The following is a 46,518-nucleotide window of genomic DNA, read 5'->3' as shown; positions in this document are numbered from 1 at the left end:
TCTTGTTTACCTTGCCCTGCAAATTGTCAGTTTGTTTTAGTAGAAATTCAATCACGTTCGAAATCGGACAGCACTTCTGCCGTAGTAGCGTTGATGTTCTTGTCCAATACATAAATGCGGTAAGACAGGCTCAGTTCTTTACCGGGTTCCAAGGTGAATGCCTTCTGCTTGGTCGGTGAGAAATTCCACATGACGTCACCGGCAGGCTTGTTGACAGTTTTGTCCCATACGCGTAAAGGCTCAGGATAGTTCAGGTTGGAAGGGGAGGCAACGATTAGGATACAGGCCTTTTCGTTTCCGGCTTTCCCTTGATAGTAGCACCAACGGGCTCTCGAACCGTCAGCTTCGTCGCGGGAAAGGCCTTCCGAGGTGAGCATTTCGGCTGTCTGATCGTTCCAGTCTTCGCGCGTACGGATGCATATGCCGCCATAACGGTAAGCTTCCATGGTGATCGGGCTGGGGCTGGCGAGGCGGATAGTGGTATGATAGTCGATGTAATAACCTGGTAAGGATGTTGTCCCGATGTTGATCTCCAGGCGTTCGTTCATTGCTACTTTTTCTGCGGGAGAATCGGGGTAGACCACATGGTCCAGTGTCGCAACAAAACCGTTGTCGGATACGTGTTCGAAGTTGCGGAAGCGAACTGTTCCTTGTTTTTTGTGGAGATTCCAGAAATCGATCTCGTTTCCTTCGAACGTGGTTTTCGTCCAGGCATACCACAAACCGAAATGATGGTAATGGTCGGCGGGAGAACAATTGGTCATCACTTCGCCTCCCAATGTCTTCAAAGGATGGATGAAACCGCTGCGTTTATAGACCGAGTCAACGCCAGGGGCTGGGTAAACCGTGGTATAGTTGTAAGAGAACAACAGTTTATCTCCTATCTTATAGTCTAAGGTTTTCCCCGTGTCGACGACGGAACAGGATGTTTCGGAAGGCTGACAAGAGCCTAAGAACAGAGAAATCAAAAAAACACCAATAGAAAAAATAGCAGTTTTCATAATATGACAATTAAATAATAATCAGTTATCCGGCAAGACCTTGCCTGTATCGGCTACAAAAAAACGAAATTTTTTCGTTTCGCACAATCCGTTTGTGATATCTGATGCAAATAAAACCAGCCAGCAAGCAGCGTTCTAATTGATGAAATATTTCTTTAATCGTTTGCGTGATATGGGGATTTAGCATACCTTTGCACGATAATAACCATAGATTGGAGGAAATTTCTAAATACAATTAAATAACTTAAATTATTATCTTATGTGGTTACTTAATTCTTCTATCGGGAAGAAGCTGATAATGAGTATATCAGGTCTTTTTCTCATTCTGTTCTTGGTGTTCCACTTATGTATGAACATTGCGGCAGTATTTTCTGGTGAAGCGTATAACGTGATTTGCGGTTTGCTGGGTTCTAACTGGTATGCTTTGCTCGGTACATTGGTGTTGGCTGCAGGTGTAGTCGTGCACTTCGTGTATGCTATTATCTTGACTCTGCAGAATCGTAAGGCTCGCGGTAACGACCGTTATGCCATCAACGCTCGTCCGAAAGGTGTTGAATGGGCTTCTCAGAACATGTTTGTTTTGGGTGTGATCGTTATCCTGTTCATGGTTCTGCACTTTACTCAGTTCTGGTACAACATGATGTTTGCCGAACTGGCAGGTATTCATGGTGACATTCATCCGCAGGATGGTGCAGCGTTTATCAATTTCTACTTCCAGGGCAATGTTGTGAATACGGTGTTGTATCTGATCTGGTTCGTTGCTCTGTGGTTTCACCTGACTCACGGTTTCTGGTCTGCGATTCACACAATTGGCTGGAACAATACCGTTTGGTTAAGCCGTTGGGAATGTATCTCTAAATGGGTTGCCACTATTATTTGTGGCTTATTCGCTGTTATCACAGTTATCTTCTACCTGAACGGTGTAGGTGCTTAATTTCGGATATTATTTTTTCAATTTGAAAATAAAACATTATGACTCAAATAGATTCTAAAATTCCTCAAGGCCCGTTGGCTGAGAAGTGGACAAATTATAAAAATCACCAGAAATTGGTGAATCCCGCAAACAAACGTCGTTTGGACATAATTGTAGTAGGTACTGGTCTGGCGGGTGCTTCTGCTGCTGCCTCTCTGGCTGAAATGGGATTCAATGTATTGAATTTCTGTATTCAGGACTCTCCCCGTCGTGCACACTCTATCGCTGCACAGGGCGGTATCAATGCGGCAAAGAATTATCAGAATGATGGTGACTCGGTTTATCGTCTGTTCTACGATACAATCAAAGGTGGTGACTACCGTGCCCGCGAAGCAAACGTCTATCGTCTGGCTGAAGTGTCAAACTCTATCATCGACCAGTGCGTAGCACAGGGTGTACCATTCGCTCGCGAATATGGTGGTCTGTTGGATAACCGTTCATTCGGGGGTGCTCAGGTATCCCGTACGTTCTATGCCCGTGGTCAGACCGGACAGCAGCTGCTGTTGGGTGCTTACTCTGCATTGAGTCGTCAGATTGGTTTGGGAAAGGTGAAGATGTACACACGCCATGAAATGCTGGATGTTGTGAAGGTTGACGGACGTGCTCGCGGTATTATTGCCCGTAATTTGATTACCGGTAAGATCGAACGTTTTGCCGCTCACGCAGTCGTTGTTGCGACAGGTGGTTATGTAAATACATTCTTCTTGTCTACTAACGCGATGGCGTCTAACGGTTCTGCTGCATGGCAGTGCTACAAGAAAGGGGCTTACTTTGCTAATCCTTGTATGGTGCAGATCCACCCGACTTGTGTGCCGGTGAAAGGTGACTTCCAGTCTAAGCTGACTTTGATGTCAGAATCACTGCGTAACGACGGCCGTATCTGGGTTCCGAAGAAGCTGGAAGATGCGAAGGCATTGCAGGCCGGAACAAAAAAAGGTAAGGATATTCCTGAAGCAGATCGCGACTACTATCTGGAACGTCGTTATCCGGCATTCGGTAACTTGGTTCCTCGTGATGTGGCTTCACGTGCCGCTAAAGAACGTTGTGATGCCGGTTTCGGTGTAAATAGCACGGGCTTGGCTGTATTCCTGGATTTCTCCGATGCTATCAACCGTCTGGGTAAGGAAGTGGTTAAACAGAAATATGGTAACCTGTTCGATATGTACGAAGAGATCACGAACGATGATCCGTACGAAACTCCGATGATGATTTATCCTGCATTGCACTACTCAATGGGTGGTTTGTGGGTAGACTATGAATTGATGACTTCTATTCCGGGGCTGTTCGCAATCGGTGAAGCCAACTTCTCTGACCACGGCGCTAACCGTCTGGGTGCTTCTGCTTTGATGCAGGGATTGGCTGATGGTTACTTTGTATTGCCTTACACGATCCAGAACTATCTGTCTGACCAGATCCAGGTTCCGCGCTTCAGCACTGACCTGCCTGAATTTGTGGAAGCAGAAAAGGCTATTAACGCCCGTATCGCGAAGTTGATGAACGTGAAGGGTAAAGAAACAGTCGATTCTATCCACCGTAAGCTGGGACATATCATGTGGGAACACGTCGGTATGGCACGCGACGCGGAAGGTTTGAAAGAAGCTATCCAAATGTTGAAAGACCTGAAGAAGGAATTCTGGAGCAATGTATTCATTCCGGGTGAAGCGAACAGCTTGAACGTGGAATTGGACAAGGCATTGCGTTTGGCTGACTTTATCGAAATCGGTGCATTGATGGCACACGATGCGTTAGACCGCGCAGAATCTTGTGGTGGCCACTTCCGTACGGAACATCAGACCGAAGAAGGCGAAGCTATGCGTCATGACGATAAGTTCATGTACGTCTCTTGTTGGGAATACCAGGGTGAAGACAAAGACCCGGTTATGCTGAAGGAAGATTTGAACTATCAGTTCGTTGTTCCTCAAACACGTAACTACAAGAAGTAATAATCATCAATCACAAAAATTAGAATCATGGATAAAGATATAAAGGTAACACTTAAAGTTTGGCGTCAGAAAGGTCCGAAAGATAAAGGACAGTTTGAGACTTACCAAATCGACAAAATCAATCAGAGTGTTTCTTTCTTGGAAATGTTAGACATTTTGAATGAACGTTTGGTTAGCGAAGGTAAAGAACCTATCGTATTCGACCACGACTGCCGTGAAGGTATCTGCGGTATGTGTTCATTGTATGTAAACGGACATCCGCACGGACCGGCAACAGGTGCAACAACCTGTCAGCTCTATATGCGCCGTTTCAATGATGGTGAGACGATTACGATCGAGCCGTGGCGTTCTGCCGGTTTCCCGGTAATCCGCGACTTGATGGTAGACCGTTATGCTTATGATAAGATTATCCAGGCAGGTGGTTTCGTTTCTGTAAACACAGGTGGGGTTCCTGATGCTAATGCAATTCCTATTTCTAAGGCTGATGCGGATTTGGCTATGGATGCTGCTGCTTGTATCGGCTGCGGTGCTTGTGCTGCTGCTTGTAAGAACGGTTCAGCTATGCTGTTCGTCTCTGCAAAGGTTAGCCAGCTGGCTCTTTTGCCTCAGGGTAAGGTGGAAGCTGCTCGTCGTGCAAAAGCAATGGTTGCTAAGATGGATGAACTGGGCTTTGGTAACTGTACGAACACTCGCGCTTGCGAAATGGAATGTCCGAAGAACATCTCCGTTAGCAACATCGCTCGCTTGAACCGCGAGTTCATCTCTGCTAAGTTACAAGACTAATACATTATATATATGTATATGGAAAAGCCCGTCGTCAATGGCAACGGGCTTTCTTTATGTTCGTTCAAACCCACAAAAAAGCCGCACTCCCTATAATAAAAGTGGATGCGGCTTTTTTGTTGCTTTCCAGTGAAACAGTCTCTCGATTCCCTCTCTGCAAAGACTTTGTTAACCTTAGATCTAAAATACTATGAAAAAAAACTCACTGCAAATATAAAGTATATTTACTGAATACGCAAGAGTTTGTAATTACATTTTATTGCAAATTTGCTACTTTTTGTTTTAAAATTGACACTGTGTGCGGATTCACACTGTTATTATATCAACAATCGATCGATTCTGACACTTGAGAGTCGCTTTGAAATCCGTATCCTGTATGAAATTTGTCGGGGATGAAATCCAGAATGTCGAATAATGCTTCCACTGTTTCCGCACGTAGCATGGCGACGCGTGTCTGCTTGAAGTCTGCAATACCTTTAAACAGCGGAGTTGCAGCCAAATGGCGGCGAATGTGGAGAATTCCCCGGCGCTCATCCAAACGTTCCACGCTTTGTTCCACCTGCTTTTTCAGTATGTCCAAATACCATGAAAAAGATTCGGCAGGCAATGTCTCGCCTGTATCCAGATAATGCCTCACTTCTCTGAAAATCCAGGGGCGGCCTATGCTACCCCGGCCAATCATAACGGCATCCACGCCATATTGTTCGAAACGTTGTTTGCAGATTTCGGCGGAAGTCACATCGCCATTGCCGATGATGGGAATTTGTATGCGGGGATTGTTTTTTACTTCACCGATCAGTGTCCAGTCTGCCTCTCCTGTGTACATCTGTGCCCGGGTACGTCCGTGGATGGAAAGGGCTGCGATACCGCAATCCTGTAGTTGTTCGGCCAAGTCTACGATGATCCGGTTGTCGGCATCCCAGCCCAAGCGGGTTTTTACGGTGACAGGGATGTTCACCGCTTTGACGACTTCACGGGTGATGTCCAGCATCAGTGGAATATTGCGCAGCATGCCGGCGCCTGCTCCTTTGCCTGCCACTCGTTTGACAGGGCAACCGAAATTGATATCGAGAATGTCCGGATGAGCGGCTTCGCAAATTTGCGCGGCTTCGACCATTGTCGGAACATCACGGCCATATATTTGTATGGCGACCGGACGTTCTTCATCCGCCACATTCAGCTTTTGCTGTGTTTTATTTACACTGCGGATCAGGGCGTCTGCTGAAACAAATTCGGTATAAACCATATCGGCACCAAAACGTTTGCACATCAACCGGAAAGAAATATCTGTAACGTCTTCCATCGGAGCTAAGAAGATGGGGCGTTCGCCTAAATCTATTGTACCTATTTTCATATTTATATTATCAATGACGGGGACAAAGGTACTGATTTCCTGCTAAAAACAGGGATAAAAGGATATCTACTAAAAAATGTAGTAATTGATCAATAAAAAGTACAAATGTCATACTGTCAATGATATAGATAAAATGATAAGCTGAAATCATGATAGTTGCATGATAGTAGTATGATAGTTAAAAATAGAAACTATCATGTCTTAAGGTATTGAATAACAGATTCTAAAGGACAACAATGCCAGTATGATGGTTGTTTTGCAAATCTTTATAGAAAATGGTATTTGATCACGATTTTGATGCTCTGAGAAACGGATACCCATGCAATTCTTCTCGGATATTATTCCTACCTTTGCGAACGAACCAGTAAATGTATAAGAACTTGAACGAGAAAGATTTTGAAATAATGGCGCCTGTCGGTTCGTACGAATCACTGATGGCGGCTATCCAAGGGGGAGCCGATTCTATCTATTTCGGTATCGAAGGATTGAATATGCGTTCGCGCTCTTCCAATAACTTTACGACAGACGATTTGCGCAAGATCGTTGCGCTTTGTCGTGAGCACGGTATTAAGAGCTATTTGACCGTCAATACGGTTATTTATGGGGAAGACCTGCCTCTGATGCGCGAGATTATCGATGCGGCGAAGGAGGCGGAAGTTTCAGCGATCATTGCGGCCGATGTGGCAGCTATGAACTATGCCAACAGCATCGGACAGGAGGTGCATCTTTCCACACAGCTCAACATTTCCAATGCGGAAGCACTGAAATTCTATGCCCGTTTTGCCGATGTTGTCGTCTTGGCGCGTGAGCTGAATTTGAAACAGGTGCATGAAATCTATCGGCAGATCGTCGACCAGCAGATTACGGGACCGAAAGGAGAACTGATCCGTATCGAAATGTTTGCCCACGGAGCTCTCTGTATGGCCGTTTCCGGTAAATGTTACCTGAGCCTGCACGAAATGAACGCTTCCGCCAACCGGGGAGCTTGCATGCAGATTTGTCGGCGTGCTTATTCGGTAAAAGATAAAGACAGCAATATCGAACTGGATATCGAAAACCAGTATATTATGTCGCCTAAAGACCTTAAGACAATTCATTTCATGAATAAGATGATGGATGCAGGTGTACGGGTATTCAAGATCGAAGGACGTGCCCGCGGTCCTGAATATGTCCGCCTGGTGACCGAATGCTATAAGGAAGCTGTGCGTGCCTATTGCAATGGCACGTTCGATGAAAAGAAAGTTGCCGCTTGGGACGAACGCCTGCGCAGTGTGTTCAACCGAGGATTCTGGGACGGCTATTATTTGGGGCAACGGTTGGGTGAGTGGAGTAGCAAATATGGCTCCGGCGCGACTAAGAAGAAAGTGTATGTTGCCAAAGGAATCAAATATTTCGACAAGATCGGCGTGGCGGAGTTCGAAATGGAATCCGGTAACCTGAAAGTGGGTGATGAGATCCTGATTACCGGACCGACAACGGGTGCGGTTATGCAGACGATAGAAGAAATCCGTGTGGACTTGAAGCCGGTGGACGAGACCGTTAAAGGTGAACGGTTCTCTCTCAAGGTGAACGAGAAGATTCGGCCGTCTGACCGATTGTATAAAATGGAAAAGGTTCAACTTGAAAAGGTATTTGAATAATGAAAGAGTATATTTTTAAACTGACAGACAAGGTCCGTGACTACGAATGCGACCTGCAAGGAGTGGTCAACAACTCCAATTATCAGCATTATATGGAACATACTCGGCATGAATTCTTGGAGTCGCTTGGTGAGAACTTCGGAAAGATGCACGAAAAAGGGGTTGACGGATTTGTATCGCGGGTAGAAATCCAGTATAAGACCTCGCTCAAGAGCGGCGACAGCTATATCTCTTGCCTCAATGTCTATAAAAAAGGAGTCAAGCTCGTATTCGAGCAGGATATATATAGGGCTTCTGACAATGCATTGGCGACGAAAGGAATCGTCGAGTCGGTTATCGTTGAGAACGGAAAGTTGACACGCGGTGAATATTTCGACGAAATGCTAAAAAGAATAGAACATACATGACTGACAAACGGATTTACCAAATCGGCCTTACTATGATAAACGGCGTGGGAGATATCCTGGCGCGTCATCTCCTGCAGGCTTTGGGAGAAGCAGAGGCTGTGTTTACTGAAAAGCAACAGTTGTTAGGAAGGATCCCTGGTATCGGCAGCAATATTGCTGCCGAAATCAAACGCCCGGAAATCTTGCAACGGGCGGAAAAAGAGTTGGCTTTTATCGAGAAAAACAATATTTCCTGTTATTATCTGACTGATACAGATTATCCGGTGCGCTTGAGAGAATGTCCGGATGCCCCTATACTTTTCTATTTTAAGGGAAATACTAACCTTGATGCAACCCGTATCATCAGTATTGTGGGTACTCGCAACGCGACCGAATATGGTCGGGAGCTTACCGAATCCCTTATAAAAGACTTGGCAAAAGTGATCCCGGACTTGTTGGTCGTGAGTGGATTGGCTTACGGCATCGATATCTGTGCCCACCGGAACGCTTTGTACAACCGACTTCCGACTGTTGCTGTGCTGGCGCATGGCTTGGATCGTATCTATCCTTCCTGCCATCGGAATACGGCTGTCGAAATGCTGGAATCGGGCGGTCTGTTGACCGATTTTCCCAGCGGTACAGAACCAGACCGTCCAAATTTCCTCCGGAGGAACCGGATTGTCGCCGGAATCTCGGATTGTACGATCGTGGTTGAATCGGCAGAAAAAGGAGGCTCTTTGGTAACTGCCGATATTGCATTCTCTTATGGCCGGGATGTCTATAGCTTTCCAGGGCGTGTCGGTGACAGCCATTCCAAAGGATGCAACAATTTGATCCGACAAAATAAAGCCGGCCTGATCACTTCTGCGGACGATCTGCTCTCCGCTCTTTGTTGGGATATCCAAGCTGGGGCTACTCCCGTTCAAACGGAGTTGTTTTTCGCCGAGGCGGAAACATTCACCTCGGAACAAAATCCGGTTTTAGCCATTATGCGAACGCGGAATGAGATCCATATCAACGAGCTTGCCTCAGTGTTGGAGATACCGGTACATCAACTCTCTATGCTATTGTTCGAACTGGAAATAAACGGGAAGGTAAAAGCGTTGCCGGGAAATCTCTATAAGCTGTCCTGACCGGCTTTTTCGTATACGATTTGTATGTGGGAGAAGAAACGGAACCTCTATAAACAATTAAAGGCTGTCTCACGACAACCCCTAACCAACTTTGTTAACCTTAAATCTAATACTATTATGAAAAAACCACATTGCAAAGATACACTCGTCAAGAGCGTTTGTCAAGCATTTTGTCGCTAATACTTGTTAATCAGATGAGCATAAATAGCAAAAAGATTTTAATCGGCTATAAAGAGTCCTTTAAACTGCGTTATTTTGTTAAATCGAGTCCTTGAAACAGGTACGGATAGTCCGTTTCGATCACGTCGGGACGAGTGCTGATCTCTGATCGGTAACCGGCGGTTTTCTCTGTTTCCGTTTTCGCGCGATCATGTGTCGGAGCAACGGAAATCATGCACATGACTCCGTTACGGTGCAGAGCGTCATACAGTGGTTGCTGTTCAGGCTTCATCTTCGGGCCTACATAAGCCATTACCTGTTTCCAGGGGATGCCGGCTTTTTCATAATTATCGAATTCTTCCCGATTCTTACACCAGCAAGAAAACATCGCATCCAGTTTCCGGTCGAGATAATAGCGGGCTTGACTGGCGTTATGTACCGTGTACATGACGTTAACAGGCTTTTCTGTTTCTATAAAATCGGCCATAACTTCTAAAGGTACATCCTTGATATCCAAATTCAGGATTGTTTTGCCTTTGCTCCATTCCAGGCATTCTTTTAAAGTTGGAATTTTGAAGGCTGTCACGTTGCCGTTTCGGTCCACCAGATTGAATTGTTGCAGTTCTGCATAAGTGTAATCTGAAACCTTTCCTTTCCCGGTAGTTGTCCGGTCGATGGTTTCGTCGTGCATCAATACGATTATCCCGTCTTTTGTCAAACGCGGATCTATCTCGAAAAACGATTCCATATAGGACAAGGTCTTTTCGAATGATTCGATGCAGTTCTCCGGATAGCCGTCTAGCATTCCACCACGATGTCCACTGATTACAATCGGGCGATCGGGAGCATACCGGAAATAGGCTTGTAGGTCCCGGCTGTTCTTCACAGTAATGTAATGAGGATTTTGTTCTTTGTCTGAAGCCAAAAGATTCCCGGCAGGCATAAAACCCCCTAAAAGGAGTACCAAAATAAAAGATAGCATTTTCATGATATTGTATTTATATAGATTCTTTGTCAATTATGCGGCTTAAAAGTAAGACTTTTTTATCAGTGGCGTACTATAAAAGCACTATAAAAACATGAAAATATGACAGGCAACAAGATGTGCAAAGAAAGAGGCAGGTATATAAAAAATTAAGGATTGTCATCTCGACAACCCCTAACCAACTTTGTTAACCTTAAATCTAATACTATTATGAAAAAACCACAATGCAAAAATACACTAGCTAAGCTTGTTTGTCAAGCCTTTTACGGATAATATATGTTAAGCTCTAATAGCTATTTTGTCAAAAAATGTTGGTTATTTATAAACTATACAGATTCCATGTAAAAACTGCTAATTCAAATACTTTTTATCGTCGGAAAAAGTGAAATCCCATGCTTAAAAAGTGTCCCCTTGGAGTATATAAAATCATTAATTAATATAGGGGGATGTTTTGGTGTGGCTGCTTATAGATAAATTCCTTTTTGGCGCATGCAGCGAATAGATGATGGATTATTAATTGTTAATACAAATTAACGCATTATTTCTTGCATATTTACGATGTATTCGTAGATTTGCGATACGATCGTAAAAAATAATATAGAAACATGGAAAGATTAACAAGACAGGAAGAGGATGTAATGCGCTGGATCTGGCAGATCGAGCCGTGTTTTATCAAAGACATCCTGGCGAAGTATGAAGAGCCTAAGCCTCCTTATACGACACTCGCTTCTATTGTGAAGAATCTGGAACGTAAGAAATACGTGAAAGCGAAACGTTACGGAAATACTTACGAATACAGGCCGCTGATCCCACAGGAGGAATATAAACGGACGTTTATGGGAAGTGTGGTGAACAACTATTTCGAGAACTCTTACAAGGAAATGGTCTCCTTTTTTGCTAAAGAACAGAAGATATCGACCGATGAGTTGAAAGAGATTATCGATATGATTGAAAAAGGACGAGAATAAACTGTTAAATACATAATGCCATGACACCGGAATTTGCCTACTTCTTGAAGGTAAATGTAGCTTTTATACTCCTTTATGCCTTCTACCGGCTGTTCTTTTATAAGGACACCTTCTTTAAACTACGCCGTACCATCTTGTTGGCATTTTTCGGGGTGTCATTGCTTTATCCGCTGATGAATATTCAGGATTGGATCCGGGAGCAGGGGCCGATAGTGGAAGTCATACAAATGTATTCAGCCATTTTGCCCGAAACGACAATAACCCCCGGCAATGTTCCCCAAACAAATTGGCATGATTTGTTACTTCCCGGTATTTCTTATCTTTATTGGAGCGGTGTAATTGCCTTATCGTTCCGTTTTTTAGTGCAGTTGAGCAGCATCTTGTTACTGGCACGGCGGTCGGAAGTGACTTTGATCCGTAACGTACGTGTACATCTGTTGAATAAACCGGCCGGTCCTTTTTCTTTTTCCCGGCTGGTATTTCTGCATCCCGACAGCCATTCCGAAAAAGAGATCGATGAGATTTTGGTACACGAGTGTACGCATGTCAGCCAGTGGCATTCGATTGACGTGATTATTTGCGAATTGGTTTGTATCATCTGTTGGGTGAATCCGTTTGTCTGGCTGTTGAAAAGAGAGGTACGTCATAATCTGGAATATTTGGCGGATGATACGGTACTTGAATCGGGCTATGACAGTCGTAGCTACCAATATCACCTTTTGGGGTTGGCACATACCAATAGATCGGTGACCTCTTTATCTAATAACTTTAATATGCTGCATCTGAAAAATCGGATCAGCATGATGAATAAGAAACGTTCCCGGAGCATAGGGAGGACGAAATACCTGATTTTTATACCGGTTGTGGGCACCTTGCTGATTTTGAGCAATGTCGATGCATTGGCCCGGATCACGGACGAACTGACGGAAAGCACGTTTGCCGATGTCTTACTACCGGAGGCTATCTTGCCGTTCCCTTTTGTCGGTGATGCTTCTCCTGCTGAAAAACGTGAGGAGTATGTGCTATCGGAGGAAGGAATTGAGGCTGCCAGACGTGCCCGTAACCAGGTGTTTACCGTTGTGGAGGTAATGCCGGAATTTCCTGGCGGACAGGGTGCTCTGCTGAAATTCCTGGCGACGAATGTCAGATACCCGGAATCGGCCGTTAAAAATGGTATAGAGGGACGGGTTAGCTGTTCTTTTGTTGTTGGAAAAGATGGAGCTATCTCGGAGGCAGAAGTGATTCGTGGGGTAAGTCCGGAACTGAATGAGGAGGCTTTGCGTGTGATAAACTCCATGCCGGTATGGTCGCCGGGAAAACAGCGGGGCAAAGCGGTTAATGTCAAATATACGGTACCGGTAACTTTCCGGCTTTCCGGTGGAAAGAAAAAAACATCCTCTCGTATCGTGCAGAGGCAGATTAAAGAAGTCGATACGTCCGGTCGTGTCTTTACGGTAGTGCAACAGATGCCGGAATTTCCGGGTGGACAGGCTTCGTTGTTGAAATATCTGGCAACACGCATAAAATATCCGGCTATTGCTCAGGAGAATGGAATACAAGGACGTGTCTCTTGCTCTTTCGTTGTCGACACGGATGGAAGTTTGAAAAATATTGAAGTGATCCGTGGAATCGATCCTTCGCTGGACAGGGAGGCTGTCCGGGTGATCCGGGAAATGCCGAAATGGAATCCTGGCGTACAAAACAATATGGCTGTAGCCGTAAAATATACGGTTCCGGTTACTTTCCGTTTGCAGTAATTGACCAGAATCGGTCATTAATACGATACCATTATGAAATGTAAGTTTTCTCTATTACTGTTTCTTTGCGTACTGTCCCTTTGGGGACAGGCGCAGAGTCTTAATCTTCAGGAATTGGTCAATAAAAAACAATTTCAGGAAGTTGTAGCACGTGCGGATAGTCTTACTCCTGCCGATTCAGCCGATTATGCTACAATGTCGGCAATCGGGCAGGCGTATGAGGGACTGTTGCGCTATAAGGAGGCCTATCAGTGTTTTTCTCATTGCTTGAAGATGGATACGAACAATGTGGATGCATTGAATGCCGTTGCCAGGAATGCGATCAATTTCGGAAGGATAGCGGAAGCTAAACAATGTTATCGTAAAGTATTGGGAACCGACAGCATGAACTTCTATGCCAACTATCAGTTGGCGCGTCTCTATTATCAGTTGGGAGATTATGGTCGAGCGACGGAACACTATCATATACTTGCTTCCATCGAAGGTGAAAATCCTTCTATCCTGACCGGGCTGGCTGATTGCCATATTAAAAGAGGGACCGGTCCTAATACGATGATCGCTCTTTCTTTGTATGCCCGTGCTTTGGAGTTGAACCCGGAAAATGTGCGTGTGGCATCTTCTCTGATAAATACGTTATTGCGGATGGGGGACGGACAGGGAGCTTTGCAGGTGTGCGATACCGCCTTGTTCTATAATCCGGATAACAGCCAGATACGGCAGAGTAAAGGGATGGCTCTCTATATGACGAAAGATTATAAGCAGGCTGATTCAGTCTATACCGGTCTATTGGCCGATGGCGATTCTTCTTTTTTGAATCTTAAATATGCGGGGGCGGCCCGCTATATGTCCGGTCATGCACTTGATGGGGTCGAGCTGCTGGAGAAGGCCTATGAAATAGATTCGACGGATGTGGAAACAGTCATGTTGTATGGCGCTTCCCTGGGAAAAACATACGACCGTAAACGGGCTTATGAGCTTTTCGATCTGGCGGAAACGAATATGCAGCCGAAAAAATTCCTAGTTAATATGTTGACGACCTTCCGAGGTGATGCCTTGGAAAGGGACGGCCGTTGGCCCGAAGCGGAAAAGCTGTATTATGCCGCATGGAAGGAAGACCCAACCCAGTTGCACTTCCTGTATAAGATCAGTACACAATACTGGGATGTCGATCCGGGACTCTTTCAGCAGGAGGAAAAATTGCAAAAGACGATTTTCAGTAGATACACTTACCTGACAGCCTATATGAAGACAGACAAGTCGCAAAAGTATCTTTATAATTACCGCCCTTTCTTGGAAGCGGTTTGTGAAGATGCCTTTTTCCGGAATGCCGATGAAGTGACGATGTTGGCTCCCGATGGGAAGAAGACGAAGTTGGCTGTCGCTGATCTGCGTGCCTTGGTCGCCCAGTTACCGCAAATGCCGGAAGATGAACGTCTGAGGCGCGAGAAGATGCAGGAACATATTAAAAAAGCCAGGGAAAAAGAAAAGGAATTGCGTAAAAGCGGTGCTAAACTCGATACGCTCGCCCTGAGTAAGGAAGAAAAAGAGAAAGCACGGAAAATGTTGAAAGACGCCGACTTGGAATAGATAGAATATCTGAACAATATAATCGATATAAATATGGAATATAGAAAAGTATTTCTGTTGAGTGTAGTCGTGTTTCTTTCGGCTTGTGCGGGAAAGAATGTCGAACAACCGGTAACTGTCGAATTCGAACCTGTGGAGTCGGAGTATCCGATAACCATTCCGTTCGAGGCAGGAGTCGGTGTCGAGCGGGAGATTAAGTTGAGCGATATTGCCGATTCCGTACAGTATGTTCCGTTGGAAACGAATGATAAGTGCCTGATCGATTTTATAAATTCGGGGAAGGTGGTAAAGACCGGTAAATATTGGTTTGTTTCCAGTAATACGAGGTTGTATCAGTATACGACGGATGGAAAGTTTGTCAGGAACATCGGTTCGAGGGGTGGTGGTCCCGGACAATTCAACTATTTCCAACAGATAGATGTGAACGAGGATACGGGATTGATCTTTATGCTGACAACTTCCGGGAAGATCAATGTCTATGAGATGGAAACCGGAAAATTCCTTTATGACATAAAGATACCGGATAAGGAAACGGCACAATTTGCCATGTTGAATGATACCTTGGTGGCGACCTTCATGTTGAATAGCAGTGGGCAACAAAAAGAACGTATCTATATCTCCAGCCAAAAAGAGAATATATTGAATACCTTTTATCGTTCGGACCTGTTTGAAGTCAAAAGCGGAACTCGGTGGCTGATGATGAGTGGCATAGACAGATACATGTTCCGCTATAAAGATTTGATTTGCTACAAAGAGTTTTACAATGATACTTTGTTCGTTGTGACGGAAAAGGAGCTCCAACCCCGTTATATCTTCGATTTAGGCAAATATTCCATCCCCATTGACTGTCGCATGGAAGCCTGCGATGGTGACTGGAAGACCTACAACACGATTGCTGCTCCATATATCCGCAACCAGGTGATAGAAACCGATTCATTGCTTTTTATGCCTTATAATTATTGGGCGGGAGAAAAACAACGGGAGCGTCATATGGTGCTTTACGACAAAAAGGCAAAGGAATGTTTTTCCGTTCCGAGAGGTTATATCAAGAACGACTTCCCCGGTGCTTTGCCTTTGCGTCCGGCGACTTCTTTGGACTGGAACACTCTGGTCTCTGTCTGGGAGGTCGGTGATATTATGAAAGAAGCAGAAAAGAATCCGGAAGTCCTGGAACATCCCCAATTGAAAAAATTGACAGAAGATGATAATCCGGTATTGATGGTCGTTTATATGAAATAAGCTATGATGCGTTTTGTTGGAATAGTACTATTGATCGGGCTGGTTGCCGGCTGTTCGCCTAAGCAACCGGTCCCGGTCCGTATCGGTTATGTGGAAACGGATGTTCCGTCAAGTAGCCAGTGTGTGGAAATAACCGGTGCTTTCCAGGGCCGGCCGTATCAGTTACGAATGGCATATTCCCAAAACGGGAAGGTGAGTTATAAAATATTGAACGAGACGCCTTGCATTATGCAAGATACGGTTTTGCGCCTACAGATGGCAGTCGAGCCAGTCCACAAACATACGGCACGTTTTACATTGAATGTCGATTCTTTACAAATAACCAAGGAGATAGAACTGGAAGATGTCCTGCACTGTATCTTATTGGAAACCTATCCCGACCGCCCTTTTTCTACTTCAGATACGATCCCGCTTACTTCCTACACCAGTGGTGCTTTGCGCGAAATACTGGTAGACGGAAAATTACTACAGGGCGGCAGCTATTGCGATGTACGGAATGCCAAACTGTCGCCGCAAGAGTGGCATAAGGCTTTTGATATGAAAGAATATATCTGGTTCGAGCTGTTGTTTGTTGGAAAGTAGACGGCACATGCTATGTTTTTTCAATCCTTTTATTGCGTGAGGTGATAACAAAATATATCTTTGCCATTGGATATAAATAAGGTATTCGTTATGAAGTAGTAACGATTGATAAGAGTCTGCTCGTAGAAGAATAGATCTGTGGATAACAACTAAAAAAGGGATTGTGATGATGAAGAAATACCTGTCTCTTTTGCTTATATGCTTGCTTGCCTGGCCTGGGATGGCGGGAGAACGCAAGAAAGTCGCAGTCGTGTTGGGCGGTGGCGGTGCAAAAGGTGTGGCGCATATCGGGGTATTGAAAGTGTTGGAGGAAGCCGGTATCCCGATCGATATCGTGGCTGGGACCAGTATGGGGGCGATTGTCGGAGGTTTGTATGCTATCGGTTACAGCCCGGATGAGATCAAAAGAATGGTAGAGTTGCAAGACTGGGATATGTTGTTGAGCGACAAAGTGAAACGTAGTCATCTCCTCTTCCCTGAAAAAGAGAAGGCGGAGCGTTATATAGTTTCCTTGCCTTTCGGGTTGGAGAAGAAAGACCGGGTGATCGATGGAGTTGTGAAAGGCCAGAACTTGCAAAACCTCTTTTCAGACCTGACGATCGGTTATCACGATTCGGCCGATTTTAATTCTTTTCTGATCCCGTTTGCTTGTGTGGCGGTCGATATGGTTAGTGGTAAAGACTATGTATTCCACAAAGGCAGCCTTCCGCTTGCCATGCGTGCCAGTATGGCGATTCCGGCGGTGTTTACCCCTGTCCGGCTGGACAGTATGGTGCTTGTCGATGGCGGGTTGAACAATAACTATCCGGTGGATGTCGCACTTGCTATGGGAGCGGATATCGTTATCGGCGTGGATTTGGCAACGAGCGATCTGCGTAGTTACGACCGCCTGCATTCTCCCGGTGATATCGCAACGCAGATCATCGCTTTGCATGGCTATGACAAATATGAGCGGAACCGTGACCGGACCGATCTGCTGTTTCGTCCGGATATGGAACCTTACCGTTCTTCCAGTTTTGCTCCTGCAGCTCTTGATACGATGTTACACAGGGGAGAAGCTGATGCTCGCCGTCGTTGGAACGAAATCATGGCTTTGAAGCGTAGGATCGGTCTTTCGGATACCGATACCTTTTCTATACAGTCGCGGCGCCTGGCGCATCGTCCTGTTTTGCCTGCCGATACATTCTATGTCCGTCATATCCGTTTCGATGGAGCCGATCCGCGCGACCTGAACTGGTTGCATCGTATCTGTGCGCTAAAGGAGAACAGCCATATTACGTTGAAGGAACTGCGCAAATCCATGTCTATTCTGGTCGGGACAAATGCCTATGCTTATGTAAACTACAAACTGACCGGCGAGAGCCAGCAGGATCTGGTCTTGACCTTGCAGCCTAAATCGGAAAGTTCTGTGAATTTAGGTATACGTTTCGATTCGGAGGAAATCATCGGAGTGCTGGTGAATGCCACCTATCATAAGGGGAAACGGAATCATTCCCGTTTTGCTTTTACCGGGCGTGTGGGGAGTAAGATATCTTCTGCTATGCTGGATTACTCGATAGAACGTTCTCCGCTGCGCAATTTCAATTTGTCGTATAAGTTCAGCTATAATAATTTGGACATTTATGAGAAGGGAGATAAACGGTTTAACACCACCTATACACACCATCTTGCAGAATTCGCTTATTCGGATATGAACTGGTTGAGCTTTAAGGTGAAGGCCGGACTGCGTTATGAATATTTTAATTATAATTCCTTTCTTTACACAGGGAGTGATGAATTGTATACTGTGAAACCGGAGGGCTTTTTTAGTTATTTCGCATCGGCACATCTCGAAACATTGGACCGGCGGTATTTCCCAAATAGGGGAGTTTCTTTGGAGGCGGACTATTCACTCTATACGGACAACTTTGTGAAATATAACGGTAGCTCTCCTTTCTCGGCTATCGGTTTGAAGTTTATGACGGTTTGTCCCATTAGTTCACGTTTGAGTTTGTTGCCTGCGTTTTACGGGCGTGTCCTGATCGGGGGAAATACGGCTTTTCCGTTCTTAAATGCGATCGGTGGGGAGACGTTCGGACGTTATTTGTCTCAGCAATTGCCTTTTGCCGGGATCAATCATGTGGAAATCCTGGATAATTCGGTCGTGGTGGCTCGCCTCCAGCTCCGGCAACGTATTGCGGGGAACAACTATATCACGCTGACCGGCAACTATGGCATTCATAACAACGATTTTTTTCATCTGCTGGAGGGGAAAAGCCTTTGGGGAGGCAGCCTGGGATATGCCTATAACAGTATTGCCGGTCCTTTGAGTGCAACGTTCGGCATGTCCAACCGTAATTCGCATTTGCAGTTTTATATGAATTTGGGATTTATGTTTTAAATAATATATCAAAGGATGAATGCAGAAATAATACAATTCCTGACGGAACTGCGTCAGAACAATAACCGGGAATGGTTTCAGGCCAATAAAAGCCGTTACGATTCCCTTCGCAAGGGCTTTATTGACGAAGTACAACAATTGATTGACCGGATCGCCCTCTTCGATCCGGAAATAGCCGGATTGGAGGCGAAAGATTGCCTGTTCCGCATTTACCAGGATATTCGTTTTTCACCGGACAAGACTCCGTATAAGATTCATTTTGCAGCCTATATGGCTTCCTGTGGGGGACGAGGTAGCGAGCGTGCAGGCTATTATATTCATCTTGAACCGGGTGGCTGCCTGCTTTCGGGTGGTGTTTGGTGTCCGCCGCCTGCCTTGCTGAAAGCACTCCGTAAAGACATTTATGAAAATATAGAAGATTTTGTCGCCATCATGGAAAAACCGGCTTTCAAGAAGACATATCCGACGATGGAGGGCGAAGTCCTGAAACGTATGCCTGCCGGCTATCCTTCCGATTTCAAATATGACGAAATCCTACGTCACAAAGATTTCAGTGTCGTCTCCTATAAACCGGATGAATTCTTTTTCGAACCGGATTGGATGGATAAGGCCGTTGAAGATTTCAAACTTTTATATCCGTTCAACCAATTCTTGAATTATACGGTGGATGAGTATTTAGGAAGAGTCTGATTGTCTCGTCCTGAAATAGGTTGGCCACGCCTCCCCGGTTTCACATCCACATATTTAAGTAAAAAAACAAGGAGGCTACAATATCAATTAATCAACAAATACACAGGTATTAACAACTATTACTACCACTCCTTTGCTTTTCGCCCTTAGTCGAAAAGGTTTTTGACCAGTGTCGAAAGGGCTTTTGACCAAGGGCGAAAAGGCTTTCGACTAAAGGCAAAAGGTCTATGAGCAGGCTGTTTGACAATAGTAGCATGGCGATTGTCACTTAAATAGAGCCTTCCGGAGCTGACTTGGTCTCTGATGAAGGTTGACGCTTACTTTCAATATATATTTTCTGTGTTTCGTGATATTTTTATCGAAAAACAATAAAAATATTTGGTGGAGTCAGAAATAATATATTCTTTTGCATATCGAAAAACGATAAATATTGTTTGAAAAACGAACAACAATTACATAAAACATTATGAAACAATTCTTCAAAACGGTATTTGCATCCACGCTGGGAGTGTTGGTTGCTTTGGGAATCGTAACAATGGGTTCCATTTTTTTCATCATAGGAGTAGCCGCCAGTGCTGACGGCTCTTCTGAGTACAAACCGGATAAGAACACGGTGTTCAAATTGTCTTTGGATGGTGTCTTGGTCGATCAGGCTGTGAAGAATCCTTTTTCGGAACTGATGGGAGAAAGTAGCAATCAAATGGCTGTGTCGGATGTGATCAAAGCGATCCGCCGTGCAAAGGCAAACGATAATATTAAAGGTATTTATCTGGAAGCCGGTTCGCTTTCTACAGGCTTTGCAGGGATTGAGGCGATCCGCCGCGAGTTGGAGGACTTTAAGGATAGCGGTAAGTTTATCGTGTCATACGGCGATTATTATACGCAGGGGGCTTATTACCTGTGTAGCGTAGCTGACTCTGTTTTCCTAAATCCGCAAGGTAGCGTCTCGTTGGTTGGTCTTGCATCACAGGGGTTGTTTTTTACTGGGTTGGCTGAGAAAATCGGAGTGGAACATTATATCTTTAAGGTTGGAACTTATAAGAGTGCCGTAGAACCGTTTTTCCTGAAAAAGTTTAGCGATGCCAATCGTGAACAGTTGACTTCTTTCTTGGGCAGCGTATGGGGAAACTTGACAACCGCTATCGAGAAAAGCCGTAATATCTCTTCCGACGAATTGGATCGTTACCTGAACGAAGGTCTTGCAATGGGCCAGGCTTCCAATGCTGTCGATTATAAATTGGCGGACGGGCTTCGTTATCGGTATGAGGTGGAAAACTGTGTGAAAGAAATGGCCGGACAGGATGTGAAGGGCAAGCTGAAAACTGCCGGTGTCGATAAAGTCGCTTCTATCAAAGTAAAAGAAAAAGACAGTGGGAATAAGATCGCAGTCCTGTATGCGGAAGGTGAAATCAGAGACGACGATTCTTCTTCTCCTTTCAGTGCCGATGAACAGGTTATTTCGGAAGAAATGGCGAATAAGCTACGTAAGCTGAAAGATGACGATGATGTAAAAGCCGTGGTCTTTCGTGTGAACTCTCCGGGCGGTAGCGCTTATATCTCCGAACAGATATGGAAAGAAGTGGTTGAGTTAAAAGCTAAAAAGCCGATTGTTGTTTCAATGGGCAATTATGCCGCTTCTGGTGGCTATTACATCTCTTGTGCCGCAAACAAGATTGTCGCCGAACGTACGACTTTGACAGGTTCAATCGGTGTATTCGGTGTCGTCCGTAATTTTACCGGAACATTTGATAAGGTAGGTGTAACTACGGATATCGTAAAGACAAATACATTCGCTGATTTGGGGGACATCAGTCGTCCGATGCGTGAAGATGAAAAGGCGTTGATCCAGCGTGGTGTAGAACAAACATATGATTTATTCCTGACTCGTTGCGCAGATGGCCGCGGCATGACAAAAGCTGAGATCGATTCGATCGGACAAGGACGTGTATGGACAGGTGAACAGGCATTGGAAAGAGGTTTGGTCGACCAGTTGGGCGGTATGGATGATGCGATCAAAGAGGCTGCGACTTTAGCGGAATTGACTGATTATTCTGTAATAGTAGCAGATGGCCCGAAAGATTTCTTTACCAAATTCATGGAGAAGCAGATGGATGAAGCAAAAGTCTCCATCGCCAAATCTGTAATGGGCGAAGAGCAATTCAAACTGTTCTCAACGATCCGCCGGGCTGAAACGGAATCCGGTATTATTGCCCGTATGCCGTTTGATATAAAAGGTTTATAATGGAAGGTAGGGCGGGGTTTGCCCGCCCTTCTTCTTAAGCAAGAATGCTATAGGTTATGAAAAAGCAATTGAATTTAATCTGTGTTTTGATATTTTTCTTTGTCGGTTTGTCTTTGGTTCCGAGCATCTATTCGATGGGTAATGCATTTGTGGACGGTTTCAAAGAAGGAATGTCACAGGCTGAAGAAGCGCATGAGCAGGGAACAACAAACATTAGTGCGGGAATATTAAGCCCGATGACTCTTAGTTTATGGCCGAAATCTTTGGCTGCCACTTCAGATAAGCTATTCAATCAGAAGGATCAGGAGTGGTATCCGGCTTCACATATCAAGACATTGGTCTGGGCGAAATCCAAAGATGTTGGAATTGCAAGATATGTAAGTTTCCTTATGCTGATCGGTCTGTTCTTTATTATAAAAGCGATCATCCAATTCTATAAGCTTATCAATGCGATTAATCACGAGGTGATATTCGATTGGATGAATGTACGCCGTTTGAATCGCATCGGACGCAATCTACTGATCTCTTTCATACTGACACAAGCTTATATGATAACGAATTACTGGGAGGCAACCCGATTATTCGAGTTGGAAGGTTATGAACATAATTTCTGGTGTGACTTTCAGCCGATGACATTGATAATGGGCCTGATTGCTTTATTGGTAGGTCGTATTTTTGCAATCGGTCTGCAGATGAAAGAGGAACAGGAGTTGACAATTTAAGAATCTGATCATGATAAATAAGACACAAGCGATGTCTTTTTTATTGTTCCGGCAGTTTGAGTCTATGTATTCTTTCGGATATGATTGTGAATGGAATTTCGGTCTTGCTTATAATTTATTACCCGAATGTCTGTTCCGTATATGAAATAATGGGGGAATGCCCTTTACTGGGTTCTCCGTTCTTAGTATAATATTATCTGCTGCCTGTATTTATTGCTTGAATCGGAGTTTGAGTATTCCGGCTTGGCAAACATCTGGAGATGCGGGTGGTGAAATTCATAATGTTGTAATTGACGAATAATCAGAGGAGTAAGATATGGCTATAATAGTGAATTTGGATGTGATGATGGCAAAAAGAAAGATCACTTTGGGTGATTTGGCCGATCGTATCGGTATTACCCCGGCAAATCTTTCGATCCTAAAGACGGGTAAAGCCAAAGCTATACGCTTTTCTACTCTTGAGGCAATTTGTAAGGAGCTCGATTGCCAACCGGCGGATATACTCGAATTTAAGGAAGATGAAACGTGAAGTCTTGGATATGAATGATTATTTTCTTACAATATGTAAGTATGCCAGGCCATATAAAGGCGGATGAAGTGCTTAATATTGTTAAATTAGATGTGTATGCTGACAATATGTAAGCAAAAGTTTGGTTGGTTATGGAATAGTACCTACATTTGCACCGCAATTTGAAAGTAATCTTAAAGTAATAATTATATGAAGACTTCGATTTTAAGTAAAAGCATTCTTGTTCTTGCAGTTATGTTCTTGTGTAATCTTGCAATGAGCGCAGCCTCTCCCAGAGAGTACATGTATGATACGAAGGAAGAGAATGGTAAGGTTATTTCAAAAGTCATTTTCTTAAATGACAATGGGCTTTTGAATAAAGAAGTTAAATATGAATTTTCTTACAATGAAAACGGCAAAGTGTCAGAAAAGAAGGCATATCGCTGGAATAAGAGTAAGGATGAGTGGGTTCCCTATTATCTGACGACTTATTCATACGATGCAGAAACAGGGGAAATCAACACCACATACGGAATGTGGGATAAAAAGAAGAAAAGTTTTAGCTTAAATGTCCAGAATATGGTTGCTCCGGCAACAAGTTATAACGACATTTTCTCATAATACCTATTTTAGAATATTTCATAGACACAACCGAAAATGGCGCGAATAACAAAAGACGTGAGTCCCTGTTATTAGCGCTATTTTCATTTGCTCCGATCATTTTCGTGAGATCACGAAAATGATCGGAGTTTATCTTGTTTTTATTTAATGATCTTCTCTATTTCCGAAAGATTCTTCTCTACATCGGCGTCTGTGACTTCGTAGTTTGTCAGGTCGCCTGCCAGATACTGGTCGTAAGCGGCCATGTCGATCAAGCCGTGGCCGGACAGGTTGAACAGGATCGTACGTGGTTTGCCTTCGATTTTAGCCTGCTCTGCTTCGCGAATAGCGGCAGCGATAGCGTGGGAAGATTCGGGTGCCGGTATAATGCCTTCGCTCTGAGCGAATAACGTGGCAGCTTTGAATGTCTCAAGCTGCTGGATATCTACAGCATCCATCAGGCCGTCTTTCTTTAATTGGCTGACGATAGAACCTGCACCGTGATAACGCAGACCGCCTGCGTGTATATTGGCCGGGGCGAAGTTATGCCCTAAAGTGAACATCGGAAGCAGTGGCGTGTAGCCGGCTTCGTCACCGAAGTCGTACTGGAATTGTCCACGTGTCAGTTTCGGGCAGGAGGCCGGTTCGGCAGCCAGGATACGGATATTTTTTCCTTGTGTCAGCTTATGACGCAGGAATGGGAATGCAATACCGGAGAAGTTTGAACCACCACCGAAACAAGCGATAACTACGTCCGGGTATTCTCCCGCCATCTCCATTTGTTTTTCAGCTTCCAGGCCGATAACTGTCTGGTGGAGCATCACATGGTTCAGCACGCTACCCAATACATATTTGCAATTGGGCGTCTGCATAGCCAACTCGACCGCTTCGGAGATGGCTGTTCCCAGGCTTCCCTGATAATTCGGGTGCTTGGTGATAATGTCGCGGCCCGCACGTGTACTCATACTGGGCGAGGCGATCACCTCGGCTCCGAACGTCTGCATGATAGAACGGCGGTAGGGTTTCTGGTTGTAGCTGACCTTTACCATATAGACAGCCAGTTCCAATCCGAAATGTTTGGCGGCCATAGCCATGGAAGCTCCCCATTGTCCGGCGCCTGTTTCGGTCGTGACATTGGTCACGCCTTCCTTTTTGCAGAAATAGGCCTGCGGAATAGCGGAATTCAGTTTATGAGATCCGACAGGGCTGACACTTTCGTTCTTGAAGTAGATGTGAGCCGGCGTGTCGAGTGCTTTTTCAAGTCCGTAAGCGCGGACCAACGGAGTCGGACGCCAGATTTTATACATGTCGCGAACTTCTTCCGGGATTTCGATCCAGGCATCCGTCTGGTTCATCTCCTGGTCTACCAATCCTTTGGCAAATAGAGGATAGAGATCTTCAGGCTTGAGCGGTTCCTTTGTTTTGGGGTTGAGCGGAGGAAGCGGTTTATTCTCCATGTCTGCTACGATGTTGTACCAGGCTGTAGGAATATCTTTCTCCTGCAGTAAAAATTTCTTACTTTCCATGATGTTGTTATGTAGTTTACATTAATAATCGATTTGGCCTTTAAGGCTTACAACTTGGAAGCAAAGTAACAAATAATATTTCGTTCTTCAAATGAAATACAGGAAAATATATATCTTTGTGGCTCAACTCTGTTAAACTGGTAACAAACTATAAGAATGAAAAAGCTGATATTACTGCTGGCCGGCATCTGCATGGTCTTTCCGGCATTCCACATCTTGGATTAATTTCACCTGCGGGACGAAATGGAAGGGGCACTTCTTTGCCGGTTATACCAAGAACTTGGGAACGGCCGACGTATTAGTTTCCGCCACCGAGTATGGTATGGGATTGGATATAGACCAGTTTTCTCTACCAATATCGCTTTCTCCTACAATCTGCCCCATTGGCAAATCGGTATGGAATATATGCCGACGACAGCTTGGTATGGTGATACGGACAAAGCCTTCGGCAAGACCGTAAATACGCATAGTGTCACGAACCATCGTATATTGGGACTTGTGATGTATTACTTTTAAAGGCTCGAAGAATTTCCCTGTTCCTTTTTCCAAGCGTTTTTCAGAGCTCTAAGAATTATCCTTGAATAAAACTGATGGTTCCCTATAGTGGAACTACGACTTGCTTGGTGTGGATGTATTAAAATGTTATCCTCTCCGTTTTTTGTATGGGTGTCAGGGGTGCTTTTATCAGGATATTTCCTGTTTTTCGGATAAGGTTAAGGTGTAGTAAGACTCTTCCTGTTTTGCAGTAATCCCAAACTTCCTTACCTTTGCAATCAATTTGAAAAGACAGAAATGAAAAGATATTTGCTACTCTTCGCGGCCTTATGCATGGTTATGGCCGGTCATGCTCAGAAAAAGAATTTTTCTTATAAATTTTATGGACAGGTGCGTGGCGACCTGTTTTATAATTCACGTGCCAATGCTGAAATTGTGGATGGGCTATTCCACCTTTATCCTAAAGACAAGAATTTGGATGCCGAAGGTAATGACCTGAATGCCACGGCAAATGGGAGTTTCTATCTGCTCTATTCCCGTTTGGGAGTAGACGTGACGGGGCCGAATATCGGGAAAGCCGTGACAACAGCCAAGTTAGAGGCGGATTTTCGCGGCTCCGGAAGCAACTGGGCGGTCTTGCGTATTCGCCATGCTTATGTCAACTTAGATTGGGGAAAATCGGCGGTATTGGTAGGACAAACCTGGCATCCGTTGTTCGGCGATGTATCTCCGCAAATGTTGAACCTTTCGACCGGTGCGCCTTTCCAACCGTTTAACCGTAGCCCTCAGATCCGTTACCGGTACACGTCGGGCAAAGGGTTGCAGCTGACAGGAGCCGTGTTGTGGCAGTTGCAGTATTTGTCTGCCGGCCCGAACGGAAAAAGTGAGGAATATATCAAGAACAGCTGCATCCCGGAAGTCTACGTCTCGGCTGATTATAAAGTTGATGGTTTGATTGCCGGCGTCGGCATGGAAGTGCTGTCCTTGAAACCCCGACAGCAAACAACGGTGGACGACCGGGTGTATAAAGTGAACGAGCGGGTCACTTCGGTGATTGCAGGTAAGACGTTGCTGGCTTCCAATCTGACGCAAGCCTGTATGTTGGGTGGTTATGCGGTTACCTCTGTCGATCCGCGTACAGGTGAACAGGAGTATACGCCTTACCGTCATTCCATGACTTGGCTGAATATAGTCTATGGCAAGAAATGGAAACCGGGAATCTTTGTCGGCTATCTGAAGAACTTAGGAACGGGAAAGACGATTGCCGGGCCGACCTATGGTGTCGGATTGGAGGTGGATCAGGTGTTTACTACCAACCTCCAACTCTCTTATAATCTGCCCCACTGGAAGCTGGGAGTGGAATACAGTCCTTCTCTTGCCTGGTATGGAGATATGAATGCAGAAAATGGTAAAATAGAAAACACGCATTCGGTGACGAACCACCGTGTGTTGGGTGTTCTGATCTATATGTTTTGATGAAAAAGATATTGGTTATAGGTGCTAATGGGTTTGTCGGGAGAAGAATCCTGGATAACCTTTCGGAGAACGGGGCCTGCGAAGTATTCGGCTGTTCCCTTCATCCGGATATCCGTCCGGAAGGGACCCATACTTTCGTTCGGTTGGACATCAACGACTATCCGGCGGTGGAGGCTTTGTTCGACCATATCTGTCCTGATGTCGTTGTCAATTGTTCGGCTCTTTCCGTCCCGGATTATTGCGAGCAGCACCGTGAGGAGGCGTATGCCATTAACGTGTCGGCGGTAGAGAACTTGGCGTATTGTTGCGAGCATCAGGGGAGCCGATTGATCCATTTGTCGACAGACTTTGTGTTTGACGGGAGAAGTGACCGTCTTTATACGGAAGAAGATCTGCCCGCTCCGCTCAATTACTATGGCGTGACCAAGTATCAGGGAGAACAGGCGGTAGCGAGTATTTGTCGCAACTATGCTATTGTCCGTGTGGTTGTCGTCTATGGGAAAGCGTTGCCAGGACAGCATGGCAATGTCCTTCAATTAGTCAAGAACCGCTTGGAAGCAGGGCAAGAGATCCGTGTCGTCGCCGATCAATATCGCACACCGACTTGGGTAGAGGATATTGCCGACGGAGTGGAACGGCTTGTGCATACCGATGATTCCGGTATTTATCATATCTGTGGCGCGGAATATCTTTCTATCGCAGAAATGGCATACCGTGTAGCCGATTATTTCGGACTGGATCGTTCACTGATCTGTCCGGTCACAACGGAAGAGATGAAGGAGGCAACGCCACGTCCACGCAATAGCGGACTGTCCATCGAAAAAGCAAAACGCGAATTGGGCTATCGCCCGCATACGCTGGAAGAAGGACTGAAAGAAATGAAGATATAATTTAGGCACGGATTACACGGAAAGAAAATAAATTTATCCGTGTAAATCCGTGCCTAAAAGATCCTGATAAAGGAGTTTTGACATCTCCTTCTCTTTATATCCAAATATCGTATATCGTTTATCCGATATTCTTTACTTTCAACAGATATTCTGCAATCTGTACAGCATTCAGGGCTGCCCCTTTTTTGATCTGGTCGCTTACTGTCCAGAATGTCAAGCCGTTCGGGTTCGTGATATCCTTACGGATACGGCCCACATAAACTGGGTCTTTTCCAGCGATGAACAACGGCATCGGATAGTCTTTCTTCGCTGGTTCGTCCTGCAGGATGACACCTTCGGCTTCGGCGAACGCCTTACGAGCTTCTTCTACGCTGACCGGTCGTTCTGTCTCTACCCAAGTCGCTTCGCTGTGGGCACGCATAACCGGAACACGTACACAAGTTGCGCTCACCTCGATGTCAGAGTGCATGATCTTGCGTGTTTCGTTATACATCTTCATCTCTTCCTTCGTGTAGCCGTTATCCGTAAATACGTCTACGTGAGGGATGACATTGTAAGCCAGTTGATAAGCGAACTTTTCCACAGTCGGTTTTTCGCCTTTCAGCAGTTGTTCATATTGTTTTACCAGTTCGGCCATTGCTGTTGCGCCTGCACCGCTGGCAGCCTGGTAGGTCGATACGTGTACACGCTTGATGTGCGACAGGCCTTCGATTGCCTTCAATGCAACGACCATCTGGATGGTGGTACAGTTCGGATTGGCAATGATACCGCGCGGACGATTCAGTGCATCTTCCGGGTTCACTTCGGGAACTACCAAAGGTACATCGTTGTCCATGCGGAATGCGCTGGAATTGTCGATCATCACAGTACCATATTTCGTAATGGTTTCTGCGAATTCGATAGAAGTACCGCCACCGGCCGAAACAAAAGCAACATCGATTCCCTTGAAGTCGTCGTTATGCTTAAGCTCCTTGACGGTAATTTGTTTACCACGGAAAGTATAAACACGTCCGGCACTGCGAGATGAGCCAAAAAGCACAAGCTCATCCATTGGGAAGTTTCTCTCGTCGAGTACGCGCAGGAATTCCTGTCCTACCGCTCCACTCACTCCAACAATTGCTACTTTCATTTTGAGCACTAATTAATTTGTTTATAAAAAAAATAGTATAACTTTACAACGTTTACGGAAAGCTTTGCATTTCCTTCATTACAACGTTTTGGGGTGCAAAGATATGCAAATTATAAACAAAACTAGAATGCTATGAAACAATTTATTCTTTATCTCTTCATATTACTTCCTTTTTGTGTGAATTCACAGGTGAATGAGACGTTTGACGGCCCGATGTTGGGGGCCGACTGGATCGGCAAAGACAGAGGGCAGTTTGTAGTCAATGCTGATGGCAGGCTTCAGTTGAATATCAAACCGACAGAGTCAGGTACTGCTTCCATAGGCAAAGAAATCGCCTATTCGCCCGATATGCAATGGGAGTTCGATGTTTATATGCAAAACCAACCGAGCGACGAGAACAAATTATGCATCTATTTGTATCAGGAAAATCAAGAACGTTATTATTATGTACGTCTCGGGAATACCGGCAACAAGGAATTAGGACTGAAGCGTAACGGAAACGGGAATTTGATTCTGCCACAGACCGATTTTGAAGAGTCGCCATTGTTGTTACATGTGAAAGTGACGCTTGAAGACAATCTCCGGTGGAGTTTGTATTACAAGACAGACGATATGGAGGGATACCGCCTTGAAGGTTCAGCCATGTACACGATCGAAGAGCCGGTTGAGAGAGGCAACTTGGTATTTACGTTTTATTACACGAAGACACGAAGTTCTCTTTTCAGCATAGATAATGTGTGTGTGCTTAATCGGGTGACGGAGACACCGATCGAGCCGGACAAGCCTGAAGAAGAACCGGGAGAATCAGAAAGTCCGCCAAAGTTGCTTGAGATCGAGCCGCTATCGGCCTCCAACTTGCTGTTCGCTTTTGATAAGCCGGTTGATATTGATAAGGCTGTCTTCAGTATTTCGGATATTGGAGACGCTTACCTCAAAAAGTATGTAGATGCAGGGACGAAGCAATTCGTAAGCACTTTTTTCGATCAAGAGATGCAGTTGGACCATTCATACACGATCTCTTATGCCGGTCTTCGCTCTTTGTCGGGAAAGGCGATGCCGGATGAAGCTGTCGAAGTCGTCTTGAGAGGGGAAGAAGAACCTGGGACGGATAAGCCGGAACTGAAGCCTGATCCGGATGAACCGGAGAGCTATCCAGCAGGTTCGGTCGTTATCAATGAAGTCATGGCAAAGCCGGGAGATGGAAGAATGGTGGAATATATCGAATTACATAATACGACTGCTGCTACCGTCTCGTTGGACGGATGGGTGTACAAGAATGTGACGGGGAAGAAGACGAAAGCCCTGCCAGAGATGGATTTGCCTGCTGGCGGATATGCAGTTTTACTGGACCAGGAGGATGCGTTGTCCTTCCCTGTCCAAACGTTGCTGATTCCTATCGAGAAGTTTCCGGCTTTGAATGACAAAGGAGCTGTATTGCAATTGTGGGATGCTGCCGGGGGCAAGATAGAAGAAGTGGCGTATGAAGCGGCTACCTCCGGAGTGTCGTGGGAACGAGGCACTTCAGGCTGGCATCTTTCTACTGATCCACGTGGTGGAACTCCCGGTGCCGTTAATTCTTCTCCCGATAAGGAGGAAGATCCGCCGGTAGATCCAGACCGACCCGATGTCCCGGATAATCCGGATGATCCCGACATTCCGGGCGTCACAGAACCGATCCAACCCGGAGAAATCATCATTAACGAGTTGCTCCTCGACCCATATGTCGGAGGCAGCGAATATATCGAATTGTATAATCGTTCGGAGCATTCCTTGTCTTTGTCCGCCCTTTCTGTCGCCATCCGTAAATCGGACGGAACACTTAGCACTCGCTATCCATTGACTTCCGTCCTGCATAATCTGGAGGCAAAGAGTTACCTCCTCTTAACCAAGAACTTGGAAGGTGTGACTTCTTTTTATGATATAGCCGATCCGTCTGCTCTTTGCGGATTGGCAAAGCTTCCTATTCTTGCCAATACATCTTCTACCTTAGTGTTGTTTCGTACAGCGGATGAAATAATAATAGATGAAGTCGCCTATTCGTCTAAATGGCATGCTCATTCAGTCAAAAATAAAAAAGGTGTTGCCCTTGAACGTATCGATCCGGATGCCGCTACGCAAGACGCGGCAAACTGGACCTCCGCTTCCGAAACAGTTGGCTATGGCACACCTGGCTATCAGAACTCCCAATACAAAGACGCTTCATCGGGCGATGCCACGGGTATAGAACCTCCTGTGTGGATAGAAGAGTCCGGTAGTTACACGGTGTCCTACCTGCTCGACCGTCCGGGATATAGCTGTCGCGCTTTCGTTTTCAATACCTCCGGCCTGCGTGTAGCTGATATATCCAATCATGAGTTGTTAGGCATTTCCGGTAAGATCACATGGAGTGGCGTAGCCAACAACGGAAGTCCGTTGCAAACAGGTGTCTATATCTTTTATGCTGAAATATACCACCCCGAAGGTACGGTGAAACGCTTTAAAAAGGCTTTCCTGATCCGGTGATAGAGGATTTATTCATAAACTGCCTTATACCAGCCGACTCTTTGTTTATACCATTCGAGTATTTTGGGTAGAGATTCTTGCGGAACGAAAATGGTCAGGCCGCAATAGCTTTTGATCGGCAACGCATTTCCTATGGCGGCGTAGTAGGATTTGGGCGTATGGGCCTTGTAGACGACTGCTTTATCCAGGCAACTGATGAAACGATCGTATTGTTCGGCTGTCGCCAACTGCTTGATATAATCATTGAAGTCATAAAGCATTCCTGGGCTACGGTATAAATATTCCAGTCTTTGCATTTTCTTTGGATCGAGACTGTAAATATCGCTTTCGGTCTTATCTGCCAAGATATCATGTGTTACGCTTTTCAGATTATCCAGTTCGCTTGTTTTCGTGAGCGATACGGTCGCATACGGATAGGTATTGTTCAGGTAATGGTTGTAGAATGTTTCACCAACCTTTTCCAGTTGCAGGTCAGTAGCGAACAGTTGCGGCATCATCTCTTCATAAGGCCATCCGTCCGCCATTGTTTCGGTGGGAGAAGCTAAGATATATTCAGCTTTGTTTCTAAGCTCATAAGTGCATTCGACGCTTGCCATGTAGCAGGCATCGAACAGGATAAAATCAAATAGATCATCTGGCAGTCCCTTTGCCAGATCGTCGATCTCCATCCAGTTGTTGCCGTCCTGTCCGAACGCTTTCAGCTTATTCTGGTAGTCGGAAGGAAGCCAGGCTGTCCCATGGCTCCATAACACCAACCCGTAACTGTCTGCCGGATATTGTGAAACCACTTCGCCGATCACGCTCCGCATCACGTCCGGATCAGCCGAATTCTGCTTTTCATAGTCCTTCAGATGGATTTTCTTGACAACACCGTTTTCTTCTTTTATCCGGAGAAGTTCCGGGGGCGAACCGGCGGGAGCATAATAAACGATCAGGTTTCCTCCGTTGAGATTTTTGCTGGTCGCCCCTTCTATCATGCTTTCTATGTTTTTCGAGGCGAAGCTGTTGAGGCTGTTATTGGCCATCATATAGACTAATATGGTGCGGGTTGTCCGGGGTTCCGGAGTCTCGTTCTCGGAGCAGCTTGTGAATCCTAGGCAAAGGATGATAAACAGAGTGATAAGTTTAAATTTCATATACCCCCAATACTAAATAGTTTATTCTACAAAGATATGCAATAAATCTGTCCGAATGTGTATTCAGTATCGATTCTGTTTATAAATATATAGATTTTACATATTTAAATAGGTGTCGGTTCCGATATGCGGCACTCTGAGAAATCGGCCTGGGATGACCCGGTAAATTAATCCGTTTCATACCATCAACTAAATCAAAACACCCCAAGAACTAATTCATAACATATAGTAAAGTATCTGTTGGTAGTCACTATCTATTGCCTATATGTAGTACTACCTATAGACGATATGTAGTGCTACCAATTTGCGATAAGTAGTACTACATATAAATAATATACTGTATGTCTTGATTTAGTTTACTATGACTTCCGAGTTAGTTTAGGGTATGTTTCGGATTAGTTGTTCCGCGAGGGTGGGGAGATTCCGGATGAATTGCTTTTTTAATCAAAAGGTTGGAATGTATGAAATAGATTGATTTCTACACGTTTTCGTCTCTTTCGTTGCGGATGGCGCGTGGAGATTTGCCGAAGTTGGCCCGGCAGAAATGGGAAAAGTTAGACAAGGATTCGAAACCGTACTTATAGCAGATCTCGGATATGCTTGCATTCGTGGTTATCAGGTCGTTTTGTATATCCAGGCATTTCTTTTTGGTCATCCATTGGTAAGCTGGCTCTCCGAACGTATCTTTGAATAAACGCCGGAAGGTGATAGTGCTGTATCCTCCTAATTGAGCAAAAGACTCGACATCTTTCGCTTTCAGGTAATTTTGCATGACAAAGTAGCGGAATGTTTGGCTATACCTATATATAGGTGCATAAAAATTGGCGATCTCTTTCAATGTATAATAGCAGTTGAGCAGGAAATACAACTCCGTCTGCTTGGCTTTCAGGAATTCCACACACAGGAGTTCGTTGTTGAGGTACATTTTGAGCCCGTTGATAAAAAGGCGCAAAGGGAAACACATATCCATGACGACAGGGAGCATGGGAGACTCTTTCGCCAGTTCCAGTCCTTTGTTGAAACGGTCGGTACAAATGTTTTGCGGAGTCTCGAACAGGTAAAGGATGCATTCCGTGGATTCCAGGATGTGGAACTCTACACGTGAACCGATCGGCTGCATGATGAACTGCCCGTCGTGAAATACCGTATCCGGATGCTCGTCGCTGGTTACCCGAACGGAGCCGGATATCAGAAAATAGATCGTATTTTGTGAACACCGTTCTTTCGGGATCATCATTCCTTTCGGGAAAGAACGGTATTTGAATATCTGTTTCTGATAGTGGGAGCAAGAAGAACAGTCTGTATATTTCTGACAGATAAAATCTGACATCCGTGGCTGAATTTAAAGTTTTACCTTTTTGCTTTTACCTTGATTTTCATTATGGAAACGATCTACGGCTGTGACTACATAACGGTATTTGCGCTTTCCGTCGTCGTAGGGTAGCAGATAGTTCGTCTCGCGTGTGACCGCTACGATCTTAGAAGGATCATCCAGATTGACCGGTTCCTTGTTTTCGAAGCGGTAAATGACGAAATAGCTTGCCAATTCGGGATTGGTCTTGCTCTGTTCCGCCTGCCAGTGCAACATATAGCCCTGGGCAGTCCATTCGGCTTTCAGTTTCTTGACCTCTTGCGGAGCCCGGTTGTGCAGATGGGTGTAGGCCGGGATCAATGCCGGATAACGGTGGTAGTTCTGTTTCAGGCTGTCGGCCACCCCTTTGTTATTCCAGAGTATTTCGTTTGCAGGCCAAAAGCAATTGCCTTTTACTTTCGAGAGTGAACGTTCGTAAAGCATTTTGCGGGTGAGCTGGTCTGCTTTCATGGTACGTGCTACGTTTTGGCCGATATACAGATGCGTGCCTTCCCGCGTCGCGTTTTTGTTCCACCATTGGATCAGCGTGATATAGTCGGCAGCCGGATGTCCGATCTCCCAATATATCTGTGGAATGTTATAGTCTATCCAACCCTCTTTTACCCAGCGTGCCACATCGGCATACAGGTCGTCGTAGTTTTGCAATCCGTTGGTGTTGCTGCCTGAACCGTCGGGTGTGCTTTTTTTGTTGCGGTAGATGCCGAACGGACTGATGCCGAATCTTACCCACGGTTTGGATAATAGGATGGTACGCTTGATCTCACGAATCAGCTTGTTTACATTTTCTCTTCGCCATTCTGCACGTTGTGATACTTTATATCCTTTGTTCAATCCGTATTTTTGAAAACTTTTGTCGTCCGGGAAAGGCATGCCCGCTACCGGATAGGGGTAGAAATAGTCATCCATATGGATCGCGTCTATATCGTAACGGCTCACGATATCCCGTACCACTCGGCAGATGAACTGCCGGCTTTCCGGTAGTCCCGGGTCAAACAGGATTTGCTTGTTGTAGGTCACGAACCATTCCGGATGCTTATTATATATATGTGAATCGGCAAAACGGGTATTCCCGGCTGTGCTTGCCCGATAAGGGTTCAGCCAGGCGTGGAATTCCATATTCCGTTTGTGGCATTCTTCGATCAGGAAGGCCGTCACATCGAAGTCTCCGGCCGGGGCGAGTCCCTGCCTGCCGGTATAGAAACGGCTCCAGGGTTCGATGTCGGATTTATAGAAGGCGTCGGCTTCCGGGCGTACCTGGAAGATGATAGCGTTGATCCCGCATTTTTGCAGATAGTTGAGCTTGCGGATAAAGTCTTTCCGCATTTGTGCGGGTGTCATATCCTTATATTCTCCCTGGAAAGCTGTCTGTATCCAAGCTCCGCGAAATTCTCGTTTCGCTTCTTTTCCAGTCGGTTGCTGCGGTATTTGTTGTGTCGTCTTACAGGATGTTACTGCTCCAAGCAACAAGATCAGTAACAGACGGAGGTGTTTTGCCATCATGAAGTCTGTGATTTGAGATTCTTTTGTTTGTTGTCTTATATACTTTGTACAAGCCGACACAAAGATAGCAAAAGTTTAAAAGTCTCTATCGTTTTTTATGTTATAAACAATGGTTTTGGAAATAATGCTGGATAAAAACTTGTTTGAAAAAGCATTTTTGAAAAGATATAAATCAATATAGAAACCAGAGGTGAAAGATAATCTTGCTACTTTTACCGTCGGAATCTTAAAAAGAACAGATCATGAGAAAACCTCTGTTTAAAACATTGCTTTGCCTTTCGTTGTTGGTCCCTTTTACGGGAAATGGGCAAGATAAAAATGCACTTGAGGCCGGTTTTATGAATCCGGCTGAAAAGGTACAAACTTCCGTTTATTGGTATTGGATCTCCGGGAATATCTCGGAAGAAGGAGTGAAGAAGGACCTGTATTCGATGAAAGAAGCTGGGATCAACCGGGCTTTTATCGGGAATATCGGCTTGGAAGGGATTCATACGCCCTATAAGACCGTTCCGTTTTATAGTGAAGAATGGTGGAAGATATTGCATGCAGCCCTTAAAACAGCGACGGAGTTAGGGATAGAGATCGGTATCTTTAATTCACCCGGATGGAGCCAGTCGGGCGGTCCGTGGGTGAAACCGGAGCAGGCGATGCGTTATTTAGCATCGGTAAAGGCGGAGGTCAGCGGTGGAAAACAGGTAGAGGTGGTTTTGACGAAGCCGGATAAGGACTTTCAGGATGTAAAGGTGATCGCTTTTCCATCTATCGGGAAGAAAACAACCCGGTTGTCGGCAGCAAATACCAAAGTGACATCTGCTATGTCTTTGCAAAATCTGAACCATTTGGTTGATGGGAATAAGGAAACGGTTATGCTTTTTACGGAAAAAAGCGAAAAGCCGGTGGCGATCGATTTCAGGACGGACCAACCGTTTACTTTACGCAGTTTGCAAATCTTCCCTGCCCGTCAGCCGATTCAAACCAATGCCCGTTTATTAGTAAAAGAGAACGGAGGCTATCGGATGCTGTCCGAATTTAAGATCGACCGTTTCAATGCGAATTTGAATGTCGGCTTCGATCCGTATGCTCCGGTTGTTATCTCTGTCCCGGAGACGACGGCAAGCGAGTTCCGGTTGGAACTGGCTAACACGGCATCTGGTACGGGATTGGGAGAGGTGGAATTCTTGTCCCTTCCTGCTGTGGAACGTTATCCCGAAAAGACATTAGCCAAGATGTTTCAGACTCCGCTTCCTTATTGGCATGAATACCAGTGGCCGGTACAACCGGAAGTGGGTGATCCCTCTCTGGTTATTGATTCTGGAAAGCTCCGGCGGGAGAATGGACGATCCTGCGTACCGGTATGCTCCCGACGGGCGTGACGAACAGCCCGGCTGATCCCGAAGCGACCGGACTGGAGATAGATAAGATGAGCCGCAAACATGTAGAAGCGCATTTCGAGGCTTTCATGGGTGAAATCTACCGTCGTATTCCGGCTGAAGACCGTGCTTGTTGGAAAGTAGTCGTACAAGATAGTTACGAAACGGGCGGACAAAACTTTACCGACGATTTCTTGTCGGAATTCCAGGCGCGTTACGGCTATGACCCGTTACCGTTTCTTCCCGCTTATGAAGGATATGTGGTCGGGAGCGAGGATCGTTCCGACCGTTTCCTTTGGGATTTGCGCCGTCTGATCGCAGATAAGGTTGCATACGATTATGTCGGCGGCTTACGGGATGTCTGTCATAAATATGGTTTGACGACTTGGTTGGAAAACTACGGGCATTGGGGGTTTCCCGGTGAGTTCCTGCAATATGGCGGACAATCGGACGAGATAGGAGGCGAGTTCTGGAGCTTTGGCGATTTAGGGAATATCGAGAACCGTGCCGCCTCTTCCTGCGGACATATTTATGGAAAGCAGAAGATCTCGGCCGAATCGTTTACCAGTGGAGGGACGCCTTTCAGTTGTTATCCTGCCATGATGAAACAGCGTGGCGACCGTTTCTTTACGGAAGGAATCAATAATACGTTGTTGCATGTCTATATCTCGCAGCCTTCGGAAGAACGGGAGCCGGGGATGAACGCCTGGTTCAGCAGCGAATTCAACCGGCTGAACACTTGGTATCCGCAGATGGATTTGTTTACATCCTATCTGAAACGAGTCAACTATATGTTGCAACAAGGCTTGAATATTGCCGATGTCGCTTATTTCATCGGCGAAGATGCTCCCAAGATGACCGGTATCGTAGACCCTGAACTGCCGAAAGGCTACCAGTTCGATTATATCAATGCCGAGGTGATCGAGCGCGACCTCTTTGTCAAGGACGGTTTACTGACGTTGCCTCACGGCACTCAATACCGGATACTGGTACTTCCGAAGCTTGAAACCATGCGTCCCGAACTACTTGACAAGATCAAGAAACTGATCGAAGACGGTGCAGTTGTCTTAGGTCCGGCTCCGAAACGTTCGCCGAGTGGAGAATCATTCCCGACGGCTGACAGGCAGGTTGAAAAGTTGGCCGGCGAATTATGGTCCGGTTTGGACGGGCGAAGTGTGAAGGCTGTCAAAAGAGGAAAGGGCGAATTGCTGTTCGGTATGACAATGGAGGAGGCCTTGAAGCATATCGGTTGTGTGCCGGATTGCGGATTGCTGGCAGATGCTCCGGTTCTCTATGGACATCGTTCTGCCGGAGATGCAGATATCTATTTTATCTCCAACCAGAAAGACGAGATGATTGAGATCCGTCCGGAATTTCGTATCCGTTCAAGGCAACCGGAATTGTGGGATGCGACAACAGGCCGTATTCGTACGCTTCCGGCCTATGAGGAGACAGCTGCGGGGACAGTCGTTCCATTGAAGTTGTATCCTTATGAGAGTGCTTTTATCGTGTTCCGTCGGCCGGCCACAAAAGCAGAGGGGACAGGGTTACAACTAAACTATCCGGTTCTGCAGACGCTCGTCCGCCTGGATGCTCCCTGGAAAGTATCCTTTGAGGAAAAGAGAAGAGGCCCCGCAAGCCAGACCTTTGCCCGCCTGGAAGATATCAGTAAGAACGAGAACCCCGATATCCGCTATTATTCCGGTACGATTTGGTACGAAACGGAATTTAAGTTGAAAAAGAAGCCTGAGGGCGAATTGTATCTGAATCTGAACGATGTCGGTGTGATGGCAAAAGTGAAGATCAACGGTCAGTATGCCGGTGGTGTCTGGACGGCTCCCTACCGGGTAAATGTCACGGATTTGGTTCGTAAAGGAAAGAATAAAGTCGAGATAGAGGTCGTTACCACTTGGATGAACCGTTTGATCGGCGACAGTGGTTTGCCGGAATCCGAACGGAAAACCTGGACACCCTGCAATAGCTGGAAACCAACCGATACGTTGCAGAAATCCGGCTTGGTCGGCCCCGTTTATATAGAATGTGTAAATTGATTGTTTCCGAATGTGAATGTCAGTCGTTTACTTGGCAAAACGGCAATCCTTTTTTACCTTTGCGTTGTTTATATTGGGTACGGATTACACAGATGTGTAATCCGTGTCTATATGTCAGGCTGATAAATCATCATTATGTCCGAAAACAATTCTATATTCATCAAAGGAGCTCGAATCAATAACCTGAAAAATATCGATGTCGAGATCCCCAGAGATAAACTGGTCGTTATAACCGGCCTTTCCGGTAGTGGAAAATCATCATTGGCATTTGATACGTTGTATGCGGAGGGGCAGCGCCGCTATGTGGAGAGCCTTTCGGCCTATGCTCGTCAGTTCCTGGGGCGTATGAGCAAGCCGGAATGCGACTATATCAAAGGTATTCCCCCTGCCATTGCCATCGAACAAAAGGTGAACACCCGTAACCCGCGTTCGACGGTGGGAACCTCTACGGAGATATACGAATACCTTCGGCTCCTGTATGCCCGTATCGGGAAAACCATCTCTCCCGTGTCGGGGAAGGAGGTGAAGAAACATCAGGTGAGCGATATCGTGAAAGAAGTTTTGGGTTATCCCGCCGGGACTCGTTTTGCCGTATACGCCCCTGTCGTCCTGCCGGATGGGCGCAGTATCAAGGAACAATTGGAAATCCTGCAAAAAGAAGGTTACACCCGTTTGTCTATCAATGAGACCGTTTACCGTATCGGTGAAGTATTGGCGGATGACGCATTGCTTTCCTACCCGGTGATTGAACTGTTGATAGACCGTCTGGTCGTATCGGATGACAAGACATTGAAAAGCCGTCTTGCTGATTCTGCCGAAACGGCATTTTTTGAAGGGCACGATACTTGTATCATCCGTATCTACACATCCGAAGGAACGGTTGTAAAAGAATATTCCAAGAAATTCGAGGCCGATGGTATGGTGTTCGAGGAACCGACCGATATGATGTTCAGTTTTAATAACCCGTTAGGCGCCTGCCCGACTTGCGAAGGTTTCGGGAAGGTGCTCGGTATCGATGAAAATTTGGTCGTGCCGGATAAAAGCTTGTCTGTTTTCCAGGGAGCGGTAGTCTGCTGGAAAGGCGATGTGATGGGAGAATGGCTGAAAGAGTTTATAGTGAAGAGCGAGAAATATAACTTCCCGATCCATCGTCCTTATTACGATCTGACGCAAAAGGAGAAAGACTTGCTTTGGCACGGTGCCCGCGGACTGCACGGCATCGATGACTTTTTTAAATTTGTGGAAGAGAACCTGTATAAGATACAGTACCGTGTGATGTTAGCGCGTTATCGTGGAAAGACCGTTTGCCCGACTTGCAAAGGGTCCCGTCTGCGTTCCGAAGCCCTTTATGTAAAGGTAGGGGGAAAGGATATTGCGGAACTGGTTACCCTTCCGATTACGGAAGCAAAAGCCTTTTTCGATCACCTTCAACTTGACGAGAACGAGGCATCCATTGCCAAACGTTTGCTGACGGAGATCACTAACCGCCTGCAATTCCTGTTGGATGTGGGGTTGGGTTATCTGACGCTTGACCGCCTGTCTTCCTCTCTTTCCGGAGGAGAAAGCCAGCGTATCAATTTGGCGACCTCTTTGGGGAGTAGCTTGGTCGGGTCTCTTTATATATTGGACGAGCCGAGTATCGGGCTCCATTCTCGTGACACCGATTTGCTGATCAAGGTGCTCCGGCAATTGCAAGCATTAGGTAATACGGTTGTTGTGGTGGAGCATGACGAAGAGATTATCCGTGCGGCCGATTACATTATCGACATCGGTCCGAAGGCCGGTCGCCTGGGTGGGGAAGTGGTCTATCAGGGTGATGTGGACGATTTGAAAACCAGTAGCAACAGCTATACCGTCCGGTATCTGACGGGAGAGGACCAGATAGAAGTGCCCCTTTATCGCCGTCCCTGGAATAATTATATCGAGGTGAAAGGTGCCCGTAAAAACAATTTGAAAGGGATCGATGTGAAGTTCCCCCTGAATGTGATGACAGTCGTAACAGGCGTCAGCGGTTCGGGTAAAAGTTCGCTCGTGCGTGATATTTTCTACGAAGGTGTCAAGCATTATTTGGACGAGGCTGCCCGCTTGATGGTTGACTGTTCCGGCTTGGAAGGCGATATGCACATGATCAAAAGTATCGAGTTTGTCGACCAGAACTCCATCGGAAAGAGTTCCCGTTCCAACCCCGTGACCTATATCGGAGCCTACGACGAGATCCGTAAGCTTTACGGCGAACAGCCTCTTGCCAAACAGATGGGCTATTCGGCTGCTTATTTCTCTTTTAATAAGGAAGGCGGACGATGTGAAGAATGTAAGGGAGAAGGAAAGATTACGGTCGAAATGCAGTTCATGGCCGATATCACCCTTGAATGCGAAACCTGCCACGGCAAGCGCTTCAAACAGGATGTGCTCGATGTCGAATATCACGGTGCGAGTATCTATGATATGCTGGAAATGACCGTGAACCAGGCGATTGAGTTCTTTGGACAATATCCGGGATCACAGGAAAAGAAGATCGTCAAAAAGTTGAAACCCCTCCAGGATGTCGGGTTGGGGTATATCAAACTCGGACAGACTTCATCCACTTTGTCCGGTGGTGAAAACCAGCGTGTGAAACTTGCTTACTATTTGGGTCAAGAGAAGCAGGAACCGACACTTTTCGTCTTTGACGAGCCGACGACTGGCCTGCATTTCCATGATATCAAGACGTTGCTAAAGGCTTTCAATGCCCTGATCGATAAAGGTCATACGGTTGTCATTATCGAACATAACATGGATGTGATCAAATGTGCCGACTATCTGGTAGATCTCGGCCCCGAAGGTGGGAATGCCGGAGGAAATCTGGTTTGCACCGGAACGCCGGAGGAGGTGGCCATGTGCGAGGCATCTTATACGGGAAAATATTTAAAGGATAAACTCTGATAAAAATGGAGAGGCGCGTTAGTAAAACACGTCTGTCACGATAATTCGAGGAAGGTGTGCCAATTTGATATCACTGGACGCAGATGACGCAGAATACACAGATAGACGTAGGTTTATTTTGCTGATAATTAATAATATCTGCGTTGATCTGCGCTCGTCTTCGTTGTTTGTGTCCCATGAATACCGATATTTGACACACCTTTCTCAAACTATGTCTGAATTAGTGAGCAGGATTTTGTTTCGACTATTTTATTTTTTGCTCTTTTCCTGCTCTGCAACCTGATGAACGCGGTCGGCAACATATTCTACTTTGTCCAAGCCTGCGTCTTTCAGGTTCATCGCTTCTTCTTTTGCCTTTGAAGCGAGGTGGTGGAGGTTTGCGTGGAGGCAACGGAATTTTCCATCATCTTCCATTTTGCGGAGTACATAACCTGTGACAACTCCGACTACCATACCGATTAATAAATCTTTCATACCATTACGTTTTTAAATGATTACTACTTTAGAAACTGTTTTGATTTTTTACAAACAGCCTGCTTTATTATTTTGCTGTTTTTTTACCTATGCTTTGAGTGTCTTTTTGGCCATATCCGTCGCTCTTCTTCGTCAGATAGCTCGCTATCTTCTTCATCAGAGCGATGAATCTGATCCAAAATACATCTCAAGTCATGAGGCGAAAAAATCAAAACAGTTTTTTAGTTTTGTTCCCTCAAAACAAGAGGTAAATCCGTATTGTTTCGGTTTTTAAAGTATTTATAGGTATTGCGGGAAAATATACGGCAACCCGTTTCTTTCCGCTGAAAGAGGATTGCCGTATAAAAGTTAGGAATAAGGTCTTGGTGATTTCTTCGCGTCTTCAAAATAAGTAATATAAGTGTGTGTTTCTCTTTTTTACAGACAAAGGTAGAAGGGGGATGTTACAAAATTGTTACAGTGGGTGTGCAGTCTCGTTAAAATGTTTTACTAAAATAAAGGACTGCTATTGCTGGGTCATTGAAATACTGTATTTTTGTGGGTATAACAATCAAATAAATCAAGACAATATGGCTCAGTACAAACGTATCCTGTTGAAATTAAGCGGAGAATCGCTTATGGGAGGTAAACAATATGGTATAGACGAAGTTCGTCTGAACGAATATGCGACGCAGATCAAGGAAATTGCCGAAATGGGTGTCCAGATTGGAATTGTGATTGGTGGCGGCAACATCTTTCGCGGCCTGAGCGGGGCTTCCAAAGGCTTCGACCGTGTGAAAGGCGACCAGATGGGGATGCTGGCAACGGTCATCAACAGTTTGGCCTTGAGTTCTGCCCTCGTCGCTCAGGGCGTGAAAGCCAAAGTGCTGACTGCTATCCGTATGGAACCGATCGGCGAGTTTTATAACAAATGGCGTGCGATCGAATTGCTTGAACAGGGCCATGTTGTGATTATGTCGGGCGGTACTGGCAATCCGTTTTTTACGACTGACACAGGTTCTTCCCTGCGTGGTATCGAGATCGAAGCGGATGTGATGCTGAAAGGAACCCGTGTAGATGGTATCTATACTGCCGATCCGGAAAAGGATCCGACTGCTACCAAGTTCTCGGACATCACCTACGACGAAATCTATACGCGCGGCCTCAAGGTGATGGACCTGACAGCCACCACGATGTGTAAGGAAAACAATCTTCCGATCATCGTCTTCGACATGGACACCAACGGTAATCTGAAAAAGGTGATGAGCGGTGAAAACATCGGAACGCTGGTGCATAATTAATGCTGAAATGAATAACAAACGTATAGGGGTGCTTGCGAGTGCCCTGGTGGGTTGTATCTTCACCTTGAGTGCGCAAGACCTGACAATGAAAATAACGAAGAGATACCTCAATCTGCCGGTTTCGCATCAGGTAGACCGGGCTCTGATGACATTTGATGTGGGAGGGCGGCAAGAGCGGGTGTTTGAGATTCGTTTGGCCTCGGGAAAACCGGACTATTGGGTGTTTTGCGATATGTCCGCCTTGAAGAACAAAGAGATAAAAATATCTTATACTGGGAATAAAACAGGTATAAACAAGATTTATCAAGCAGATGAAATAACCGGACAAGATAGCTTGTATAAAGAAACCAACCGTCCGCAAATCCACTATACTCAACGTAGAGGATGGAACAATGATCCTAATGGATTGCTGTATTATGACGGTGAATATCACTTGTTCTACCAACATAATCCGTATGAACGCGACTGGGGGAATATGCATTGGGGGCATGCAGTAAGCAATGATTTGATACATTGGGAAGAGCTACCGATCGCCCTGTATCCCGACGAACACGGTACGGTGTTTTCCGGTTCGGCAGTGGTCGACTATGACAATACTTCCGGCTTCGGAAAGAATGGTATTCCGGCGATGGTGGCTATTTATACAGCTGACAACCCGGAAAAGCAGGTGCAATGTATAGCCTATAGCCTGGATAAAGGACGCACTTGGACAAAATATAAGGGCAATCCGGTGATCGATTCTAAGGCCAAATGGAACAGTAAGGATACTCGCGATCCGAAAGTCTTTTGGCATAAACCATCAGGTAAATGGGTCATGGTGCTGAATGAGCGCGATGGACATTCCATATACAACTCTGACAACTTGAAAGACTGGACGTTCGAAAGCCATATTACCGGTTTTTGGGAGTGCCCTGAATTGTTCGAACTCCCTGTCGATGGGAATAAGGACAATACTAAATGGGTGATGTATGGTGCTTCCGGGACTTATATGTTGGGTGTGTTTGACGGAAAGAAATTTACACCTGAATCCGGCAAATATTACTATTCGACCGGTTCTATCTATGCTGCCCAGACGTTTACGAATATACCTGAGTCGGATGGCCGTCGTATTCAGATCGGTTGGGGGCGTATCTCTCATCCGGGAATGCCTTTTAATGGGATGATGTTATTCCCGACGGAGTTGTCTTTGAGAACGACGAAAGACGGCATTCGCCTGTTTAGTAAACCGATCGACGAACTTGACCGCTTGCAGACATCAGTCGGAAAGTGGAGAGCGCTGACGGCAGATAAAGCTGATGAACTGCTTCGGCAGTATAAGGATGCAAGTACATTGCGTATCCGTACAACCCTCAAATTGTCTCATGCCACGAATGCCGGCCTGAACCTGTTCGGGCAGTCATTACTGGATTACGATATGAATTACAATCGGATCAATGGTGTGTTTTATTCGCCCGAGGACATGACAAGCATGGAAATCGCGGCCGATATTATCTTGGATAAAACTTCTATTGAAGTTTATATTGATGATGGGGCTTATTCTTATTCGATGGAGCGTCGGCCGGACTTGAAAAACAGGGAAGGATTCCATTTTTTTGGAAATAATATCGAAGTAAAAGAAATGGAAGTATACACGTTCCGATCCATCTGGGAGTAATTTAGAAAATATAAAATAAGTAAATTAATGAAAGATAGTAAACCTGTTGTTGTCGGTATAGGCGAACTCCTTTGGGATGTGTTGCCAACGGGGAAACGTGCCGGAGGCGCTCCGATCAATTTTGTATACCATGCTACCCAATTGGGGGCCGAAGGATATGCGGTCAGCGCGGTCGGGAATGACGTGTTTGGGACGGAGATCGTCCAGGAGTTGGATAAGAACGGTATCTGCCATTTGCTGGGGACAGTCGAATATCCTACCGGAAGCGTGATGGTGGAGTTGAAAGACGGTATCCCGACCTATACGATTATAGAAGGTGTTGCCTGGGATCATATACCTTTGACTCAGGAAGCCGTCGATCTGGTGAAAGAAGCGGATGCCATCTGCTTCGGTACGTTGGCGCAGCGTTCGCCCGAATCGCGTGCGACGATTCATGCGTTACTTTCCTATGCCCGTAAAGAGGCGCTTCGGTTTTTCGATGTCAATATCCGCCAGTCTTACTACTCGAAGGAGTTGATCGCCAGTCTGCTGGAAGAGGCGAATGTATTTAAGATCAATGACGAGGAACTCGACCTGATACGTGAAATGTTCTCCCTTTCGGAGGATGAAGATACAGCTTGCCGCCAATTGGTTGAGCGTTACAGCCTGCGCTATATGATTTTGACTGCCGGCAGTCGCTACAGTTCTGTCTATACGGTTGCCGACAAGTCGACGATTCTTACTCCCAAAGTCGAGGTGGCTGATACGGTCGGGGCGGGAGATTCTTTCTCTGGAGCATTCGTTTATTCTATATTAGCCGGTAAATCCTTGCGCGAAGCCCATCAAACAGCTGTCGGGACAGCAGCTTTTGTTTGTACGAAAGAGGGTGCATGGCCTGCTTATCCTATATAAAGACTGATTATGAAAGAGAAAAGCTTGTATATAAGGCTGATCCCAGTGATGTTAGTTTTCTTCACGATGGGATTTGTGGATTTGGTAGGAATTGCCTCCAACTATGTGAAGTTGGATTTAGGATTGACGGATTCCGAAGCGAATATCTTTCCTTCTTTAGTGTTCTTCTGGTTTCTGATCTTTTCCGTCCCGACGGGAATGTTGATGAATAAGATCGG

35 protein-coding genes and 2 pseudogenes are annotated in these 46,518 nt (G+C 45.7%); 28 read left to right on the top strand and 9 right to left on the bottom strand.

Annotation, left to right across the window (positions count from 1 at the left end; translation table 11 throughout):
• Nucleotides 1–47 precede the first annotated feature (47 nt).
• Nucleotides 48–1,001: a DUF6807 domain-containing protein gene (locus BHV83_RS08970; protein WP_005633288.1), complete on the bottom strand. Its 954-nt coding sequence runs from the start codon at nucleotides 999–1,001 to the stop codon at nucleotides 48–50.
• Nucleotides 1,002–1,260: 259 nt separating this feature from the next.
• Between BHV83_RS08970 and BHV83_RS08965 the strand changes: the two genes are divergently transcribed.
• From BHV83_RS08965 to BHV83_RS08955, 3 genes are read left to right on the top strand one after another with little or no spacing between them, the layout of a single operon-like run.
• Nucleotides 1,261–1,935, top strand: a complete 675-nt coding sequence (locus BHV83_RS08965; protein ID WP_005633284.1) for a succinate dehydrogenase cytochrome b subunit — start codon at nucleotides 1,261–1,263, stop codon at nucleotides 1,933–1,935.
• A gap of 38 nt (nucleotides 1,936–1,973) precedes the next feature.
• Nucleotides 1,974–3,917: a fumarate reductase/succinate dehydrogenase flavoprotein subunit gene (locus BHV83_RS08960; protein WP_005633282.1), complete on the top strand. Its 1,944-nt coding sequence runs from the start codon at nucleotides 1,974–1,976 to the stop codon at nucleotides 3,915–3,917.
• Between the two features lie 27 nt (nucleotides 3,918–3,944).
• Nucleotides 3,945–4,700, top strand: coding sequence for a succinate dehydrogenase/fumarate reductase iron-sulfur subunit (locus BHV83_RS08955; protein ID WP_005633281.1), 756 nt, complete (start codon nucleotides 3,945–3,947; stop codon nucleotides 4,698–4,700).
• Between the two features lie 322 nt (nucleotides 4,701–5,022).
• Here the strand turns inward: BHV83_RS08955 and dusB are convergent, their stop codons facing one another.
• Nucleotides 5,023–6,054: a tRNA dihydrouridine synthase DusB gene (dusB, locus tag BHV83_RS08950; RefSeq protein ID WP_286757413.1), complete on the bottom strand. Its 1,032-nt coding sequence runs from the start codon at nucleotides 6,052–6,054 to the stop codon at nucleotides 5,023–5,025.
• A 368-nt stretch (nucleotides 6,055–6,422) separates the two neighbouring features.
• Here dusB and BHV83_RS08945 point away from each other — a divergent pair, with 368 nt between their 5' ends.
• From BHV83_RS08945 to dprA, 3 genes are read left to right on the top strand one after another with little or no spacing between them, the layout of a single operon-like run.
• On the top strand, nucleotides 6,423–7,694 hold the full coding sequence (locus tag BHV83_RS08945; RefSeq protein ID WP_005633262.1) for a peptidase U32 family protein: 1,272 nt from the start codon (nucleotides 6,423–6,425) through the stop codon (nucleotides 7,692–7,694).
• On the top strand, nucleotides 7,694–8,101 hold the full coding sequence (locus tag BHV83_RS08940; protein ID WP_008156366.1) for an acyl-CoA thioesterase: 408 nt from the start codon (nucleotides 7,694–7,696) through the stop codon (nucleotides 8,099–8,101). Before BHV83_RS08945 ends, BHV83_RS08940 begins: the two co-directional genes overlap by 1 nt.
• Complete coding sequence (dprA, locus tag BHV83_RS08935) at nucleotides 8,098–9,213, top strand: DNA-processing protein DprA (protein ID WP_005633257.1); 1,116 nt, start codon at nucleotides 8,098–8,100, stop codon at nucleotides 9,211–9,213. Before BHV83_RS08940 ends, dprA begins: the two co-directional genes overlap by 4 nt.
• Nucleotides 9,214–9,463: 250 nt before the next feature.
• On the opposite strand, the gene BHV83_RS08930 is transcribed toward dprA, so the two are convergent.
• Complete coding sequence (locus BHV83_RS08930) at nucleotides 9,464–10,354, bottom strand: glycerophosphodiester phosphodiesterase family protein (RefSeq protein WP_122205479.1); 891 nt, start codon at nucleotides 10,352–10,354, stop codon at nucleotides 9,464–9,466.
• 608 nt (nucleotides 10,355–10,962) lie between these two features.
• On the opposite strand from BHV83_RS08930, the gene BHV83_RS08925 reads away from it, so the two are divergent.
• The 11 genes from BHV83_RS08925 to BHV83_RS08875 all read left to right on the top strand — a co-directional run bounded on the left by BHV83_RS08925 (nucleotide 10,963) and on the right by BHV83_RS08875 (nucleotide 23,653).
• Nucleotides 10,963–11,325, top strand: a complete 363-nt coding sequence (locus tag BHV83_RS08925; protein ID WP_005633254.1) for a BlaI/MecI/CopY family transcriptional regulator — start codon at nucleotides 10,963–10,965, stop codon at nucleotides 11,323–11,325.
• Nucleotides 11,326–11,345: 20 nt separating this feature from the next.
• Nucleotides 11,346–13,082: a M56 family metallopeptidase gene (locus tag BHV83_RS08920; RefSeq protein ID WP_286757412.1), complete on the top strand. Its 1,737-nt coding sequence runs from the start codon at nucleotides 11,346–11,348 to the stop codon at nucleotides 13,080–13,082.
• Nucleotides 13,083–13,115: 33 nt separating this feature from the next.
• A complete protein-coding gene (locus BHV83_RS08915; RefSeq protein ID WP_005644834.1) occupies nucleotides 13,116–14,669 on the top strand; it encodes a tetratricopeptide repeat protein in 1,554 nt (517 codons plus the stop codon).
• Nucleotides 14,670–14,702: 33 nt separating this feature from the next.
• Nucleotides 14,703–15,908: a DUF4934 domain-containing protein gene (locus BHV83_RS08910; RefSeq protein ID WP_286757411.1), complete on the top strand. Its 1,206-nt coding sequence runs from the start codon at nucleotides 14,703–14,705 to the stop codon at nucleotides 15,906–15,908.
• A gap of 3 nt (nucleotides 15,909–15,911) precedes the next feature.
• Entirely contained in the window at nucleotides 15,912–16,490 is a 579-nt protein-coding gene (locus tag BHV83_RS08905; RefSeq protein WP_229032837.1) for a hypothetical protein, read from the top strand.
• A gap of 169 nt (nucleotides 16,491–16,659) precedes the next feature.
• On the top strand, nucleotides 16,660–18,870 hold the full coding sequence (locus tag BHV83_RS08900; RefSeq protein WP_182387865.1) for a patatin-like phospholipase family protein: 2,211 nt from the start codon (nucleotides 16,660–16,662) through the stop codon (nucleotides 18,868–18,870).
• A 15-nt stretch (nucleotides 18,871–18,885) separates the two neighbouring features.
• Complete coding sequence (locus tag BHV83_RS08895; RefSeq protein WP_286757410.1) at nucleotides 18,886–19,560, top strand: DUF2461 domain-containing protein; 675 nt, start codon at nucleotides 18,886–18,888, stop codon at nucleotides 19,558–19,560.
• A 466-nt stretch (nucleotides 19,561–20,026) separates the two neighbouring features.
• Nucleotides 20,027–21,802 (top strand): signal peptide peptidase SppA, encoded by a 1,776-nt coding sequence (gene sppA, locus BHV83_RS08890; protein WP_122205469.1) that lies wholly within the window; start codon nucleotides 20,027–20,029, stop codon nucleotides 21,800–21,802.
• A gap of 56 nt (nucleotides 21,803–21,858) precedes the next feature.
• Complete coding sequence (locus BHV83_RS08885; protein ID WP_005644815.1) at nucleotides 21,859–22,524, top strand: DUF2975 domain-containing protein; 666 nt, start codon at nucleotides 21,859–21,861, stop codon at nucleotides 22,522–22,524.
• A 316-nt stretch (nucleotides 22,525–22,840) separates the two neighbouring features.
• The gene (locus tag BHV83_RS08880) at nucleotides 22,841–23,053 is read left to right on the top strand and encodes a helix-turn-helix domain-containing protein (protein WP_005633234.1); all 213 of its coding nucleotides are present in this window, start codon (nucleotides 22,841–22,843) and stop codon (nucleotides 23,051–23,053) included.
• Between the two features lie 189 nt (nucleotides 23,054–23,242).
• Entirely contained in the window at nucleotides 23,243–23,653 is a 411-nt protein-coding gene (locus tag BHV83_RS08875; protein ID WP_005633231.1) for a DUF3836 domain-containing protein, read from the top strand.
• Between the two features lie 140 nt (nucleotides 23,654–23,793).
• On the opposite strand, the gene BHV83_RS08870 is transcribed toward BHV83_RS08875, so the two are convergent.
• Complete coding sequence (locus BHV83_RS08870) at nucleotides 23,794–25,158, bottom strand: TrpB-like pyridoxal phosphate-dependent enzyme (RefSeq protein ID WP_119216168.1); 1,365 nt, start codon at nucleotides 25,156–25,158, stop codon at nucleotides 23,794–23,796.
• A 243-nt stretch (nucleotides 25,159–25,401) separates the two neighbouring features.
• Here BHV83_RS08870 and BHV83_RS08865 point away from each other — a divergent pair, with 243 nt between their 5' ends.
• The 3 genes from BHV83_RS08865 (at nucleotide 25,402) to rfbD (ending at nucleotide 28,019) form a co-directional block, all read left to right on the top strand.
• Nucleotides 25,402–25,674 carry a hypothetical protein gene (locus tag BHV83_RS08865; RefSeq protein WP_224204833.1) on the top strand — a complete coding sequence of 91 codons (273 nt, stop codon included), beginning with the start codon at nucleotides 25,402–25,404 and terminating at the stop codon, nucleotides 25,672–25,674.
• 276 nt (nucleotides 25,675–25,950) lie between these two features.
• Nucleotides 25,951–27,129, top strand: coding sequence for a DcaP family trimeric outer membrane transporter (locus BHV83_RS08860; protein ID WP_286757409.1), 1,179 nt, complete (start codon nucleotides 25,951–25,953; stop codon nucleotides 27,127–27,129).
• Complete coding sequence (gene rfbD, locus BHV83_RS08855) at nucleotides 27,129–28,019, top strand: dTDP-4-dehydrorhamnose reductase (RefSeq protein ID WP_122115622.1); 891 nt, start codon at nucleotides 27,129–27,131, stop codon at nucleotides 28,017–28,019. Before BHV83_RS08860 ends, rfbD begins: the two co-directional genes overlap by 1 nt.
• 118 nt (nucleotides 28,020–28,137) lie before the next feature.
• Here rfbD and BHV83_RS08850 read toward each other — a convergent pair whose 3' ends face one another.
• Nucleotides 28,138–29,148 (bottom strand): aspartate-semialdehyde dehydrogenase, encoded by a 1,011-nt coding sequence (locus BHV83_RS08850; protein WP_122205467.1) that lies wholly within the window; start codon nucleotides 29,146–29,148, stop codon nucleotides 28,138–28,140.
• A 132-nt stretch (nucleotides 29,149–29,280) separates the two neighbouring features.
• On the opposite strand from BHV83_RS08850, the gene BHV83_RS08845 reads away from it, so the two are divergent.
• Nucleotides 29,281–31,650 (top strand): lamin tail domain-containing protein, encoded by a 2,370-nt coding sequence (locus BHV83_RS08845; protein WP_122205466.1) that lies wholly within the window; start codon nucleotides 29,281–29,283, stop codon nucleotides 31,648–31,650.
• A gap of 8 nt (nucleotides 31,651–31,658) precedes the next feature.
• Here the strand turns inward: BHV83_RS08845 and BHV83_RS08840 are convergent, their stop codons facing one another.
• The 3 genes from BHV83_RS08840 to BHV83_RS08830 all read right to left on the bottom strand — a co-directional run bounded on the left by BHV83_RS08840 (nucleotide 31,659) and on the right by BHV83_RS08830 (nucleotide 35,658).
• Entirely contained in the window at nucleotides 31,659–32,786 is a 1,128-nt protein-coding gene (locus BHV83_RS08840) for a clostripain-related cysteine peptidase (protein ID WP_122205465.1), read from the bottom strand.
• Nucleotides 32,787–33,264: 478 nt separating this feature from the next.
• Nucleotides 33,265–34,116, bottom strand: a complete 852-nt coding sequence (locus BHV83_RS08835) for an AraC family transcriptional regulator (RefSeq protein WP_122205464.1) — start codon at nucleotides 34,114–34,116, stop codon at nucleotides 33,265–33,267.
• A gap of 12 nt (nucleotides 34,117–34,128) precedes the next feature.
• A complete protein-coding gene (locus BHV83_RS08830; RefSeq protein WP_122204783.1) occupies nucleotides 34,129–35,658 on the bottom strand; it encodes a glycoside hydrolase family 10-like protein in 1,530 nt (509 codons plus the stop codon).
• A 242-nt stretch (nucleotides 35,659–35,900) separates the two neighbouring features.
• Between BHV83_RS08830 and BHV83_RS08825 the strand changes: the two are divergent.
• Both BHV83_RS08825 and uvrA read left to right on the top strand, forming a co-directional pair.
• Nucleotides 35,901–39,079 (top strand): annotated as a pseudogene (locus BHV83_RS08825) (glycosyl hydrolase).
• Nucleotides 39,080–39,214: 135 nt separating this feature from the next.
• Nucleotides 39,215–42,001, top strand: coding sequence for an excinuclease ABC subunit UvrA (gene uvrA, locus BHV83_RS08820; RefSeq protein ID WP_122205462.1), 2,787 nt, complete (start codon nucleotides 39,215–39,217; stop codon nucleotides 41,999–42,001).
• 249 nt (nucleotides 42,002–42,250) lie between these two features.
• Here uvrA and BHV83_RS08815 read toward each other — a convergent pair whose 3' ends face one another.
• Nucleotides 42,251–42,475 (bottom strand): hypothetical protein, encoded by a 225-nt coding sequence (locus BHV83_RS08815; RefSeq protein ID WP_005633206.1) that lies wholly within the window; start codon nucleotides 42,473–42,475, stop codon nucleotides 42,251–42,253.
• 16 nt (nucleotides 42,476–42,491) lie between these two features.
• On the opposite strand from BHV83_RS08815, the gene BHV83_RS08810 reads away from it, so the two are divergent.
• The 5 genes and pseudogenes from BHV83_RS08810 to BHV83_RS08790 all read left to right on the top strand — a co-directional run.
• Nucleotides 42,492–42,749: a hypothetical protein gene (locus BHV83_RS08810; protein WP_147379837.1), complete on the top strand. Its 258-nt coding sequence runs from the start codon at nucleotides 42,492–42,494 to the stop codon at nucleotides 42,747–42,749.
• A 295-nt stretch (nucleotides 42,750–43,044) separates the two neighbouring features.
• Nucleotides 43,045–43,755, top strand: a complete 711-nt coding sequence (gene pyrH, locus BHV83_RS08805) for a UMP kinase (protein WP_008146293.1) — start codon at nucleotides 43,045–43,047, stop codon at nucleotides 43,753–43,755.
• A gap of 7 nt (nucleotides 43,756–43,762) precedes the next feature.
• A complete protein-coding gene (locus BHV83_RS08800) occupies nucleotides 43,763–45,409 on the top strand; it encodes a glycoside hydrolase family 32 protein (RefSeq protein WP_286757408.1) in 1,647 nt (548 codons plus the stop codon).
• 27 nt (nucleotides 45,410–45,436) lie between these two features.
• Nucleotides 45,437–46,300 carry a carbohydrate kinase family protein gene (locus tag BHV83_RS08795; RefSeq protein ID WP_005633203.1) on the top strand — a complete coding sequence of 288 codons (864 nt, stop codon included), beginning with the start codon at nucleotides 45,437–45,439 and terminating at the stop codon, nucleotides 46,298–46,300.
• 9 nt (nucleotides 46,301–46,309) lie between these two features.
• Nucleotides 46,310–46,518, top strand: a pseudogene (locus BHV83_RS08790) (MFS transporter); the annotation flags it as partial.

The sequence above is a fragment of the Parabacteroides sp. merdae-related_45_40 genome, from assembly GCF_001915675.1.
The sequence above is the reverse complement of the archived record's forward strand: the minus strand, read 5'-3'. Positions and strand labels throughout refer to the sequence as shown.

Excerpts from the sequence above, each read along its gene's own strand:
- BHV83_RS08850 (WP_122205467.1), bottom strand. The coding sequence starts at position 29,148 with ATGAAAGTAGCAATTGTTGGAGTGAGTGGAGCGGTAGGACAGGAATTC.
- BHV83_RS08830 (WP_122204783.1), bottom strand. The coding sequence starts at position 35,658 with ATGATGGCAAAACACCTCCGTCTGTTACTGATCTTGTTGCTTGGAGCA.
- sppA (WP_122205469.1), top strand. The coding sequence starts at position 20,027 with ATGAAACAATTCTTCAAAACGGTATTTGCATCCACGCTGGGAGTGTTG.
- BHV83_RS08880 (WP_005633234.1), top strand. The coding sequence starts at position 22,841 with ATGGCTATAATAGTGAATTTGGATGTGATGATGGCAAAAAGAAAGATC.
- BHV83_RS08835 (WP_122205464.1), bottom strand. The coding sequence starts at position 34,116 with ATGTCAGATTTTATCTGTCAGAAATATACAGACTGTTCTTCTTGCTCC.
- BHV83_RS08955 (WP_005633281.1), top strand. The coding sequence starts at position 3,945 with ATGGATAAAGATATAAAGGTAACACTTAAAGTTTGGCGTCAGAAAGGT.
- BHV83_RS08845 (WP_122205466.1), top strand. The coding sequence starts at position 29,281 with ATGAAACAATTTATTCTTTATCTCTTCATATTACTTCCTTTTTGTGTG.
- BHV83_RS08970 (WP_005633288.1), bottom strand. The coding sequence starts at position 1,001 with ATGAAAACTGCTATTTTTTCTATTGGTGTTTTTTTGATTTCTCTGTTC.
- BHV83_RS08965 (WP_005633284.1), top strand. The coding sequence starts at position 1,261 with ATGTGGTTACTTAATTCTTCTATCGGGAAGAAGCTGATAATGAGTATA.
- uvrA (WP_122205462.1), top strand. The coding sequence starts at position 39,215 with ATGTCCGAAAACAATTCTATATTCATCAAAGGAGCTCGAATCAATAAC.
- BHV83_RS08960 (WP_005633282.1), top strand. The coding sequence starts at position 1,974 with ATGACTCAAATAGATTCTAAAATTCCTCAAGGCCCGTTGGCTGAGAAG.
- BHV83_RS08860 (WP_286757409.1), top strand. The coding sequence starts at position 25,951 with ATGAAAAGATATTTGCTACTCTTCGCGGCCTTATGCATGGTTATGGCC.
- BHV83_RS08930 (WP_122205479.1), bottom strand. The coding sequence starts at position 10,354 with ATGCTATCTTTTATTTTGGTACTCCTTTTAGGGGGTTTTATGCCTGCC.
- dprA (WP_005633257.1), top strand. The coding sequence starts at position 8,098 with ATGACTGACAAACGGATTTACCAAATCGGCCTTACTATGATAAACGGC.
- BHV83_RS08940 (WP_008156366.1), top strand. The coding sequence starts at position 7,694 with ATGAAAGAGTATATTTTTAAACTGACAGACAAGGTCCGTGACTACGAA.
- pyrH (WP_008146293.1), top strand. The coding sequence starts at position 43,045 with ATGGCTCAGTACAAACGTATCCTGTTGAAATTAAGCGGAGAATCGCTT.
- BHV83_RS08885 (WP_005644815.1), top strand. The coding sequence starts at position 21,859 with ATGAAAAAGCAATTGAATTTAATCTGTGTTTTGATATTTTTCTTTGTC.
- BHV83_RS08795 (WP_005633203.1), top strand. The coding sequence starts at position 45,437 with ATGAAAGATAGTAAACCTGTTGTTGTCGGTATAGGCGAACTCCTTTGG.
- BHV83_RS08865 (WP_224204833.1), top strand. The coding sequence starts at position 25,402 with ATGGAAGGGGCACTTCTTTGCCGGTTATACCAAGAACTTGGGAACGGC.
- BHV83_RS08945 (WP_005633262.1), top strand. The coding sequence starts at position 6,423 with ATGTATAAGAACTTGAACGAGAAAGATTTTGAAATAATGGCGCCTGTC.
- BHV83_RS08870 (WP_119216168.1), bottom strand. The coding sequence starts at position 25,158 with ATGGAAAGTAAGAAATTTTTACTGCAGGAGAAAGATATTCCTACAGCC.
- BHV83_RS08810 (WP_147379837.1), top strand. The coding sequence starts at position 42,492 with ATGATTACTACTTTAGAAACTGTTTTGATTTTTTACAAACAGCCTGCT.
- BHV83_RS08875 (WP_005633231.1), top strand. The coding sequence starts at position 23,243 with ATGAAGACTTCGATTTTAAGTAAAAGCATTCTTGTTCTTGCAGTTATG.
- rfbD (WP_122115622.1), top strand. The coding sequence starts at position 27,129 with ATGAAAAAGATATTGGTTATAGGTGCTAATGGGTTTGTCGGGAGAAGA.
- BHV83_RS08840 (WP_122205465.1), bottom strand. The coding sequence starts at position 32,786 with ATGAAATTTAAACTTATCACTCTGTTTATCATCCTTTGCCTAGGATTC.
- BHV83_RS08895 (WP_286757410.1), top strand. The coding sequence starts at position 18,886 with ATGAATGCAGAAATAATACAATTCCTGACGGAACTGCGTCAGAACAAT.
- BHV83_RS08920 (WP_286757412.1), top strand. The coding sequence starts at position 11,346 with ATGACACCGGAATTTGCCTACTTCTTGAAGGTAAATGTAGCTTTTATA.
- BHV83_RS08910 (WP_286757411.1), top strand. The coding sequence starts at position 14,703 with ATGGAATATAGAAAAGTATTTCTGTTGAGTGTAGTCGTGTTTCTTTCG.
- BHV83_RS08815 (WP_005633206.1), bottom strand. The coding sequence starts at position 42,475 with ATGAAAGATTTATTAATCGGTATGGTAGTCGGAGTTGTCACAGGTTAT.
- BHV83_RS08925 (WP_005633254.1), top strand. The coding sequence starts at position 10,963 with ATGGAAAGATTAACAAGACAGGAAGAGGATGTAATGCGCTGGATCTGG.
- BHV83_RS08800 (WP_286757408.1), top strand. The coding sequence starts at position 43,763 with ATGAATAACAAACGTATAGGGGTGCTTGCGAGTGCCCTGGTGGGTTGT.
- dusB (WP_286757413.1), bottom strand. The coding sequence starts at position 6,054 with ATGAAAATAGGTACAATAGATTTAGGCGAACGCCCCATCTTCTTAGCT.
- BHV83_RS08915 (WP_005644834.1), top strand. The coding sequence starts at position 13,116 with ATGAAATGTAAGTTTTCTCTATTACTGTTTCTTTGCGTACTGTCCCTT.
- BHV83_RS08900 (WP_182387865.1), top strand. The coding sequence starts at position 16,660 with ATGAAGAAATACCTGTCTCTTTTGCTTATATGCTTGCTTGCCTGGCCT.
- BHV83_RS08905 (WP_229032837.1), top strand. The coding sequence starts at position 15,912 with ATGATGCGTTTTGTTGGAATAGTACTATTGATCGGGCTGGTTGCCGGC.